This is a genomic window from Mycobacterium helveticum (assembly GCF_007714205.1).
Lineage (GTDB): Bacteria > Actinomycetota > Actinomycetes > Mycobacteriales > Mycobacteriaceae > Mycobacterium > Mycobacterium helveticum.
In genome coordinates this window covers 1-47,043 of the sequence record NZ_VMQU01000025.1, presented here as the reverse complement: position 1 = coordinate 47,043, position 47,043 = coordinate 1, and the positions used below count along the sequence as shown (strand labels likewise).

50 protein-coding genes, 1 pseudogene and 1 riboswitch are annotated in these 47,043 nt (G+C 71.3%); of the genes and pseudogenes, 21 read left to right on the top strand and 30 right to left on the bottom strand.

Translation table 11 applies throughout. From position 1 onward, the window contains the following. The 4 genes from FPZ47_RS08335 to FPZ47_RS28310 form a co-directional block, all read left to right on the top strand. Positions 1–356, top strand: a 356-nt coding sequence (locus FPZ47_RS08335; RefSeq protein ID WP_144951597.1) for a transposase, incomplete at its 5' end; no start/stop codon positions are given. Positions 357–388: 32 nt separating this feature from the next. Continuing rightward, on the top strand, positions 389–586 hold the full coding sequence (locus FPZ47_RS08330) for a helix-turn-helix domain-containing protein (protein ID WP_144951599.1): 198 nt from the start codon (positions 389–391) through the stop codon (positions 584–586). Beyond that, a complete protein-coding gene (locus tag FPZ47_RS08325) occupies positions 583–819 on the top strand; it encodes a hypothetical protein (protein ID WP_144951601.1) in 237 nt (78 codons plus the stop codon). Before FPZ47_RS08330 ends, FPZ47_RS08325 begins: the two co-directional genes overlap by 4 nt. Then, positions 816–992, top strand: coding sequence for a hypothetical protein (locus FPZ47_RS28310; RefSeq protein ID WP_168209394.1), 177 nt, complete (start codon positions 816–818; stop codon positions 990–992). Before FPZ47_RS08325 ends, FPZ47_RS28310 begins: the two co-directional genes overlap by 4 nt. Here the strand turns inward: FPZ47_RS28310 and FPZ47_RS08320 are convergent. Next, complete coding sequence (locus FPZ47_RS08320) at positions 958–1,320, bottom strand: ADP-ribosylglycohydrolase family protein (protein ID WP_144951603.1); 363 nt, start codon at positions 1,318–1,320, stop codon at positions 958–960. The two genes, FPZ47_RS28310 and FPZ47_RS08320, sit on opposite strands and share 35 nt — an antisense overlap. 285 nt (positions 1,321–1,605) lie before the next feature. Between FPZ47_RS08320 and FPZ47_RS08315 the strand changes: the two genes are divergently transcribed. Beyond that, entirely contained in the window at positions 1,606–2,277 is a 672-nt protein-coding gene (locus tag FPZ47_RS08315) for an NUDIX hydrolase (RefSeq protein WP_144951606.1), read from the top strand. Between the two features lie 69 nt (positions 2,278–2,346). Here the strand turns inward: FPZ47_RS08315 and FPZ47_RS08310 are convergent, their stop codons facing one another. Both FPZ47_RS08310 and FPZ47_RS30595 read right to left on the bottom strand, forming a co-directional pair. Beyond that, positions 2,347–2,958: a hypothetical protein gene (locus FPZ47_RS08310; protein ID WP_144951608.1), complete on the bottom strand. Its 612-nt coding sequence runs from the start codon at positions 2,956–2,958 to the stop codon at positions 2,347–2,349. A gap of 33 nt (positions 2,959–2,991) precedes the next feature. Further along, a riboswitch (SAM riboswitch) is annotated at positions 2,992–3,104 on the bottom strand. Between the two features lie 491 nt (positions 3,105–3,595). Continuing rightward, positions 3,596–4,036: a DUF6308 family protein gene (locus FPZ47_RS30595; protein ID WP_425461785.1), complete on the bottom strand. Its 441-nt coding sequence runs from the start codon at positions 4,034–4,036 to the stop codon at positions 3,596–3,598. Between FPZ47_RS30595 and FPZ47_RS08300 the strand changes: the two genes are divergently transcribed. After that, positions 3,927–4,238 carry a hypothetical protein gene (locus FPZ47_RS08300; RefSeq protein ID WP_144951612.1) on the top strand — a complete coding sequence of 104 codons (312 nt, stop codon included), beginning with the start codon at positions 3,927–3,929 and terminating at the stop codon, positions 4,236–4,238. The genes FPZ47_RS30595 and FPZ47_RS08300 overlap by 110 nt on opposite strands. Positions 4,239–4,447: 209 nt before the next feature. Here FPZ47_RS08300 and FPZ47_RS08295 read toward each other — a convergent pair whose 3' ends face one another. Together FPZ47_RS08295 and FPZ47_RS08290 are read right to left on the bottom strand one after the other, a co-directional pair. Further along, on the bottom strand, positions 4,448–5,353 hold the full coding sequence (locus tag FPZ47_RS08295; RefSeq protein WP_144951614.1) for a hypothetical protein: 906 nt from the start codon (positions 5,351–5,353) through the stop codon (positions 4,448–4,450). After that, on the bottom strand, positions 5,350–5,877 hold the full coding sequence (locus FPZ47_RS08290) for a hypothetical protein (protein ID WP_246133399.1): 528 nt from the start codon (positions 5,875–5,877) through the stop codon (positions 5,350–5,352). Before FPZ47_RS08290 ends, FPZ47_RS08295 begins: the two co-directional genes overlap by 4 nt. 195 nt (positions 5,878–6,072) lie before the next feature. On the opposite strand from FPZ47_RS08290, the gene FPZ47_RS08285 reads away from it, so the two are divergent. After that, a complete protein-coding gene (locus tag FPZ47_RS08285; RefSeq protein WP_144951616.1) occupies positions 6,073–7,740 on the top strand; it encodes an ATP-binding domain-containing protein in 1,668 nt (555 codons plus the stop codon). 57 nt (positions 7,741–7,797) lie between these two features. On the opposite strand, the gene FPZ47_RS08280 is transcribed toward FPZ47_RS08285, so the two are convergent. From FPZ47_RS08280 to FPZ47_RS08270, 3 genes are all read right to left on the bottom strand, one after another. Next, the gene (locus tag FPZ47_RS08280) at positions 7,798–8,256 is read right to left on the bottom strand and encodes a pyridoxamine 5'-phosphate oxidase family protein (protein ID WP_144951618.1); all 459 of its coding nucleotides are present in this window, start codon (positions 8,254–8,256) and stop codon (positions 7,798–7,800) included. A 71-nt stretch (positions 8,257–8,327) separates the two neighbouring features. Continuing rightward, the gene (locus tag FPZ47_RS08275) at positions 8,328–8,864 is read right to left on the bottom strand and encodes a restriction endonuclease (protein ID WP_144951621.1); all 537 of its coding nucleotides are present in this window, start codon (positions 8,862–8,864) and stop codon (positions 8,328–8,330) included. 60 nt (positions 8,865–8,924) lie between these two features. After that, on the bottom strand, positions 8,925–9,248 hold the full coding sequence (locus FPZ47_RS08270; protein WP_144951623.1) for a DUF732 domain-containing protein: 324 nt from the start codon (positions 9,246–9,248) through the stop codon (positions 8,925–8,927). A gap of 159 nt (positions 9,249–9,407) precedes the next feature. On the opposite strand from FPZ47_RS08270, the gene FPZ47_RS08265 reads away from it, so the two are divergent. Then, positions 9,408–9,833, top strand: coding sequence for a DUF3349 domain-containing protein (locus tag FPZ47_RS08265; protein ID WP_144951625.1), 426 nt, complete (start codon positions 9,408–9,410; stop codon positions 9,831–9,833). On the opposite strand, the gene FPZ47_RS08260 is transcribed toward FPZ47_RS08265, so the two are convergent. The 4 genes from FPZ47_RS08260 to FPZ47_RS08245 all read right to left on the bottom strand — a co-directional run bounded on the left by FPZ47_RS08260 (position 9,822) and on the right by FPZ47_RS08245 (position 13,809). Then, positions 9,822–10,862, bottom strand: coding sequence for an NAD(P)-dependent alcohol dehydrogenase (locus FPZ47_RS08260; protein ID WP_144951627.1), 1,041 nt, complete (start codon positions 10,860–10,862; stop codon positions 9,822–9,824). The two genes, FPZ47_RS08265 and FPZ47_RS08260, sit on opposite strands and share 12 nt — an antisense overlap. Positions 10,863–11,009: 147 nt before the next feature. After that, entirely contained in the window at positions 11,010–11,624 is a 615-nt protein-coding gene (locus FPZ47_RS08255; protein ID WP_144951629.1) for a hypothetical protein, read from the bottom strand. Positions 11,625–11,688: 64 nt separating this feature from the next. Continuing rightward, entirely contained in the window at positions 11,689–12,483 is a 795-nt protein-coding gene (locus FPZ47_RS08250) for a hypothetical protein (protein WP_145039396.1), read from the bottom strand. A gap of 207 nt (positions 12,484–12,690) precedes the next feature. Continuing rightward, positions 12,691–13,809 carry an iron-siderophore ABC transporter substrate-binding protein gene (locus FPZ47_RS08245; protein WP_144951677.1) on the bottom strand — a complete coding sequence of 373 codons (1,119 nt, stop codon included), beginning with the start codon at positions 13,807–13,809 and terminating at the stop codon, positions 12,691–12,693. Between the two features lie 176 nt (positions 13,810–13,985). Here FPZ47_RS08245 and ctaD point away from each other — a divergent pair, with 176 nt between their 5' ends. The 8 genes from ctaD (at position 13,986) to FPZ47_RS08205 (ending at position 22,524) form a co-directional block, all read left to right on the top strand. Then, positions 13,986–15,731 carry an aa3-type cytochrome oxidase subunit I gene (ctaD, locus tag FPZ47_RS08240; protein WP_144951633.1) on the top strand — a complete coding sequence of 582 codons (1,746 nt, stop codon included), beginning with the start codon at positions 13,986–13,988 and terminating at the stop codon, positions 15,729–15,731. 48 nt (positions 15,732–15,779) lie between these two features. After that, positions 15,780–17,015 carry a phosphoserine phosphatase SerB gene (gene serB, locus FPZ47_RS08235; RefSeq protein ID WP_144951635.1) on the top strand — a complete coding sequence of 412 codons (1,236 nt, stop codon included), beginning with the start codon at positions 15,780–15,782 and terminating at the stop codon, positions 17,013–17,015. A gap of 119 nt (positions 17,016–17,134) precedes the next feature. Beyond that, positions 17,135–17,977 (top strand): ABC transporter ATP-binding protein, encoded by an 843-nt coding sequence (locus FPZ47_RS08230; RefSeq protein WP_144951637.1) that lies wholly within the window; start codon positions 17,135–17,137, stop codon positions 17,975–17,977. Beyond that, on the top strand, positions 17,974–18,828 hold the full coding sequence (locus FPZ47_RS08225; RefSeq protein WP_144951639.1) for an NUDIX hydrolase: 855 nt from the start codon (positions 17,974–17,976) through the stop codon (positions 18,826–18,828). The genes FPZ47_RS08230 and FPZ47_RS08225 overlap by 4 nt, the downstream gene beginning before the upstream one ends. Beyond that, the gene (locus FPZ47_RS08220) at positions 18,825–19,586 is read left to right on the top strand and encodes an enoyl-CoA hydratase (RefSeq protein ID WP_144951641.1); all 762 of its coding nucleotides are present in this window, start codon (positions 18,825–18,827) and stop codon (positions 19,584–19,586) included. The genes FPZ47_RS08225 and FPZ47_RS08220 overlap by 4 nt, the downstream gene beginning before the upstream one ends. Continuing rightward, positions 19,586–20,548 (top strand): class I SAM-dependent methyltransferase, encoded by a 963-nt coding sequence (locus tag FPZ47_RS08215; RefSeq protein ID WP_144951643.1) that lies wholly within the window; start codon positions 19,586–19,588, stop codon positions 20,546–20,548. The genes FPZ47_RS08220 and FPZ47_RS08215 overlap by 1 nt, the downstream gene beginning before the upstream one ends. Then, positions 20,506–21,759, top strand: a complete 1,254-nt coding sequence (locus FPZ47_RS08210; RefSeq protein WP_425461786.1) for a THUMP-like domain-containing protein — start codon at positions 20,506–20,508, stop codon at positions 21,757–21,759. Before FPZ47_RS08215 ends, FPZ47_RS08210 begins: the two co-directional genes overlap by 43 nt. Before the next feature lie 72 nt (positions 21,760–21,831). After that, a complete protein-coding gene (locus FPZ47_RS08205) occupies positions 21,832–22,524 on the top strand; it encodes an esterase (RefSeq protein ID WP_144951645.1) in 693 nt (230 codons plus the stop codon). A gap of 3 nt (positions 22,525–22,527) precedes the next feature. On the opposite strand, the gene FPZ47_RS08200 is transcribed toward FPZ47_RS08205, so the two are convergent. Continuing rightward, positions 22,528–23,856 carry an outer membrane protein assembly factor BamB family protein gene (locus FPZ47_RS08200; RefSeq protein ID WP_425461787.1) on the bottom strand — a complete coding sequence of 443 codons (1,329 nt, stop codon included), beginning with the start codon at positions 23,854–23,856 and terminating at the stop codon, positions 22,528–22,530. 140 nt (positions 23,857–23,996) lie between these two features. Here FPZ47_RS08200 and FPZ47_RS08195 point away from each other — a divergent pair, with 140 nt between their 5' ends. Then, complete coding sequence (locus FPZ47_RS08195; RefSeq protein ID WP_144951649.1) at positions 23,997–24,734, top strand: acyltransferase; 738 nt, start codon at positions 23,997–23,999, stop codon at positions 24,732–24,734. A gap of 20 nt (positions 24,735–24,754) precedes the next feature. Here the strand turns inward: FPZ47_RS08195 and FPZ47_RS08190 are convergent, their stop codons facing one another. From FPZ47_RS08190 to FPZ47_RS08180, 3 genes are read right to left on the bottom strand one after another with little or no spacing between them, the layout of a single operon-like run. Beyond that, entirely contained in the window at positions 24,755–26,086 is a 1,332-nt protein-coding gene (locus FPZ47_RS08190; RefSeq protein WP_144951651.1) for a cryptochrome/photolyase family protein, read from the bottom strand. A 15-nt stretch (positions 26,087–26,101) separates the two neighbouring features. After that, positions 26,102–26,581 carry a TspO/MBR family protein gene (locus FPZ47_RS08185; RefSeq protein WP_144951653.1) on the bottom strand — a complete coding sequence of 160 codons (480 nt, stop codon included), beginning with the start codon at positions 26,579–26,581 and terminating at the stop codon, positions 26,102–26,104. Then, entirely contained in the window at positions 26,578–28,689 is a 2,112-nt protein-coding gene (locus tag FPZ47_RS08180; RefSeq protein ID WP_144951681.1) for an MMPL family transporter, read from the bottom strand. The genes FPZ47_RS08185 and FPZ47_RS08180 overlap by 4 nt, the downstream gene beginning before the upstream one ends. Positions 28,690–28,756: 67 nt before the next feature. Between FPZ47_RS08180 and FPZ47_RS08175 the strand changes: the two genes are divergently transcribed. The 3 genes and pseudogenes from FPZ47_RS08175 (at position 28,757) to FPZ47_RS08165 (ending at position 31,620) form a co-directional block, all read left to right on the top strand. Further along, entirely contained in the window at positions 28,757–29,266 is a 510-nt protein-coding gene (locus FPZ47_RS08175) for a MarR family winged helix-turn-helix transcriptional regulator (protein ID WP_144951655.1), read from the top strand. Further along, complete coding sequence (gene fni, locus FPZ47_RS08170) at positions 29,263–30,306, top strand: type 2 isopentenyl-diphosphate Delta-isomerase (protein WP_144951657.1); 1,044 nt, start codon at positions 29,263–29,265, stop codon at positions 30,304–30,306. The genes FPZ47_RS08175 and fni overlap by 4 nt, the downstream gene beginning before the upstream one ends. A 14-nt stretch (positions 30,307–30,320) precedes the next feature. Next, positions 30,321–31,620, top strand: a pseudogene (locus FPZ47_RS08165) (glycosyltransferase). On the opposite strand, the gene FPZ47_RS08160 reads toward FPZ47_RS08165, so the two are convergent. From FPZ47_RS08160 to FPZ47_RS08115, 10 genes are read right to left on the bottom strand one after another with little or no spacing between them, the layout of a single operon-like run. Next, positions 31,561–32,127 (bottom strand): MarR family winged helix-turn-helix transcriptional regulator, encoded by a 567-nt coding sequence (locus FPZ47_RS08160; protein WP_246133401.1) that lies wholly within the window; start codon positions 32,125–32,127, stop codon positions 31,561–31,563. The pseudogene FPZ47_RS08165 and the gene FPZ47_RS08160 sit on opposite strands and share 60 nt — an antisense overlap. Positions 32,128–32,181: 54 nt before the next feature. After that, on the bottom strand, positions 32,182–32,586 hold the full coding sequence (locus tag FPZ47_RS08155) for a DUF2784 domain-containing protein (RefSeq protein ID WP_144951659.1): 405 nt from the start codon (positions 32,584–32,586) through the stop codon (positions 32,182–32,184). Further along, positions 32,583–33,581 (bottom strand): Rieske (2Fe-2S) protein, encoded by a 999-nt coding sequence (locus FPZ47_RS08150; RefSeq protein WP_425461784.1) that lies wholly within the window; start codon positions 33,579–33,581, stop codon positions 32,583–32,585. Before FPZ47_RS08150 ends, FPZ47_RS08155 begins: the two co-directional genes overlap by 4 nt. Further along, entirely contained in the window at positions 33,578–35,098 is a 1,521-nt protein-coding gene (locus FPZ47_RS08145; RefSeq protein ID WP_144951661.1) for an FAD-dependent oxidoreductase, read from the bottom strand. Before FPZ47_RS08145 ends, FPZ47_RS08150 begins: the two co-directional genes overlap by 4 nt. Then, on the bottom strand, positions 35,095–35,841 hold the full coding sequence (locus tag FPZ47_RS08140; protein WP_144951663.1) for a class I SAM-dependent methyltransferase: 747 nt from the start codon (positions 35,839–35,841) through the stop codon (positions 35,095–35,097). The genes FPZ47_RS08145 and FPZ47_RS08140 overlap by 4 nt, the downstream gene beginning before the upstream one ends. Further along, positions 35,828–36,139: a lycopene cyclase domain-containing protein gene (locus tag FPZ47_RS08135; RefSeq protein ID WP_144951665.1), complete on the bottom strand. Its 312-nt coding sequence runs from the start codon at positions 36,137–36,139 to the stop codon at positions 35,828–35,830. Before FPZ47_RS08135 ends, FPZ47_RS08140 begins: the two co-directional genes overlap by 14 nt. Positions 36,140–36,149: 10 nt before the next feature. Continuing rightward, positions 36,150–36,473, bottom strand: a complete 324-nt coding sequence (locus tag FPZ47_RS08130) for a lycopene cyclase domain-containing protein (RefSeq protein WP_144951667.1) — start codon at positions 36,471–36,473, stop codon at positions 36,150–36,152. Continuing rightward, positions 36,470–37,423, bottom strand: a complete 954-nt coding sequence (locus FPZ47_RS08125; RefSeq protein WP_144951669.1) for a phytoene/squalene synthase family protein — start codon at positions 37,421–37,423, stop codon at positions 36,470–36,472. The genes FPZ47_RS08130 and FPZ47_RS08125 overlap by 4 nt, the downstream gene beginning before the upstream one ends. Next, the gene (crtI, locus tag FPZ47_RS08120) at positions 37,420–38,943 is read right to left on the bottom strand and encodes a phytoene desaturase family protein (protein WP_144951671.1); all 1,524 of its coding nucleotides are present in this window, start codon (positions 38,941–38,943) and stop codon (positions 37,420–37,422) included. The genes FPZ47_RS08125 and crtI overlap by 4 nt, the downstream gene beginning before the upstream one ends. A gap of 13 nt (positions 38,944–38,956) precedes the next feature. Continuing rightward, positions 38,957–40,009 (bottom strand): polyprenyl synthetase family protein, encoded by a 1,053-nt coding sequence (locus tag FPZ47_RS08115; protein WP_246133404.1) that lies wholly within the window; start codon positions 40,007–40,009, stop codon positions 38,957–38,959. Between the two features lie 530 nt (positions 40,010–40,539). Here FPZ47_RS08115 and FPZ47_RS08110 point away from each other — a divergent pair. Then, positions 40,540–41,916, top strand: coding sequence for a GH12 family glycosyl hydrolase domain-containing protein (locus FPZ47_RS08110; RefSeq protein ID WP_168209392.1), 1,377 nt, complete (start codon positions 40,540–40,542; stop codon positions 41,914–41,916). Positions 41,917–41,927: 11 nt separating this feature from the next. Here FPZ47_RS08110 and FPZ47_RS08105 read toward each other — a convergent pair whose 3' ends face one another. The 4 genes from FPZ47_RS08105 to FPZ47_RS08090 form a co-directional block, all read right to left on the bottom strand. Further along, positions 41,928–43,298, bottom strand: coding sequence for a TIGR01777 family oxidoreductase (locus FPZ47_RS08105; protein ID WP_144954051.1), 1,371 nt, complete (start codon positions 43,296–43,298; stop codon positions 41,928–41,930). Positions 43,299–43,311: 13 nt separating this feature from the next. Then, on the bottom strand, positions 43,312–44,556 hold the full coding sequence (locus FPZ47_RS08100; RefSeq protein WP_144954060.1) for a glycosyltransferase family 4 protein: 1,245 nt from the start codon (positions 44,554–44,556) through the stop codon (positions 43,312–43,314). Positions 44,557–44,647: 91 nt separating this feature from the next. Beyond that, positions 44,648–46,261, bottom strand: a complete 1,614-nt coding sequence (locus FPZ47_RS08095) for a 1,4-alpha-glucan branching protein domain-containing protein (RefSeq protein ID WP_144954049.1) — start codon at positions 46,259–46,261, stop codon at positions 44,648–44,650. Continuing rightward, a partial coding sequence (locus tag FPZ47_RS08090) for a class I SAM-dependent methyltransferase (protein ID WP_428321243.1) occupies positions 46,258–47,043 on the bottom strand: 786 nt, incomplete at its 5' end. The genes FPZ47_RS08090 and FPZ47_RS08095, both read right to left, overlap by 4 nt.

The following is a 47,043-nucleotide window of genomic DNA, read 5'->3' as shown; positions in this document are numbered from 1 at the left end:
AAGGCTCCTACAACACCGACTCGCTGATCGAGTTCCTCACCGACCTGCACACCCATTTCGGCGCCGACAAGATCACCCTGATCTGGGACAACCTCTCCTCGCACAAGTCCAAAGCGATGACTGCATGGATCGCCGGGCAGCGCAGCTGGCTGACCGTCGAACGGCTACCGGGCTACGCCCACGACCTCAACCCCATCGAGATGGTCTGGGGCAACGTCAAATCCGTAGACCTGGCCAACCTGTGCCCCGACACCATCGACGAGGCCCAGGCCGCCGCCGAGTCAGGACTGACCCGCGTCGGTTCCAACTACGAGCTGTGTTTCGCCTTCCTCGCCCACACCGGTCTTTCTTTATGACAACGACTCACTGTATTACCGAAACATTTTTCATGGCAATAGAACCGGAATTGCTCACCGCCAAGCAACTATCTGACTACCTCGGCGTCAGCGAAGCGTCGTTGGCTCAGGATCGCTACCTCAGCAGGGGTATCCCGTTCGTCAAGGTCGGCAAGCGGGTTCGCTACATGCGCGCTGACGTAGAGGACTATTTGACTGCCCACCGCACCGAGGCAGGGGTGCTGCGATGAGCGCCGAGTATCGGCACCTGCTCGACGTGAATCACGAGCTGCGTTGCCGAGTGCGGGAATTGGAAGCCGAGCGCGACGAGGTGTTAGACCTCGCTCGCCGAGCTGCAGAGCGAATCGACCAGTTGGAAGCCGAGCGCAACGACCTCTATCAAGCGCGTCAGCGACCCAAGGCTCCACCGCCGCCAAGTCAGGAGATCGACTTCGGCGAGATCGAAAGGCCCTGGGAGCGATGAGCTTTATCGAAGCCACCCGTGAGCGAGTCCAAGCGGCAACCGGGTTTGTCCCAACACTCGACGAACAGCGCCGCATCGACGCCGACGCGACTCGCAGCGCCGCAGTGCTGTTCGGTACCCTGCCGCGACCGCCGCTGGTCAACGAGAAGACCGCCCGCAAGCTTCGGCGGTGATGTGGCCGCCGCGGGCGGCGCTGCGCAGCACCGACCCGGTCTGGATGCCGATGTCTTTGGTGTCGCGGGACCACTCCAGCCAACGGGCGACGAGTTCGTCCTGGGCGCGGGCGTCGAGCAGGTCGGCGCCGCCGGCGGTCACCTCGCTGATGGCGATGGCCATCGCGGTGTCGTCGGTCCATTCGCCGGCTTCCCAGACTCCGCCGCCGACCATGGCGACCTCCAGCTCGGGGCCGCGGGCGGGGCCGAACTCGTACGGGGCACCCAGTGCGTCGCCGGCGGCCATGCCCAGCAGGACACCTTCGACGCGGTCGTTGTAGGACCTCATTGCGACCATCTCCCCTCGAGACTTATTTTGCGCGTTTTCACGCTAATTAGGTCTCAGTGTACGTCGGGGGTCCGACAAAAGCCGGACAGTGCGTGGGCGGGGGAGCGGTTTCGGGCGCTGAGCTGCGTCGATAAGCCGCTTTGCGCAGGCGTTTTTCCTCGTTGTCCGCGTGCGCGCAAAGCGGGGGAGACAGCGTTGCGTCGCGGCGCTGTCGGATTCTGGTGGGCGAAGCGGCTATATTGCGTATGATCGCGCTAAATCGTCAACCTGCACCGGGGTGCTGATATGAGTGAACGCGTGTGGCGGGACAGTCGCAACCGCACGCTTGAGGAGTTCGTGCGTCCGTCGGTCGCGGTGGACACCGCGGTGCTCTCGCTGGACCCCGAGGCCGGGCTGGTGGTGCTGCAGGTGCGCCGGCCGACCGGTCGGGGCTGGGCGCTGCCGGGCACGTTTTTGCACGAGGGGGAGACGCTGGCCGATGCCGTCGACCGGTCGCTGCGCGACAAAGCCAACATCCGCGGGCTACATCCGCGCCAACTGCACGTCTTCGACCGCCCGGGGCGGGACGACCGCGGCTGGGTGCTCTCGGTCGCCCACCTACAGGTGGTGCGCCCCGATCGGCTGGCGTCGCGCTTCCCCGACACCACGAGACTGATGCCGGCCGCCGCCCCGGGACAACTCATCTTCGACCACCCCGAGATCATCAAGTTCGCCGTGGAGGACCTGCGCGCCCGCTACCGGGGCACGCCGGACCCCGACGGGCTGCTCGGTGAGGAGTTCACGCTGCGCGAATTGCGGCTGGCGCACGAGGCCGTGGCCGGGGAGCTCCTGATGCGCGACGCGTTTCGGCGCACCATGGAGCCCCAGCTCGACGCCACCGGTAGGACGGTCGTGCAGGCGCGGGGGCGGCCTGCGGAGGTTTTCCGACGCACGAAGGCGAGGGCGCCGCGGCGCTGAGGTGCCCTGTGAGCCGCCCGCCCGGTCCATGACCACACGGTTCGTGATCGGGCGCGGTGGCGCGGTTTGTCACGTCGGCGGAGCCAGCGGCAACTCGCGGCCGAGCAGCCGGACGAACGCGTCGTACGAGGCATGCGGGCCCGGGGGCCACTGCTGCTGCCAGACCCGCAGCGGAACGTCGGCGAGCGGGTCGAACCTGCCGGCCAACCACGAGTACTCGTGCTGGCGCCACTCGCGTAAGCGGTCATCGCCTTTCGCGAACTTCAGCAGCCGCTCGATCTGCGCCTCCCGAACGTCTGGCGGCGCGTTACCGCGCACGCCGATTCCATTCATCACGCTGTGCCGGCCCAACGCCAATGGCCGCACACCCCAGGCCCGTTCAAGTGCGTTGTTGATCGCGCGGCAGTCCTCGCAGGCCAGCCATGACCAGCGGGATATGCCGCCGGCTGTCGCCCGGAAGCAAATGATGCACAGATCGCGTTCGCTGGAGACGTCGCAACCCGGCCAGCGCTCGGGGGAGTCCTCGTCTTGGCATGACTGCCACCTCACCGGCAGGTTCGGGTTCGCCGAGCTCCTGGGCTGCAGGGGGCCCCGCAATCCTCCGCAGGGGATGTGCACCGACAACTCGGTGATCCGTGCACGCAGGGCGGCATCGGTGGGACTCAATTGCGGTTCGGCCATTTCTCGCCTCATCTGGCGACGCCGCCCTCGGGCGTCCACCGCTTGCACGCGGGTCGCGTGCCGGCTCTTCCCCTGGGGCACCGTGCGGTGGAGCGCGGTTGCCGGGACGGCGGGCCAGGTACCCGAACAGCCGTCCGCTCGTGAGCTGATCTCAGGGTAGCAGTGCGCACCGACAGACGGTGCTGACTCGTGTCGGAGGGGAGCGTTCCCGCAGAAGTCCTCGCTCACGTTCGGCAAGTCCATCGGCAGGCCAGCTCTGCGATGGCGAACAGCTACGTGTCGGCGGTGCGGGGAGGGGTCGCCGCCGCGTTCAGCGACGAGGACCGCGGGCCGGCGGGTCAGGGGCCGGCGGGGCTGAGCGGACTTCGCCGAGTTGTTCTGCCTGCGAATATGTTTCGGCGATTCTTACCTTCGTGACGGAGGGCGCTCTGGTACGGTGATCGACGGCTCGGCGGGCTGCTTACGGGGGGTTGTGTTCCCTTCCCTCCCTGCGGTAGGCGCGCACCGTTGTGCGCCGCGTCGGGCGTCGTGACCTGAACGTCCCGCCGAGCCACCGCATCCGGTGACCGGCGTGCATCGCCCGCAGAGCGATGACCGGACGGGTCGGGGGGTGTCGGCGGCCCTTCCTACCATGCCGCTATGCACTCTTCGGACGCGGTGGACCCCGCCGATGCCCATCTGCACCGGCTGCTGGCGCAGATCGGCGAGCACACCGACGACGAGGGGATGCGTGAGCGGATCGTCGACCTGATGCTGACACTGCCGCCACACGCAGCAGACTCAGGTGCGGCGTGCCGGACAGTTGGCGGATGTCGTGAAGGTGGGCGACCAGGGCGTCGTCGCTGCTGAGCGCCGCCCACCAGGGCCGCCACCACGGGTCCTGTTGTCCGCTCAGGCCAAGCGCGTTCTCGACGACGCTGTCGCGAATCGGGAACAGCTGCAGCCGCTTTCGGGCAAGCAGCTTGTGCGTGGCGACGCGCGGCAGCGAAATCTTGTGCGGCAGCAGCTCGTACGGCGCCTCGCCGCGTGACCCGGCATCTAGCCAGGCGTCGAAGTCGTCGGCGCGCAGCGTGTGCAGGTCGCGGGCCAGCGGCAGCTGGCTGAGCAGACCGGCGATGCGCTTTGTAGATGCCGCCGGTAAAGCCGGTGGCCTGCTCGAGAATCGTTTGCAGCCGGTTGAGCAGACGTGGCTCGTCGCCTGTGCAGCGCTCGAGGTGGCTGGGCTGGCGCATGACGCCGAAGCTATTGGATGGCATCGGGTTCCTTCCTCGGGCCGCTGAGAGGTGCGGCGGGTTGCCCGTTTCCCCAGGGCTTCCCGATCGGCGCCGCTGACCAAACGTTGCGCGATTCCGCCTGTCCGATGAACACCCCTGGTCGCTTTACTGTCGACGCACCTGGCGCGGCGCCGAGGCCGGCCACGGCCCGTCGCGAGCGCAGCGGCGTGGCTCAGAGCCAGCGTCGCATGTCGCGGTGGTGTGCGTGCCGGACGTCAGCGCGCGGCAATGTGGCTGAGCCGGCGGGAGATTCGGTTGACGAGTTGGTCGTCGGTGTCCATCCGCAGGACCACGGGGTCCAGCTCGAGGGTGGTGCCGTGCGCGTAGTGCAGCATCTGCGGCATTTCGCCGACGCGTTCGACGAAGTCGTCGATGAAGGTGCGGTAGGACGTCACCGGCACGTCCATCAGCAGACCCAAGTCGTGCAGAAGATCCGCGTACTCGCTGGGCGCGGTCAGGGCGCGGCAGCGTTCGGCCATGGCCAGGAATCGGTCGTGGTAGTCCATCAGGCGGTGCGCGGTGTGCACGATGGCGTCGGCGTCGGCGCTGGCTTCGTCGCCGGGTTCCCCGAACACCCCGATGAACGCCGGGGTCAGCATGAAGTCCTCGACGTTTTTGACCAGGCCGACGAGCTCGTCCATCCGGTCGATGACGAAGTGGCCCACTTCGACGCCGGTGTTCGCACGTTCGCCGCTGGGTGCGGCGTAGCCGAGCTCATCGTCGCGCAGCCGTGGCTGCACCGCGGCGCGCCGCTGCACCAGCACCGAGGCGAATGCCGCCCACCGCCAGCAGGGCAGTTTCTGCGCCAGCAGCGTGTCGAGGTCTGCTGCCGTGTAGGCGACGGCGGCGGTCTTCTCGTAGTCGGCGTTGTCGTTCAGGTCGGCGGTGATGTCGGGGTGCGGGTCAACGCGTTTCATCGCCTCGGCGCCGGCGACGCCGTAGATGCCGCGCGTGTCACCGCGCTGCGCCCAGCGCAGTTGTTGGTCGGCGCGGCGGGCGATCTCGGCGCGTTGCTCCGGCGACAGCTGGTCGCGGTGGCGGCGGCTGGCTGCCCGCGCGCCGATGACGCACACCAGCGCGACGCAGGCTGCCGCGGCGAACAGCCACCACAGGATCGTCACGTCGACCCCCGAATCCCCGGACCTGCCATCCGCATCAGAGGCATTCGCCGTTGTGGACCATGCAGCAGTTGTCGCATCGTGGGTCGGGCGGCTCGGGGCGGGGCGCAGCATTGGCGCCGAGTGTGGACGTGGCCCAGCGGCGTTAACTTGACGGACGGGTCGAGCTGCTGGAGTTGAGTCAGTCGCGTCTTGATGCGCTGATCGAGCTCGGCAGAGCGTGGATAGTTGAGCAGCTCCCGGTACAGCCCGGCTTGCATCTCGGCCTCGGAGGGCGTGGCCAGTTGATCGTCCAGTGTCAGCTGCACATTCCTGCGGACCTCGGTGATCCGATCGGGCTTCACGGGCTCACCTGCGGCGTCGGTGAGATTCTGCTTCATGCCGATCAGCACCTTCGCGTAGCGGGTGCGCGGGTGGTCGAGCAAGATCGTCTCGACCTCGTCTCGGAACGGATTGTGCTCGGACAATGATCCCCCCATCGAGTCAGCTCGGCTGCTCCTAGGAACGATAAGGGCACGCACCGACATGGCTCGAGCTTTCACCAGGGCGGGCGGTGACCATGAGCGGATCGGGCATCCGATGCCGAGGAGAACTCGGGAAAGCGCTGTCGGTCGCCCCTGTCCTTTCGCGTCGTTGCATTGGACGATGGGGGACGTGACGCAGCTCAGGTTGCCCGGCGCGGGCCGTGCGGTGGACGCGCGGCGAAGGGGAGTGACTGTCGTATGACGATCACCACCGACGACGCACCGCGCTTGGCCAACGGCGCCGAACGGGTGGTCTATCAGGCCCTGCTCGACCAGCTCGACCAGCTCGGACCCGATGACCGGGTGATTCCCGGCCAGCGGGTGACCGACCACCTCAAGGACCACGAGATCGACTTCGTCGTCGCGACCGAGGGTGCGGGCATCGTGTGCCTGGAGGTCAAGGGCGGAGAGGTGTGGCACGACGGGGAGTCGTGGTGGCAGCGCCGCGGGGGAAAGGAGTACCGGATCGACCCGGTCCGACAGGCCCGCGACGCCTGCTACGCGTTGCGCGACTTCGTCGAAAGCGACGAACGCTGGAGTCAGGGCCGGCTGCGCTGGGACCACGTCGTCGTCGTGCCGAACACCGAGATCGGCGCGGAGTTCGCGTTACCGGAGTGTCCGCGCTGGAAGGTCGTCGACCGCCACGACCTGGCCTCGCTCGTCGACGGGCTGCGCCGTGTCCTGCTCGACCAGCAGCTGGCCCGTCCGCCGCTGACCGCGCGGGGGATCGCCCAGCTGGCAACCACACTGAGCGGCAGGGGATTACCGCAGCGCAGTGTGGTGGCCCGGGCGCTGGCCCACCAGGACGGCGCCGATGCGCTGACCGAACGCCAGGCCGTCATCCTCGACGCGATCCAGCTGCTGCACCGGGCGGAGATCCGCGGCGGCGCCGGCAGCGGCAAGACCTTCCTGGCCGTGGAGCAGGCCCGCCGACTCTCGGCGAAAGGGCAACGGGTGGCGCTCGTGTGCTACTCCCACGGTCTGGCCTCCTACCTGCGCCGCGTCACCGCCGCCTGGAGCCGCCGCCAACAGCCCGCCTACGTCGGAGAGTTCCACGAGCTGGGCAAGCGCTGGGGCGCCCCCGAGGGTCCTGATGAGGCGTTGCGCACGTCTGAGACGGTCCGGTTCTGGGAGCATGACCTGCCGGCGCAGATGACCGAGCTGGCAGCACAACTGAGTCCCGGTCACCGCTTCGATGCGATCGTTGTCGATGAGGCTCAGGACTTCGCCGACGCCTGGTGGGATCCGCTGCTGGCCGCCCTGTCCGACGAGGAGGCCGGCGGGCTGTATGTGTTCATCGACGAGGGTCAGCGGGTGTTCGACCGGTACGGGTCACCGCCGGTGCCGCTGGTGCCCCTGGTGTTGGACCACAATCTGCGCAACACCCGCCAGATCGCCAACGCGTTTGCGCCGCTGGTCGATTCGCCGATGCGGCTGATGGGCGCAGAGGGGCCGGCGGTGCGGTTCGTCGCCTGCTCCCGCCAGCAGGCAATGGACGCCGGCGATGACGAGGTGGAGCGGCTGCTCGAGGAGGGATGGCGGCCCGAGGACGTGGCGCTGCTGACCACCGGGACGCGCCATCCCGAGCAGAAGGAGCGCCAAGCTGCTGGCAGCGCCGCCTACTGGGACAGCTTCTGGGACGCCGAGCAGGTGTTCTACGGGCACGTGCTGGGGTTCAAGGGGCTGGAGCGGCGCGCGGTGGTGCTGGTCGTCAACGAAGAGGCGCCGATGGAGCGCTCCCGGGAGCGGCTCTACGTCGGGCTGTCTCGGGCGCGCGACGAACTGGTGGTGTGCGGGGATCCCGACTTCCTGCGTGAGGTCGGCGGCCCGGAGTTGGCGCGGCGGCTGGGCTTGCCGGCGGGGTAGACGGAGGATGGGTGCGGGCGCTGCGGGGCAGCGACCCGTACCGCGGGAAGGTTCTAGCTAGGAGCCCCTCAGGCGCAGGCCGGTGACGATCTCCGGCTCGATCGCCACGACGGTGTCGGCGTGGTTCACCCACGGGTGCAGCAGTTGCTCGTAGCGCGCGACGAGGCCGGGCTCGGTCAGCGTTCGCGCGCGGCCCGTGGCCACGACGCTCCAGCCGGTCCGGGTGCGGCTGTCCAGCGCGTCGGCCTCGTAGGCCACGACGAGGTGATCGGAGCTTCGCACCGCGGCGGACAGTGCGGAGCTCAGCCGGCAGCGGATGATGATGACGCCGTCTTCCACCAAGTGGTTGACCGGGCGGATCGCCGGCAGCGCCTGCATGTCGAACACCACCCGGCCGAGGTCCACGCTGGCCAGCAATCGCATCGCCTCGGCGCGCTGCAGCGGCTCGGCGCCGCGGGGAAGCTGCGACAACCCGAAGCCGCCGTCGTACCCGTGTTGATTCACGTTCTTGATCATTAAGGCATCTTGACCCGAACCAGTAGGGCCATAGGGCCCAGCTTCCGGCGAGGCGGTGATCCGCGGGCCGGCTAGGCCCGGCTGCGCGCAGGTGCCGGGACCCAGGCCTGCAGAGTTTTGCGGCCGATCAGCTGACAGCCGTGCGTGTGTGCCAATTGTTTTGCGGCAGCGGTGAACTCCTGGTTGCTGACCACGATGCTGCGCGTGCATCCGTGGTGGCGTGCGCCGGAGACCACCTGCTGGACGGCCGCGACGCCGACCGGCTTGCCGTAGCGCTTGCACTGGATCGCCACGCGCCGGCCGCCCTTCTCGGCGATCAGGTCGACGCCGTAGTCACCGGCCGCGGGGGTCGTCCCGACCCGCCAGCCCGCCCGGCCCAGGCGTGCGGCGACGTAATCCTCGAACTCGACCCCGTCCATGGCGTCGATCGCGCGCATCGTGGCGTTGCCCCGCCTCCGGCGCGGCCACCGGCGGTTGGTTGCCCACGCCAGGAGCACCTCGAGCAGCAGAGCCACATAGAACCCCGCGACGCCCGCGCCGGGGCTGCGCTGGATGACGCCGGCGAACAGCCCGCAGGCAAGTGGAATGACGAAGAGCGCCTTGCTCATCCGCGGGACGGGTCCTCGTGCACGCCTTGATGGTAGGGGCCCGCTGCGACAAGTCCGCGGCTATCGGGAATCGGGCACGACCTGGCGCACCAGCGGCAGGTACTGCGGGCAGTAATCCCGGACGGAGAGCCCGACCACCCGCTGGGCCGCCGCTCTGGGGATCGCACTGCGGTCCATCGTGTCGGCCACGGCGGCGTTGACGCCCGGGGCTTCCGGGTACCGCCCCAACTGCGCGCACGTCGTCTGCGCGTACCGGCTCGCCAGCCGCTCGAACTCTTCTCCCGGCGGGTCGGCGGAGGCCCGCGGAAGCCCGGGGCCCAGCACGGTCGCGACGATCCCGGCGCCCGCCGGCAGCGCCGCCGGCCTTGCCATGGTCCGCGTCATCACTGTGATCGTCCCCTAACGGTGCCGGGTCCCGCTCGGCATCGAACACCGGTCACTTCACAACCCCGACATGTTCGCGCCGTGAACGGCATATGAAATTGTGCGGATGGCCAGATGCCGCGGTGGCGCCGGCGATGCCCCTGCCGTGACACTGTGTGGGTGACGAAAACCCCCTCCTCGCAGACCGATCACCACCACCATTTCTGCCGTTCGGTGATCCGCTGGCTGCAGGTCGGCTACCCCAACGGGGTGCCCGGCCCGGACCGCGTGCCGCTGATGGCCCTGCTGCGCAGCACACCTCTGACCGAAGACCAGATCCGGGAGGTGGTTCGCAACATCACCGCGGAGGCAGGATCCCCGGAGACGGTCGACCACCCCATCGATCGCGACGAGATCGCCGAATTCATCTCCGACATGACCCATTACGACGCCGGCAAGGAGAACGTGATCCGGGTGGCCGCGACGCTGGCCGCGGCCGGGTGGCCGCTGGCCGGCATCGACGTCAGCGAGGTCATCCCCGGCGACGAAGACGGCGAGGCGGCCGAACGGATGGCGGCACGGCCCCCGGTGCCCTCAGAGGCGTGACGTGTCGATGACGAAACGGTAGCGCACGTCGCTGGCCAGGACGCGCTCGTAGGCTTCGTTGACGTAATCCGGCTCGATGACCTCGATCTCGGGCGTCACGTCGTGCTCGGCGCAGAAGTCGAGCATCTCCTGGGTTTCGGCGATCCCGCCGATGTTCGACCCCGACAGGCTGCGCCGCATCAGGGCCAGCGGGAACGCCGGCACCTCCATCGGGTGCTCGGGGATGCCCAGTTCGACGAGCGTCCCGTCGACGTCCAGCAGGTTGAGGTAGTGGCCGAGCTTCAGGTTCGCCGAGACGGTGTTCAGGATCAGGTCGAAGCTGCCGCGCAGGTTGCGGAACGTGTCGCGGTCGGACGTGGCGTAATAGTGGCCGGCCCCCAGGCGAAGACCGTCCTCCATCTTCTTCAGCGACTGCGACAGCACCGTCACCTCGGCGCCCATCGCCGCCCCCAGCTTGACGCCCATGTGCCCGAGCCCGCCCAGGCCGATCACGGCGAGCCGGGTACCGGGACCCGCTTTCCAGTGCCGCAGCGGCGAATACAGCGTGATGCCCGCGCACAGCAGCGGGGCGGCCTTGTCCAGCGGCAGCGAGTCGGGGATCCGCAGGACGTAGTTCTCGTCGACGACGATCGCCTGGCTGTAGCCGCCGTAGGTGCGCTGGCCGTCCCGGCCGATCGCGTTGTAGGTGGTCGTCATGCCGCGCTTGCAGTACTGCTCGAGGCCGGCCAGGCAGCTGCTGCACTCCCGGCAGGAGTCCACGAAGCAACCCACGCCGACGTGGTCGCCGACCTTGTGCCTGGTCACCTCCGAGCCCACCGCGGTCACCACGCCGGCGATCTCGTGGCCGGGGACCACCGGGTAGTCCGGCTGCCCCCACTCGGCTTTGACGGTGTGGATGTCCGAATGGCAGATCCCGGCGAACTTGATCTCGATCGCCACGTCGTGCGGACCCGGGTCGCGACGGGTGATGGTGGTCTTGGTCAGCGGCTCGGTCGGCGACGTCGCGGCGTAGGCGGAAACAGTGCTCATCAACAGTCCTTTTTCGAGTACTTTTTCGGTGATAGCGCGTCACTGGAAAGTTTAGCCACGTTAACGGCTCGGGCCGTATGGCGGCCCGCTCACCACCCTAGCTTCGCTTGCTGAGGGCGAAGTTCACAATCAGACCAAGTTTAGGGTTCAGGCTGCGGTGAGTGCTGCGTTGGTGAATTGATTCAAGTGTCGGTCGAGTTGGTGCAAGGCTTGCGCGAGATCGCTGCGGTTAGCGAGATCTGTTGGGAGCCTTGGGTCTAACTCGGCCAAGCCGGGTGCCAGGACGCGGCCATAAACCTTGGTGAACAGCACAGCGACGCGGCGGCCCAAGGGCGTGAGCTGGTAGCGGTGATGGCCCGGCAGCCTGACGATGAGCCCTTTACGTTTGAGTCGACGCAGATCGTAGGTGGCTTGACGGCTGGTGTAGGCGCAGCCCAGCAGGGTGGTGACGGCCCGGACCAGAGCGGCGTTGTCAAATCCGGCGAGCAGATGGGTGAAGCCGACGACGGCGGCCAGCACCGCCATCACCCGCGGGTCCCCGAACGGCAGTGCAGGGGCGTGTTGACCGTCGATCTGTGACGGTCGGGTCACCTGGGTGAAGGTGGCCACATCCGGAGCGGGTCGGGCATCGGCGGCTTGCGCGTCACACAGACGCTGGTTGGCAGCCTCGCCAACCGCCCGTGGGGCTTTCCAGCTCTCGGCGGTCACCCGCCGGCCGATGCCGAAGTCGCGGGTGGTGCAAATGACCGTTTCGGTGCGCAACGCCCGATGCTCCTTGAAATACTGTTTGATCCGGCTGGACTTGTCGTAGCAGCTGATCTGCGGATCAACCCCTTTGGTGATGACCCGGGTGCGCCAGGTACCCGGGGTGCGTGAGTTGACTCGCCGGCCGATCGAAAACCCGGGTGTCGGAGACCTCGAACTGGCGAAACGCCAGCTCGTAGACGTAGCCGGCGCGCACATCCTCGCGGGTCAGCGGCGAGGGCAACCGCCGCTGCCAGCGCAAGAAGCTTTTCACCGCGCCCGATCCGAGTCGGTCACAGATCCGCTGCAGGGCAGCGGGATCCTCACAATCACGAAAGCCGTTGTCCAGCGCGGTGTAGCCGATGCCGGCCCGTTCGCATTGGCGTTGCGCCCAGGTGTGCCCGTTGAGCCAGATCCACACCGGCCACGGGGCGTAGGCGTTGGTCTTCCAGAACGCACCACCCCAGTCGGGGTCGCACAGGTAGAAGTAGAAGTGGTTGACGAAACCCATCTGTCGGCCCCACTCCATGTGCGGATGCGCGGCGTGTTCTTGGCCCTTGGCCTTCCACGACCGCCACATCGGGGTCTTTTCCTGCGCAATGCCGATCAGCACCACTTTCCCGTCGCCGCCCTCGCGTTCGGCCGCCTCGATCAGCGGGCGGGCGATTTCCTCCTTGTTCTCACCTTTGGCAAACCGGCGCACCGGGATCCCGTTCTTCTTCGCCCACCGGTGTATCTCGGCGACGTAGGCATCGCCGATCTTGCCGAACGCCGCCGACGACGGGATCGAAAACCCCTTCTGCAAGTACAGGAACTGACACACCCCGCCCACGCACTGCAGCTTCGGCGCGTACGCCTGTAAGAAGATGCGGTCCACCGAGCGGCAGGTCAAAGTGACGTGATCCCGCAGCAGGGTTGCCTAGTCGGCCACGATCGCCTCCTTGGTCTCAGCAACCTTGCGGCTAGGCCGACGCCAGGGATCTCCGGCAGTGGAGATCCCTCGCCCTATCAACCCGTTCGCCCCGCCCTGCGGGCAGAACTCAACCCAACCGGTCCATCGGCCGTATGAGGATGCTCGCTACGACTAGTTGATCGGGGCGTTGACCCAGCGCAGGTCGTCGACGATCCCGCGGGCCGCGACCAGCCCCTGCCCGGTCTGCCAGATCTCGTCGTTGACGACGAAGACGCGGTTGTCCCGGGCCGCCGACAGTTTGCGCCAGGGCGCGCTGTCGAAGACGGCCGCGGCCCGCCGCGCCGCGGCCGGCGAGGCGCACGACACGTAGACGATGTCGGCGTCGGCGACCGAAAAATCCGGGCCCGGCGACCGGTCCAGGTCGGCGTCGGTCGTGCCCATCTCGACGTAGGCCTTGTCGGTGAACCGCTGCGACGCCGGTCGGTCCACCCCCACCGCGTCGAGCACGCTGGCCGGGAAGTTCCGGGCGCCGTAGACGCGCAGGGCGTCCGTGGTCAACTGCACGATCGAGGCCTGGTAGTGAGCTGCGTCGTGCCTGGCCCCGATCCGGGTGGCCCGTTCGGAGAAGCCGTCGATCAGCCCGTCGACGGCACCGCCGCGCGCCGTGGCGGCGCCGACACCGCGCAGGTTGTCCTCCCACGCCGCCCCGGGAGCCGCCGTGAACACCGTCGGGGCGATCGCCGCCAGCTGCGGATACAGCGTGGGCGTCAGTCCTTGCGAACCCAGGATGAGATCGGGGTGCGCCGCCGCGATGCCGCCCAGGTCCGGCTTGCTGCGGGTGCCCACCCCGGGTAGGTGGTGCACCGCGTTGCCCAGGTAGGAGGGCTGGCTCGACGCGCCGTCGGGCAGGGCGGCGGCGACCACCCGCGATTGCAGCCCCAGGGCGCACAGCGCGTCGAGCGCGTCACCGGCGAGCACCACGATGCGTTGCGCCTCGGCCGGCACCCCAACGACGTCGGGGGTGACCCCCTCCGCGTTGCGGGCCTGCCGGGTCGGCGGCCCGGGATCGGCCGCGGCGGGCTCACCCGCGCACGACTGGTCGGGCCGGCGGTCGTTGCCCAGCACGCCGGCGCCGGCGATCTGGGTGGTCGGGGTGACCAGCGTCCGGGTCGGGGAGGCGGCCGTGGTGCCCGGGCCCGCGGACCCGCAGGCGCTGCACGCCGCCACCACCACGGCCGCCAGGCCGGCGGCGGTCGGCAGCAGGGGGGCGGTGCGGATCACGCGGAGCATGCCGGAGAGCACGAGCCCGACGCTAACATCCGGCCGGGTCGGCTCCGGGTGTTAGCGACGACACGCCCGCGTCGCAGCGGCATATACGACAGTTTGTAGGACTCGCGCTGCCATCGGCATGATCGGAAGCTAGGATGCGTGGTGAACGTGTCTGAGAAGGATGTTTGGAGGAGCAGTTGACAGCCGAAGCGCCCCCCTTGGGACAACTCGAGGCCGTCCGACCGTACCCACCGCGGACAGGTCCCAAAGGGAATCTCGTCTACAAGCTGATCACCACCACCGATCACAAGGTGATCGGCATCATGTACGTGGTCACCTGCTTCGTGATGTTCTTCATCGGCGGGCTGATGGCGCTGTTGATGCGCACCGAGCTGGCCGCGCCGGGACTGCAGTTCCTGTCCAACGAGCAGTACAACCAGCTGTTCACCATGCACGGCACCGTCATGCTGCTGCTGTATGCCACGCCGGTGGTGTTCGGGTTCGCCAACCTGGTGCTGCCGTTGCAGATCGGCGCACCCGACGTGGCGTTCCCGCGGCTGAACGCGTTCTCGTTCTGGCTGTTCCTGTTCGGCGCGCTGGTCGCCCTGGGGGGCTTCATCACCCCCGGCGGAGCCGCTGACTTCGGCTGGACCGCCTACACCCCGCTGACCGACGCCATCCACTCGCCCGGCGCGGGCGGCGACCTGTGGATCACCGGCCTGATCGTCGCCGGTCTGGGCACCATCCTGGGTGCGGTCAACATGATCACGACTGTGGTGTGCATGCGCGCCCCGGGGATGACGATGTTCCGGATGCCGATCTTCACCTGGAACATCCTGGTCACGTCCATCCTGATCCTGATCGCGTTCCCGATCCTGACCGCCGCGCTGTTCGGGCTGGCCGCCGACCGCCACCTGGGGGCGCACGTGTTCGACCCGGCCAACGGCGGAGTCCTGCTGTGGCAGCACCTGTTCTGGTTCTTCGGCCACCCCGAGGTCTACATCGTGGCGCTGCCGTTCTTCGGCATCGCGACCGAGATCTTCCCGGTGTTCTCCCGCAAGCCCGTCTTCGGCTACACCACGCTGGTCTACGCGACGCTGTCGATCGCCGCGCTGTCGGTGGCGGTGTGGGCGCACCACATGTTCGCCACCGGCGCGGTGCTGTTGCCGTTCTTCTCGTTCATGACCTACCTCATCGCGGTGCCGACCGGGATCAAGTTCTTCAACTGGATCGGCACCATGTGGAAGGGCCAGTTGACCTTCGAGACGCCGATGCTGTTCTCGGTCGGCTTCCTGGTCACCTTCCTGCTGGGCGGGTTGACGGGCGTGCTGCTGGCCAGCCCGCCGCTGGACTTCCACGTCACCGACTCCTACTTCGTGGTGGCGCACTTCCACTACGTGCTGTTCGGCACCATCGTGTTCTCCACCTTCGCCGGCACCTACTTCTGGTTCCCGAAGATGACCGGGCGGCTGCTCGACGAGCGGCTGGGCAAGCTGCACTTCTGGCTGACGTTCATCGGCTTCAACGCCACGTTCCTGGTGCAGCACTGGCTCGGGGACATGGGCATGCCGCGCCGCTACGCCGACTACCTGCCCACCGACGGGTTCCAGCCGCTCAACATCGTCTCGACGATCGGGGCCTTCATACTGGGCGTGTCGATGTTCCCCTTCGTGTGGAACGTCTTCAAGAGCTGGCGGTACGGCGAGGTCGTCACCGTCGACGACCCCTGGGGGTACGGCAACTCGCTGGAATGGGCGACCAGCTGCCCGCCGCCGCGGCACAACTTCACCGAACTGCCCCGGATCCGCTCGGAGCGGCCGGCGTTCGAGTTGCACTACCCGTACATGGTGGAGCGGATGCGCCGCGAGGCGCACGTCGGTCGCGCCCACGGCCCCGCGGACAACGACGTCACCCGAGCCGACGACGTGCACGTCCGCAGTTGACGAGCGGCAGCGGCCCCAGGCACGAATGAGCCACGAACGGAGCCGCGGGTGAGCGCCGCACCCAAGGTATCGGCGCTGATCACCGTCACCGGCGTGGATCGGCCGGGGGTGACGTCGGCGCTGTTCGAGGTGTTGTCCAAGCATGGCGTGGAACTGCTCAACGTCGAACAGGTGGTGATCCGGGGCCGGCTGACGCTGGGCGTGCTGGTGTCCTGCCCCGCGGAGGTCGCCGACGGCCCCGCGTTGCGGGGCGACGTCGAATCGGCCATCTTCGGGCTCGGGCTCGACGTCAGCATCGAGCGCAGCGACGACGTGCCGATCATTCGGAACCCGCCGAGCCACACCATCTTCGTGCTGGGCCGGCCGATCACGGCCGGCGCGTTCAGCGCGGTGGCCCGCGAGGTTGCGGCGCTGGGCGTCAACATCGACCTCATCCGCGGCGTCTCCGACTACCCCGTCACCGGTCTGGAACTGCGGGTCTCGGTGCCGCCGGGAGCCGACGTCCCGCTGCGCGCCGCCCTGAACCGCGTGTCCTGCGATGAGGGTGTCGACGTGGCGGTCGAGGAGTACAGCCTGGAGCGGCGGTCCAAGCGGCTGATCGTGTTCGACGTCGACTCCACCCTGGTCCAGGGCGAGGTGATCGAGATGCTGGCGGCCCGGGCGGGCGCCGAAGGAGCCGTCGCCGCGATCACCGAGGCGGCGATGCGCGGCGAGCTGGACTTCGCGGAGTCGCTGCAGCAACGGGTGGCGACCCTGACGGGCCTGCCCGCCACGGTGATCGACGAGGTCGCCGAACAGCTCGAACTGATGCCCGGCGCCCGGACCACGCTGCGCACGCTGCGGCGGCTGGGCTACCACTGCGGCGTGGTCTCCGGGGGTTTCCGGGGCATCATCGACCCGCTGGCCCACGAGCTGATGCTGGACTTCGTCGCGGCCAACGAGCTGGAGATCGTCGACGGCGTTCTCACCGGGCGGGTCGTCGGCCCGATCGTCGACCGGGCCGGCAAGGCCGCCGCGCTGCGGGACTTCGCGGAGCAGGCCGGGGTGCCGATGGCCCAGACCGTCGCCGTCGGCGACGGCGCCAACGACATCGACATGCTGGCCGCCGCCGGGCTTGGCATCGCGTTCAACGCCAAGCCGGCGCTGCGTGAGGTCGCGGACGCGTCGCTGAGCCACCCCTACCTGGACACGGTGCTGTTCCTGCTGGGCATCACCCGCGGCGAGATCGAGGCCGCCGACGCGGTCGACGGCGAGGTCCGCCGCGTGGAGATCCCCCCCGACTGAGCCGGCCGGGCAGACGCAACAGCCCCCATTTCGGGGCGAAAATGGGGGCTGTTGCGTCTGCTCGCGGGGCGGGGTGACCCGGCACCCGCGGCGGCGCCGCGGTACGGCACGATGGTCTGGTGCGCGAGAACGGAAGCGAGTCGGCCGACCCCGATCTGCTGCTCGACTTCAGGAACGTTTCGCTGCGCCGGGACGGGCGGGTCCTGGTCGGGCCGCTGGATTGGGCGGTCGAGCTGGACGAACGCTGGGTGATCGTCGGTCCCAACGGTGCCGGGAAGACGTCGCTGCTGCGCATCGCGGCGGCTGCCGAGCACCCGTCGTCGGGCATCGCCTTCGTGCTGGGGGAGCGGCTGGGCCGCGTCGACGTGTCCGAGTTGCGCTCGCGGATCGGCCTGAGTTCGTCGTCGCTGGCGCAGCGGGTGCCCGGCGACGAGCCGGTGCGCGATCTGGTGGTCTCGGCCGGCTACGCGGTGCTGGGCCGCTGGCGCGAGCGCTACGACGATGTCGACTACCGGCGGGCGGTCGACATGCTGGAGAGCCTCGGCGCCGAGCACCTCGCCAACCGCACCTACGGGACCCTGTCGGAGGGCGAGCGCAAGCGGGTGCTGATCGCGCGCGCGCTGATGACCGACCCGGAGCTGCTGCTGCTCGACGAGCCCGCCGCCGGCCTGGACCTGGGCGGCCGCGAGGAGCTGGTGGCCCGCCTGGCCGACCTGGCCGCCGACCCCGACGCCCCCGCGCTGGTGCTGGTCACCCACCACGTGGAGGAGATCCCGCCCGGCTTCAGTCACTGCATGCTGTTGTCGGAGGGCCGGGTGGTCGCCGCCGGCTTGCTGCCCGACGTGCTGACCGCGGAGAATCTGTCCACCGCGTTCGGCCAGTCGATCGCCCTGGACGTTATCGACGGACGGTATTTCGCGCGGCGGGTCCGCGGCCGTGCGGCCCATCGGAGGCAACTATGACGCACGCAACCGAGCCCCCTCTGGTTCCGCGCCCCGCGGCCACCGTGATGCTGGTCCGCGACACCGAGCCCGGTTCGCGGGAAGGCCTGGGCGTCTTTCTGATGCGCCGGCACGCGAAGATGCATTTCGCAGCCGGGACGATGGTGTTTCCCGGCGGCGGCGTCGACGACCGCGACCGCAACGCCGACCTGGCGCGGCGCCGGGCCTGGGCCGGGCCGCCGCCCCAGTGGTGGGCGCAGCGCTTCGGCATCGACACGGACCTGGCCGAGGCGCTGGTCTGCGCGGCGGCCCGGGAGACCTTCGAGGAGTCCGGGGTGCTGTTCGCCGGGCCGGCCGGCCGGTCCGGTTCGGCGCGCGACGGGATCGTCGGCGACGCCTCGGTGTACCGCGACGCCCGCCGGGCGCTCGCCGACGGGACGCTGTCGTTCGCCGACTTCCTGCGCGACGAAAACCTGGAGCTGCGCTCCGACCTGCTGCGGCCGTGGGCCAACTGGGTCACCCCCGAAGCCGAACGCACCCGCCGGTATGACACCTACTTCTTCGTGGCGGCCCTGCCGGAGGGCCAGCGCGCCGACGGCGAGAACAGCGAGTCCGACAGCGCCGGCTGGACGACGCCGCAGGCCGCCATCGACGACTTCGCGGCCGGCCGCAGCTTCCTGCTGCCCCCGACCTGGACGCAGCTGGACTCGCTGGTGGGCCGGACCGTCACCGACGTGCTGACCCTGCAACGCCAGATCGTCACGGTGCAGCCCAAGCTCGAGATCCAGGGCGACAACTGGGTTTTCGAGTTCTTCGACTCCGACCGCTATCACCGTGCCCGGGAGTCGGGCGGGCTGGGGTGGCGGCATTGAGCGAGTTCGTCAGCGTCGTGGCGGGCGAGGGGCCGGCGGCGGGACTGGCCACGCTGGTGGTGTCGAGGCCGCCCACCAACGCCATGACGCGGCAGGTCTACCGGGAGATCGCGGCCGCGGCCACCGACGTGGCGGGGCGTGACGACGTCGCCGCGGTGATCCTGTTCGGGGGCCACGAGATCTTCTCCGCCGGCGACGACATGCCCGAGCTGCGGACGCTGACGGCGCCGGAGGCCGACACCGCGGCCCGGGTGCGCCGCGCGGCGATCGACGCGGTCGCAGCCATCCCCAAGCCCACCGTGGCCGCGATCACCGGGTACGCGCTGGGCGCCGGCCTCACGCTGGCCCTGGCCGCCGACTGGCGGGTCAGCGGCGACAACGTCAAGTTCGGGGCCACCGAGATCCTCGCCGGCCTGATCCCCGGCGGCGGCGGAATGGAGCGGCTGGCCCGCGCCGTCGGGGCGAGCAGGGCCAAGGAACTGGTGTTCAGCGGGCGCTTCTTCGACGCCCGGGAGGCCTCGGAGCAGGGCCTGATCGACCAGATGGTGGCTCCCGACGACGTGTACGACGCCGCCGTGGCGTGGGCCGTCCGTTTTCTGGACGCCCCTGCGCACGCGCTGGCCGCCGCGAAAGCCGGCATCGATGCCGTCTGCGAGCTGCCGTTCGCCGAGCGCGTCGCCGCCGAACGCCGGCGGTACGTCGAGGTGTTCGCCGCCGGTGCGCAGGACCCGGCCCCGCCGGCGGTTAGGCTGCCCTGATGAGCAGTTCGACCGACGCCACCCGTGTCACTGCCGAGCAGGTGGAGGCCGCCCGGCACGACAGCAAACTCGCCCAGGTGCTCTACCACGATTGGGAAGCGGAAACCTACGACGAGAAGTGGTCGATCTCCTACGACCAGCGCTGCGTCGACTACGCCCGCGGCCGCTTCGACGCGATCGTGCCCGACGCGGCCCTCCGGGACTTGCCCTACGACCGGGCGCTGGAATTGGGTTGCGGGACAGGGTTTTTCCTGCTGAACCTGATCCAGTCCGGGGTGGCCCGCCGCGGCTCGGTCACCGACCTGTCGCCGGGCATGGTCAAGGTCGCCACCCGCAACGGGCAGGCGCTGGGCCTCGACATCGACGGCCGGGTGGCCGACGCCGAGGGCATCCCCTACGACGACGACACCTTCGACCTGGTGGTCGGGCACGCGGTGCTGCACCACATCCCGGACGTGGAGCTCTCGCTGCGGGAGGTGCTGCGGGTGCTGCGGCCGGGCGGCCGGTTCGTGTTCGCCGGCGAGCCGACCAGCGCCGGTGACGTCTACGCGCGCACCCTGTCCACGCTGACCTGGCGGGTCGCCACCACCGTCACCACGTTGCCGGGCCTGGGTGGCTGGCGGCGGCCGCAGGCCGAGCTCGACGAGTCCTCGCGCGTCGCGGCGCTGGAGGCCATCGTCGACCTGCACACGTTCACACCGGAACAGCTGGAGCGCATGGCGCGCAACGCCGGCGCCGTCGGGGTGCGCACCGCCAGCGAGGAGTTCACCGCCGCGATGCTGGGCTGGCCGATCCGCACCTTCGAGGCTTCGGTGCCGCCGGGACGCCTGGGCTGGGGCTGGGCGCGTTTCGCCTTCACCAGCTGGAAGGCGTTGAGCTGGGTGGACGCCGGCGTGTGGCGGCACGTGGTGCCGAAGGGCTGGTTCTACAACGTGATGATCACCGGGGTCAAACCCTCCTGAGCCACCTCGCCTTCGGCGCCGACGACGTCAGCTACCTGCGGTCGCCCCCGGGCGCCTCGGCGCTGGCAGCGGTCGCCGAACTCGAGCTGACCGACGCCACCCGCATCGCCGACATCGCCGCGGCGCGTTCCCGGTTCGGCGAGAAGGCCGCGGTCCTGGTGGAGACGACGCTGTTGCGCCGGCGCGCCGTCGACCGGCCGGGCAAGCTCGGGCCGTTGGGCCCGCAGGTGTCCTGGTGGCTGTTCACCGGCGAGGCGCTGCAGCAGGCGACCGCGGCGGTGGTGGCGCTGCACCGGGCCGCGCGCCTGGCCGGCGGGCCGGACGTCGTGGTGCACGACGCGACCTGTTCGGTCGGCACCGAACTGGCCGCGCTGCACGCCTCGGGCGTGCGGGCGGTGGGCAGCGACATCGACCCGGTGCGCCTGGCCATGGCACACCACAACGTGGGAGCGACGACCGTGCTCTGCCGCGCCGACGCGCTGCACCCGGTGACCCGCGACACCGTCGTCCTCGTCGACCCCGCGCGCCGCGACGGCGGCCGCCGCCGGCTGCGCCCCGACGACTACCTGCCTGCGCTGGGCCCGCTGATGGACACCTACCGCGGGCGGCACCTGGTCGTGAAGTGCGGTCCGGGAATGGATTTCGACGCGCTGCGCCGCCGCGGGTTCGACGGCGAGATCGAGGTGACGTCGTATCGGGGTTCGGTCCGGGAGGCGTGCCTGTGGTCGGCCGGGCTGGCCGGGCCGGGGGTGCGCCGCCGCGCGAGCATCCTCGACGGGAACTCGCCGGGCGAACAGGTCACCGACACCGGGCCCGACGACTGCGGTGTGCGGCCGCCCGGGCGATGGATCGTCGACCCCGACGGCGCGGTGGTGCGCGCCGGGCTGGTGCGGCACTACGGCGCCCGCCACGGGCTGTGGCAACTCGACCCCGACATCGCCTACCTGTCCGGGGACCGGCTGCCGCCGGGGGTCCGGGGTTTCGAGGTGCTCGACGAGGTGGCGTTCGACGAACGCCGGCTGCGCCAGGCCCTGGCGGCGCGGGACTGCGGGGCGCTGGAGATCCTGGTGCGCGGGGTGCGCGTCGACCCCGATGCGCTGCGGCGGCGGCTGCGCCCGCGCGGCGCCCGGCCGCTGTCGGTGGTCATCACCCGGATCGGCGCCGGGGCCGCGGGGCGCGCGACGGCGTTCGTTTGCCGCCCGTCGCGATAGCGCCCGGGTACGCTGGCGGCGGTCACTCTTCCAGGCACCCAAGCCTGTTCAGTCTGGGAGGACAATTCGAGGATGCGTTACCTGATCGCGGCCGCGGTGCTGGCACCCGCGGTCCTGCTGGGCTGGCCGGTCCCCTCATCGGCCTCCGCCGCGCCGTCGACGTGTGCCGGCCTGGGCGGCGTCGTGGAGGCCACCCACCTGTGCCGCGTGCACGTCACGACGCCCACCTACATGCTCGACCTGACGTTTCCGGTGGACTACCCCGATCAGCAGGCGCTGACCGACTACATCACCAGGAACCGCGACGGGTTCGTCAACGTGGCGCAGATCTCCGGCCCGCGCGACCAGCCCTACCAGCTGGAGGCCAGCAGCGAACAGCACAGTTCCGGGCAGCCGCCGCGCGGCACCCGCAGCGTGGTGCTCAAGTTCTTCGAGGACCTCGGGGCGCACCCGTCCAACTGGTACAAGGCGTTCAACTACAACCTGGGCACCAAACAGCCGATCACGTTCGAGAACCTGTTCGCGCCCGGCACCACGCCGCTGGACGCCATCTTCCCCATCGTGCAGCGCGACCTTCAACGCCAGAGCCCCTTCGGGGCGACCATCCTGCCCTCGACCGGCACCGACCCGTCGCACTACCAGAACTTCGCCATCACCGACGACGCGCTGATCTTCTACTTCGCGCCGGGGGAGATGCTGCCCGCGTTCTCCGGACCGGTGCAGGCCCAGGTGCCCCGCAACGCCATCCCGCCGCTGGCGCTGTAGCGGTCACGCCGGCGCGAACCCGTACACCTGGCCGTCGCTGGTGGCGGCCACCACGCGGCGGTCCCTGCCGACCGCGACCCCGACCGGGTACCCGGTGGCGGCGGGCAGCGGATAGCTGTTGGTCGTGCGGCCGTTGCCGGGATCGAACACCAGCAGCGACATGCCGGGCGCGCCGTCGTGCGGCGGACCGGCGACCACCGTGTAGCCGACGCCGCCGCCGGCCAGGCTCGACGACGACAGGGGGGTGACGTCCTCGCGGCGCCAGACCTGGTCGGCGTGGTCACCGGCGTCGGTGAAGGCGGCCAGCCGGGTGTCGGGGCCGCCGCCGGCCACGATCAGTCCCTGCGGGGTCACCGCGGGCGGCGTCTGCGCCAAAAACCCGAGCGGCACCGACCACTTCGTCTTCCCGTCGGCGGTGCTCAGCGCCCACAGCCGCTCGTCGCGGCCGTTGACGTAGGCCGTCGAGCCGTCCGCGGACAGCACCGGGCTGGCGATGACGCCGGCGCTCACCGCGTCGCTCGTCCAGTCGCGGGCGAGCTGGCCGGCGCGGTACCTGAGTCCGACGACCTGCGCGGCCGGGGCGTCCGGCTGCCAGACGCCGAGCACGATCGTTGCGTTGGCCGCGGAGAAGGCGGGGGCCGCCGCGACCGGGCAGCCCGGCCGGGCCGGCGCGCAGTCCTCCAGGCCGCGCGTCGCGTCGGTCGGGTCGACGCCGTCCACCAGGTCCAGCGGGCTGCCGACCACCTCGCCGCGGTGGGCGTCGAAAACCAGCACCTGGCCCAGGTGGGTGACGACCAGCAGGTGGCCGTGCCCCAGGAAGCGGGGGGTGGTCGGCATCCCGATCACCGGCTTGCGCCACCGCGTCCACTGCGTCACCGGGAAGGAGACGATGGCCCCCGGCTGGCCGACGTAGAGGTTGTCGAAGCCGTCGAACAACGGGCCGGCGAAGCCGCCGCCCTGGACGAGCCGCGCGCACCAGCGCTGCCGGCCGTTGTCGTCGTTCTCCCACTCCATCAGCGAGCAGCCGGCCGGCGTCTGCGCGTTCAGCGCGAGGTAGCCGCGTGCGCTCAGGGCCGGTCCGGCCGCCAACGACCCCTTGACCGCGCGCGTCCACTGCAACGACAGCTTGGTGGCCCCGCGGGTGGCGGTATAGCCGCTGTTGGCGGCGTCGCCGTACTGGGCGGGCCACCCCTGCGCCGGCGCCGCGTCCACCCACGAGTCGGTGTTGCCGCAGCCGCCCAGCCCCGCCGAGACGGCGACCGCCAGCACGGCGGCGAGCCGGCGCCGAAGCCCAGGCGGGAGATGTCGGGCAAGCACCTCGGTTTCCCAGATCCTTCCGCAAGGGCGTGTGGCACGAGCAGCGAACGAGTACAGGTGAGGGTAACCCGCGCCGTCGCGCGGGTGCCGGATTGCCCGGCTCCGGCGCCCGCCGATTCCGGCGCCCGGCTATCGCCCGGCTATGCTGTCGCGCCATGACGTCCATGTGGGGTGCCCCGGTCCATCGCCGCTGGCGTGGATCGCGGATGCGCGACCCACGCCAGGCCAAGTTCCTCACGCTGGCCTCGCTGCGGTGGGTGCTGGCCAACCGCGCCTACACCCCGTGGTACCTGGTGCGCTACTGGCGGCTGCTCAAGTTCAAGCTGGCCAACCCGCACATCATCACCCGCGGGATGGTGTTCCTGGGCAAGGACGTCGAGATCCACGCGACACCGGAGCTGGCGCAGCTCGAGATCGGCCGCTGGGTGCACATCGGGGACAAGAACACCATCCGCGCCCACGAGGGCTCGCTGCGGTTCGGCGACAAGGTGGTGCTGGGCCGCGACAACGTCATCAACTGCTATCTGGACATCGAACTCGGCGATTCGGTGCTCGTGGCCGACTGGTGCTACGTCTGCGATTTCGACCACCGCATGGACGACATCAACGTCCCGATCAAGGACCAGGGCATCGTCAAGTCCCCGGTCCGGATCGGCCCGGACACCTGGGTCGGGGTGAAGGCGACGGTGTTGCGGGGCACCGCCATCGGGCGGGGCTGCGTGCTGGGCTCGCACGCGGTGGTGCGCGGCGTGATCCCCGACTTCTCGATCGCGGTCGGCGCGCCGGCCAAGGTGGTCAAGAACCGCCAGCTGTCCTGGGAGAGCTCGGCCGCCCAGCGCGCCGAACTGGCCGCGGCGCTGGCCGACATCGAACGCAAGAAGGCGGCCCGCTGAGCCGCCCGCCCCGGCCGGGCTCAGCCGAGGTCGCGGTAGCGCCGCAGCGCCTCGGCGCGCTCGGCGTCGTGGTCGACGATCGGCTCCGGATACCCTTGGGGTCGTTCGCCTTTGCGTAGGTGCACGTCGTCGGCGCCGGCCAGTTCGAGAACCCAGCGCCGGATGTAGTCGCCCCCGGGGTCGAACTTCTCGCCCTGCTTGCCGGGGTTGAACACCCGGAAGTACGGCGCGGCGTCGGTGCCGCAGCCCGCGCTCCACTGCCAGCCGTGCTGGTTGTTGGCCATGTCGCCGTCGACCAGCTGGTCCAGAAACCACGCGGCGCCCCACTGCCAGGGCAGGTGAAGGTCTTTGACCAGAAACGACGCGACGACCATCCGCAGCCGGTTGTGCAGGAAGCCGGTCTCGCGCAGCTGCCGCATGCCGGCGTCGACGAACGGGAAGCCGGTCCGGCCGGTCTTCCAGGCCTCGAAGCGGCGTTGCGCCTCGGCTCCGCCGTCGGTCCGGATGCCGTCGAAGTCGGGGTTCCAGTTGCGCCGGGCGCTGGCCGGCCAGTGGTAGAGCACGTCGGCGTAGAAATCGCGGAATGCCAACTGCCGCAGGTATGCCTGCGCTCCGCCGTCCCGCAGGTCCAGCCCGGCGGCCAGGGTGCGCGGATGGATCGTCCCGAACTTCAGGTGCGCCGACATCCGGCTGGTGGCTTCGAGGTCGGGCCGGTTGCGGTCCCGTGCGTAGTGCGGCAGCCCGGTGTCGACGAACGCCTCCCAGGCCCCGAGCGCGGCCCGCTCGCCGGCGGCCAGGTCCAGCTCCGTCCCGGGGTCGGGGATCTCGCACTGCCCGGCCCGCAGCGGCGCCGGATCGATCCAGCGCGCCGAGTCGGCGCCGGAGCGGGCGGGCTCGCGCCAACCGACGTCACGCCACCGGCGGAAGAACGGTGTGAACACCCGGTAGGGGCTGCCGTCCGGCTTGCCGACCCGCCCCGGCGAAACCAGGTACGGCGAGCCCGTGGCCACCAATGGCACCGGATCCAGGGCCGCGCGGACCCGCTGGTCGCGGCGCCGGCCGAACGGCGCGAAGTCCTCCGAGACATGCACCGCCGTCGCGTCGATCTCCTTGACAAGCCGGGGAATCCGGTCTTCGGGCCGCCCGCGGGTCACCAGCAGCCGCCCGTCCAGGTCGTCGCTCAGCCGCCGCAGCGCGTCGCCCAGGAACTGCAGGCGGCGCCGCCCCGACGACGCCTCCAGCCGCGGGTCGAGCACGAAGCAGGCGAGCACCTCGCCGCCGTCGGCCGCGGCGGCCAGCGCCGGGTGATCACCCAGCCGCAGGTCGCGGCGAAACCATAACAGTGTCGGCATCTTTCGCCGCCCCGCTCAGCGGTTGAGTCGCCAGATGTGGGTGGCCAGAACGGTGGCGAAGGTGCACCACAGCGGGTAGGGCGCCAGCGCCAGCCCGGCCCGGGGGTCGGCCTGTGCGGCGCGGCGGGCGAGGTCGGCACTGCTGGCCGCCAGCACCGCGGCGCCCACGGCGGACGCGCCGAGTTTGTGGTACCGGAAGAACAGCCAGCTCCATCCGGCGTTGAGCGTCAGGTTGACCCCGAGCGCGGCGGCGTAGGCGCGCGCCCGGTCGTGCTGTCCGGACGCGCGGAACCGGTCGATGGCCACGGCGGAGGCGGTGGCGATGTCGCCGTAGAGGGTGGTCCACACCACCGGGAACGCGACCCCGGGCGGCTGGTAGCGCGGCTTGCGCAGCCGCGAGTACCAGGCGGGCACCCGTTTCGGGCTGGCGATGCTTCCGGTGCCGGCCGCGGCGGCGACGGCCAGCGAGGTGGCGGCCAGTATCGACTTGTTCATGATGTGCTCCGTTCTTGTTGGGGTTCAACGCTTTCGGCACTGCGTGGATCGTTGGGCCACCAGATGCGCGCGCCGGCGAGGGCGAACAGCGCGGGGATGACCAGGGTGCGCACGACGAACGTGTCGAGCAGGATGCCGACGCCGACGATGATGCCCAGCTGGGTCAGCACGATCAACGGCAACACCCCCAGCACGCAGAAGACCGCCGCCAGAACGATTCCCGCGCTGGTGATCACGCCGCCCGTGGCCGCCACCGCGCGGACCATGCCCTGCCGCGCGCCGTGCCGCGCGGCCTCCTCGCGGGCGCGGGTGACCAGGAAGATGGTGTAGTCGACGCCGAGGGCGGCCAGGAATAGAAACGCGAACAACGGCGTGCTGTTGTCCAGCGCCGGGAACCCGAACACGTGGCTGCCCGACCAGCCGCCCGCGCCGAGGGCGGCCAGCGCGCCCAGGATCGTCGCGCCCAGCAGGGTCGGCGGCGCCAGCGCCGAGCGCAGCAGCACGTACAGGACCGTCAGGATCACGGCCAGGATCGCCGGGATGAGCACCATGCGGTCGCGGGCGGCGGCGTCGCGAACGTCGAGAGCCTGCGCGTCGGCCCCGCCCACCAACGCGTCGGGGGCGGCGCGGCGAGTCGAATCGCGAAGCGCCGCAACGATACCGAAGGAGCGATCCGATGCCGGCGGAGCGTCGATCACCACCGACCACATCGTGCGCCCCGACGCCGACGCGGTCTGGCCGGCCGAGACGACGCCGGGGGTCGAGGCGATGGCGTGCTGCACCTGCGGTGCCGCCGCGGTGGGCGCGACGACCAGCGTCGGGTTGACCAGGCCGGCCGGGAAGTGCGCGGCCACGACGTCGTACCCCGACACCGAGTCGGCCCGGACCCGGAACTGCTCGGTCTGCGACAACCCGATCCGGGTGCCCAACAGGCCGGTGGCCAGCGCCGCCAGCACCGTGACCGCGACCGCGGCGACCGCGGCGGGACGCCGGTCGACCCACTGCGCCACCCGCAGCCAGGGGCCGGATTCGCGGGCGTGGCCCGCGGGCCGCGGAACGAAGGGCCAGAACAGTCGCCGCCCGCCCAGCGCGAGCACCGGCGGCAGCACCACCAGCACGGCCACCGCGGCCACGAGCAGGCCGCACGCCGCCAGGGCGCCCAGGCTGCGGGTGCTGGGCGTGGACGCGAAGAGCAGCGTCAGCAACGCCAGCACCACCGTGGCGTTGCTGGCCACGATGGCCGGTCCGGCCCTGCGCACCGCGCGGCGCAGCGCCTCCCGATGATCCGGATGCGCGCTCTGGCGCCGCAGTTCTTGGCGGTAGCGCGAAATCAGCAACAGCGCGTAGTTGGTGCCCGCCCCGAACACCAGCACGCTGGTGATCCCGGCGGTGGAGCCGTCGAAGCTCAGCCCGGTCAGGGACGCCACCGCGGTGCCCACGGCCGTGGCGACCCGGTCGGCGAACCCGATCACCAGCAGCGGGGCCAGCCACAGCACCGGCGAACGGTAGGTGGCGATCAGCAGCAGCGCCACCACCGACGCGGTCACCGCCAACAGGGTGACGTTGGCGTCGGTGAACGCGTTGGCGATGTCGGCGCCGAACGCCGGCCCCCCGGTGACACGGGCCCGCAGGCCGCCCGGCAGGCCGTCGCGCGCGGCGGCACGCGCGGCCGCGACCTGTTTGTCCAGGGCCAGGCCGGACAGATCGGCGCGGACGGGCGCCACCGCGAGCGCCGCCCTGCCGTCGGCCGACACGATCGGAGGCGCGCCGCCGGGGGTGGCGCCGGGCCCGGTGGCCGCCCGCATCCGGGCGCCGGCGGCCCGGGCCGCCGAGACGCCGGCGGCGTCCAGCGGCGCGCCGTCGGCGCGGGTGACGACCAGGATCAGCGGCACCCGGTCACCGCCGGGAAACCGGCCGGCCAGGGCGGCGACCCTGGCGGAGCCGGAGTCGGCCGGCACCGACTGCGGTGCCTGGCCCGCCGCCGCGTTGCCGCCGATGAGCGCCATGAAGCCGGCACCCAGCAGCACCGCGCCCAGCCCGGGCAGCCACGATCGCCGGCCCGTCACCGCGGCCGCCACGGTGTCCCAACGCGGAGTGTCCCAACGCATGAGTTTCACTAACTTAAACATTAACCCACTTAACAAAAAGTCGTCGTCGCGGTACGCTGGAATTCTGATGAACCCGGACCGGAGTGCCCAGCAGCGGATGGGACTCGAAGCGCTGATCGCGGCCGACGCGCGCGCCGTGGCGGCCGAATCCGACCAGTTGGGGCGGGTTTTCGCGGCCGCCCACCAGGTGCACCCCAGCGATTTTCGCGCGCTTGTCCACATCCTGGTGGCCGAGAGCGAGGGAACCCCGCTGACGTCGGGGGACCTGCGCCACAAGATGGGTCTGTCCGGCGCGGCCATCACCTACCTGGTCGAGCGGATGATCAACTCCGGTCACCTGCGGCGCGAGTCCGACCCCTCCGACCGGCGTAAGGTCATCCTGCGGTACTCTGCCGAGCATCGCGACATCGCCGAGGCCTTCTTCACCCCGCTGGCCGCGCATACCTACGCCGCCATGGCCGATCTGCCCGACGACGACCTGATCGCCGGGCACCGGGTGCTGACCGCGCTGATCATGGCGATGCGCAGGTTCCTGGACGACCTGCAGGTCGCGGGGGCCGACGTGGGTGCCACATGACGACGGACCGGGGCGAGATGACCACGCGCAAGCGCCGCCACATCGACGTGTGCCTCGACGGCGACGTCGCCTACCGGGGCGTCACGACGGGGCTGGAGCGTTGCCGACTGCCCTACAACGCGCTGACCCAGACCAATCTCGATGACATCGACCTTTCCACCGAATTCCTCGGCGCGCCGTTGCGGGCGCCCGTGCTGGTCGGCGCCATGACCGGCGGTGCCGAGCTCTCGGGCACCATCAACCGTAATCTGGCCGCCGCCGCGCAACGGCTCGGCATCGGCATGATGCTCGGATCGCAGCGCGTGATGCTCGACAGCGTGTTGGGGGAGCGGGCCGCCGCCAGCTTCACCGTGCGCGACGTGGCGCCCGACGTGTTGTTGTTCGGCAACATCGGCCTGGCCCAGCTGACCAAGGACATGGTGCCCGACATCGTCCGGGCTTTGGACCGGGTCGGCGCCAATGCGCTTGCGGTGCACACCAATCCGCTCCAGGAGGCCATGCAGCGGGACGGTGACACCGATTTCGCGGGGTCGCTCGACCGCCTGCACGACCTGAGCGACCTGCTGGGCTATCCGGTGCTGCTCAAGGAGGTCGGCCACGGTATCGGCGGCACCGCGGTCGCCGACCTGCTGCGGCTCTCGGGCGCGCCGCCGGTGGCCGCCATCGACGTGGCCGGCGCCGGCGGTACGTCGTGGTCACGGGTCGAGCAGTTGGTCCGCTACGGCGAACTGCGCTACCCGGACCTCGCCGACTGGGGGATACCCACCGCGCAGGCGATCCGGGAGGTGCGCGCCGCGCTGCCGGACATCCCGCTGGTGGCCTCCGGGGGCATCCGCACCGGCATGGACGCGGCCAAGTCGCTGGTCCTGGGTGCCGACGTGGTGGCGGTCGCCCGCCCGCTGCTGCCCGCGGCGATCGAGTCCGCGGACGCGGCGACGGCGTGGCTGCAGCGGTTCGTCGACGAGCTGCGGGTGTGCCTGCACGGTTGCGGTGCGCCCGATCTGCGGGCCCTGCGCTCCGTCGGCCTGACGGACGCCTGACGGCGGGGGCGCGCATGGCGGTGATTCTGGCGTACGGCTCCCCCGCACTGGGGCACCTCTACCCGATGGGCGCCCTGCTGCGCGAGCTGGCCGGCCGCGGCCACGCGGTGCACCTGCGCACGCTGTCCGCCGAAGTCGACGCCATGGGCAGGCTCGGCATCCACACCGAGGCCGTCGACCCGCGGATCGAGGCCATCGCCGGACGGGACTGGCTGGCGCGCAACGCCTTGGACGTCCTGCGGGAAACCATCGACGTCCTGTGCCGGCGCGCGGTCATCGAGGTCGAGGACCTGCGGCGGGGAATCGAGAGCGTACGGCCCGACGCGGTCATCGTCGACGCCAACTGCTGGGGGGCGATGTCGCTGGCCGAAGCCGCCGGTGTGCCCTGGCTGGTGTTCTCGCCGTTCACCCCTTACCTGCGCTCGCGCGGCGCTCCGCCGTTCGGCCCCGGTCTGCGGCCGCTGCCCGGTGTCCTCGGTGCGGTCCGCGACGCCTCGATGCGGCCGTTCGTGACCTACCTGTTCGACCGCCGGGTGATGCCCGCGCCTCAACGCCGTCCGCGCGGATGTCGGTGTGCCGGCCGTCGACTCGGTGGACGCGCTGATGCGCCGCGCCCCGCTGCTGTTGGCCGTCGGCGGCGAGCCCTTCGAATATCCCCACCCCGACTGGGGCGACGCGGTGCACTTCGTCGGTGCCTGCGAGTTCGAGCCCGCCCCGGTGGCCGTGCCGGACTGGATGGCCGCCATCGACCGCCCGATCGTGCTGGTCACCACCTCGTCGATAGCCCAGGCCGACGCCCGGCTCGGCCGTATCGCCCTGCAGGCGTTGGCCGGCGAGCCGGTTCACGTGGTCGCGACCTTTCCCGCCGGCGTGCCGTGCGCACTGCCGGCGCCGCCCAACGCCACGGTGTGCCGGTTCCTGAATCACGGTGTGGCCCTTGACCGCGCGGTCTGTGCGGTCACCCACGGGGGCATGGGCAGCACCGTCAAGGCCCTCAACCGCGGCATCCCCGTCTGCGCGGTGCCCTTCGCCCGCGACCAGGCCGAGGTAGCGCGGCGCGTGCAGGTGGCCGGCTGCGGCGTCCGGCTGCCGGCGAAGAGGCTGACCGCCGCCCGGCTGCGGGAGGCGGTGCGCACGGCGATCGCGATGGCCGACGGCGCGCGCCGGGTGTCCGCCGGCTTCGCCGCGACCGGGGGTGTGGCGCGCGGCGCGGACCTGATCGAACAGCGCCTGCTGCACAGGGTTCCGCCCGGGCTACCGCGGGCTGCCCTGCCGCCGCCGCGGGGTCGCAGCGTCTCGCCCGACATCGGCTGACCGTCTCGCCGCCTCCGGGACGAGCTCGTCCTGGAAATTGGACATCGCGTCGATCATCGCGGAGAAGACCCGATGAGCCGCACGCAGGTCGTCGTCGCTCAAATCGGCCAGGGCGGAGGACAGATGCTTGCCGAGGGGGGTGAAGAACTCACGCGCCAGCTTCATGCCGCTGTTCTCGTAGCGCAGCAGCCACTTGCGGCGGTCCTCCGGGTCGGGTTCGCGCCGGATGTGACCCGATTCGATCATCCGGTCGACGAGGTAGGTGATCGCCGCGGGTGAGACGTCCATGCGCTGACCCAGCTGCGCCAGCGTCAGCGGCTTTCCCGCGGTCTCGGAGACCATGATGTGCAGGAGTGCGTGAAAGTCGTTGCTGTTCACGTCGTTGGTCCGGGCGAAGTGGCGGCCTATCCGGTCCGACTGTGCGGTGATCGCCCGCATGTCGGCCGACAGGCACTTCTCCAGCTCGGCCCGTGGGGACGGTGGATCGTGCGCGCGCCGCCTGCTCACCTACCCGCATCCTTCATCAGAAGTACCAGGGTATCGGCGCACTGGGCCAACGACCTAATGCGGCCCGCCGTGAAGCGCGGGCGGCCCGGCGCCGTCGCGGGGTGTGGCCGGCGCCGCCGCCACGACGACCCAGGAGGCGGCGGCCGCGGCGAACGCCAGGGCCTGGGCGGTTCGGGTGCGGCCCACCGGATAGCACACGCCGTCGACGTAGCGGTCGATGAACCCGGTTTCGGGCAACGGATCCATCCCGGCCCGGGCCCGGGCCCACCGTTCCAGCGACGTCAGCGGGCACGACCAGCCCAGGGCCGCGACGCCGACGCCCCAGCAGACGGTCACCAGGTGCAGCCACCGGGTGCGCGGCCAGCGCAGCGCCAGGAAGCCGCCGCTGGGCAGGTAGATCAGGTACCCGAGGTGTGCACCGACGGTGGCGGCCACCACCGCGGCATACGCGTTCTTCATCGGCCGCCCGTGCGCACCCGGTAGCGGCGTTCGGCGTAGACCAGGTCATCGCGCCACAGCCGGGCGGCGGCGTGGCGCATCAGCGGCGTGATCAGCGGGGCGGCGCGGCGTGCGACCGCGAACCCGGGGCGTTGCGACGTCGCCACGGTGGCCTCGACCACCGCGACACCGGGCCGCCCGTCCGGCCCGGGACCGGTTGGGGTGGCGTGGGTTTCGACGACGCTGCCGGTTCCCTCGCCCTCGACGATGCGCATCAGCACGGTGCGCGCGTCCGGGGTGGTGAATTCCGCGATCACCGGCACGCCGAATCGGCCCATCCGGAAGGTCACCGACACCAGGAAGCGGTCGTCCTCGTCGGTCGGGGTGGTGAGCACCTCCAGCCGGGTGAACGAATAGGGGTGGAACCAGGCGCCGTGCCACGGGTCGAGCCGGTTGGCGATGACGTCGCACGGTTCGCAGCTGCCGTCCACGCGGGTGACGGCCGCCAGCGCGGCGCCGTCCGGTCTGCCCGGGATCACCGGCGCGTCCAGCGGCGCCTCGCCACCGACGGCGTCCAGCCGCACCCACGCCAGCACGCCGTCGTCGTACGCGGGCACCGGCCGCCAACCGAATTCGCAGCCGTCGCCGTCGAGGGCCAGGCCGTGCCAGCGGCAGAACAACACGCCGTCGCGCACGATTCCGGTGGCAAGGTCGGCGCCCAGGTGCGGGCAGCCGCCGGGACCGACCCGCAGCCCGCCCCGCCGGTCGCGCCAGGCGACGAGCTCCACCCCGGCGACACGCGCGCCCAGTGGCCGGCCGGCGCGCACGTCGCGGCTGGCCGCGAACACGAACCAATTGCCGGTCGGCCTGCGTTGCGCACGCCGCAACGCGGCGTCGATGACGGCCCGCCGGGCCTCGCGGTAGGTCGGCCGCTGCGCCGTCCACGCCACCCGCGGAACCATCTGCAGCGGCCAGTCTTTGGGCCAGCGCCCACGCAGGAGGTCGGCGGCGCTCACGGTCGGCGCCCCCGGCCGGCGGCCAGCGAACGCAACACCGCCGATCGTCCGCGGGTGGGCACCGTGCACAGCCGGTGACCGGCGAGCCCCCACCGTCCCAGCAGGTGGTTGGCGGCCAGCCAGCCGGTGGTGGCCGCCCGTTCCATCAGCGCCACCGGCAGGTCGACGCGGATGCCGTCACCGGCCAGCACCAGCCCCGGCTGCGGCGTCACCACCGCCGGCCGGCACTGGTAGGTGCCCGGCGCGAACAGCGGGCAGTCGTTGCGCCTCAGGACGCGCTCGTGGCGCACCCGCGCCGCCGCGGTCTCGGGATAGAGGGCGTGCAGCTGCGCCATGGCGCCGGCCGTGGACTCCGAGCGTGCCGCGTACGAGTGCAGTTCGACGACGGACCCGCGGTTGCGGCGGGCCCAGTCGGCGGCCTCGCGTTCGTAGCGCTCCAGCACGCTGATGTTGTCGAGCGGCTCGTGACCGGCGGTGCCGAGGAAGGCGGGGCGATCGGCGCCGACGGGCCGGTCCAGCCACAGTCGGTGCACCACGAACGGCGGTGCCGTGCGCAGGCCGCTGACGCGGGAGCGCCACGGCTCGTCGCCGAGGCCCGGCGAGGCGTCCACGACGTGCCGCAGGCCGTCCACGTCCAGGGCCAGCACCACGGCATCGGCGTCGAGTCGCTCGCTGGCGTCGGTGTGCACGGTGAACCCTTCGGCCGCAACGGGATCCACACCCGAGACCTGGGTGCCCAGGTGCACCCGGACACCCAGGTCGCCCAGGTGCGCGGCCAACGGATCCCACAGGCCGGCATCGAAGTTCGCGGTCGCCACGTCGAAGATCAGGCCCTCGCTGGAGCCCAGGAAGTAAATGTGGAACATCGTCGCCAGCTCGGCGGCCGACAGCTGTGCCGGTTCGGCGAAGAAGCTGCGCGAGAACACCTCGAACGCGAGGTGACGCGCCGACTCGGGGAAGTTGATGTCCTTCAGGAAGGTGTCGGCGTCGACGTGGTCGAGCCGCTGGTAGATCTCGGGCACCGACACCGCCGCCAGCGGCGCGGCCGCGCGCATGTCGAGGCGCGCCAGGTCGGCGAGCCGGAACGTCGGGCTGCGCAACGCGAACGCCAGCGCGTTCCACGGAGGGGTTTGCGGCAGCCCGCGGAAGGTGTCGCGCCGGCCGGCGCCGTCGATGAGGGGATAGTCCTCGACGGCGGCGAGCATGCGCAGCTTCGGGTCGACGCGGCGCAGCAGGGCCCGCAGGTTGTAGTACTGGCGGAAGAAGGCGTGGAATCCGCGGTTCATCGGCAAGGGGGCGCCCTCGCCGTCGTGTTCGGTCCAGCCGCCGACGCGGCCGCCCAGGTACTGCTGGCGCTCCACGAGGTCCACGGCGACGCCCCGTTCGGCCAGCCCGGTGGCGGCCGCCAGCCCGGCGATGCCCGCGCCCACGACGACGGCGCGTGGCCGCGACCCCAGCCCGCTCGCGTCCGGCAGCCCGGGCCGTGCGGGGTGGATCTGGCGGCGGCGGTCGGTCATTGCTTGGCCTCCTCCGTTGGCGCGTATCCCAGGAAGGTGTGCACGATGTCGCGTTCCCAACCCGGCATGGTCTCACTGTGCACGTCGGTGAGCCCGGCGTCGAGCATCCGGCGCCGCAAGCGCGCGGCGCCGTCGAAGGCCAGCACGCTGCGCCACAGATGCCGGTACAGCGTGGTGTCGCGGGTCCGCCACCAGCCGGAGGGGATGATGATGCCCCAGCATACGGCGTGCCAGATCCGGGTCGCGGCCCGCGAGTCGCGCACCGAGTACTCGTGCACGGCCAGGCTCCCGCCCGGGCGCAGCAGGGCCCGGAACGCCCGCAGCTGCCCGTCCGGGTCGGCGAGATTGCGCAGCAGGTAGGCGGCCAGGATGCCGTCGAACGGCCCCTGGACGTCGCCGCCGCGCTCGGCGAGATCTTCGATGCGCGAGTGCACGAACCGCACCGACGGCGGCCACGGCTTGGCCCGCGCCGCCTCCAGCATGCCGCCCGCGGCGTCCACGGCGACGATCTCGGCCTCGGGGGCCACCGCCAGCAGCGCGGCCGTCGAGGCGCCGGTGCCGCAGCCCGCGTCCAGCAGCCGTAAACCTTTGCCGCGGCCGGGGATTCGCATGCGGTCCGCCGACCGCCGCAGGTTGGCGTGGTAGCCCGGGTTGGCGCCGACCAGCCGGTCGTAGGCGGCCGCGCCGACGTCGAAGGCGCCGGGCACCTCGCCGCGCGGCAGGCCCGCCCTATCGACGCGCACGTCGGCCCTCCCACAGCAGCAGGACCGCGGTGACGAGCGCGAAGCCGAACAGGAAATCCTCGACCGGGATGTCGAACGGGAACCGCACGCCGCTGGTCTGGCGCTGGTCGTAGATCACGATCGGTGCGCTGTGCTTGGTCAGCCAGCCGTCGACCGGCACCTGGAAGCCCAGCACGATCAGCATCGACAACCAGTAGGCGGGCCGCCGGAAGAGGCCGGTGTGCAGCAGCCCGAACTCCAGCGCCACGACGAGGACCACGGCCACCACGGCCGGCACGGTGTAGCCCAACCCTGTCATCGGCGCCCCGTCACCGGCGCCGGCCCCGGTCGAGGATGGTGGTGACCGCGTTGTAGGTCAGCAACGCGCACAGCGGGATCACCACGAAGAACAGCGCCTCCTCCAGGGGCACCCGAAACGGGAGGTGGACGCCGCTGATGTAGCGGCCGTTGTACGTCCACACGCCGGCGGCGATCGCGACAGCATCCCAGACCAGGAACACCGCGGCGACCGGGGCCACCGCGCGCACGACCCGCCAGGGCTGCCGGTAGACGCCGGCGCCGAAGAACTCCAGCGGCGCCGTGATCGCCAGGCACAGACCCAGCACCACCAGGTACTGCCAGCCGTCGCTCATGCCGCGCCGGACTTCCGGTACTCGGGGCGGGCCAACCGGGCGCGCCACGAGCGCAGCAGACCCCCGCCCGCGACCTGGAGCCGTCGCGTGGTGCCGACGGTGGCGCGCCGGCCGAACACCGAGAAGTCACTGCTTTCAATGCAATCGAGTATCTCAGAGTACAGCGTCAGTGCGGTGGTGACGCAGGGCCGCGAACGCGGCTGCAGCATCGCGATGCCGTCGGCCGCGAACCGGTAGATGTCGCGGGTGACGTCGTGCTGCGCCGCCAACGCCGCGCGCACCCGCGCGTCGGTGCACTGGTGATCGTGACACCACATGAGCAGTTCCCGGTCGACGCCGTGGGCGGCGAGCTCGTCGGCGGGCAGGTAGACGCGTCCGCGCCGCAGGTCCTCGTCGACGTCGCGCAGGAAGTTGGTGAGCTGGAAGGCGCGGCCCAGCGCGGCGGCGTACGGGGCGGCGTCGTCGGTGGGCACCACCGTGCCGAGCACCGGAAGCATCTGCAGCCCGATGACTTCCGCCGAGCCGCGCATGTAGTGGTTCAGGGCGGCCCGGTCGGGATAGTCGGTGATCGTCAGGTCCATGCGCATCGAGGCGAGAAAGTCCTCGAACAGGTCCGCGGGAATCCCGTAGCGGCGCCCGGTGTCGTCGGCCGCGGCCAGCACGGGTTCGTCGCGATGGTCGCCGCCGGCGAAGAACCGGTCGGAGAGCCGCTGCAGCCGGTCGGCGCGCGCGGGGACGTCGAGGGCCGGATCGAGGTCGTCGAGGATGTCGTCGGCGTGGCGGGCGAAGCCGTAGAGCGCGTGCACGGCCGGGCGCTGGTCCGGGGCGAGCAGCCGGGTGGCCAGAAAGTAGGTGCGGCCGTGTTCGGCCGCGATCTGGCGGCAGCGGCGGTAGGCCGCGCGCAGCGCAGGGTCCGTGATCCCGGCGGCGTCGAGTTCGGTGCGGATCATGGTTGCGGCGCTTTCAGGTCGAAACGTTTCGCCGGCCGCCCCCAGGTGCCGGTGATGCGGTCGGCGGCCAGCCGCCCCGAGATCAGCGTAGTGGGCACCCCTACGCCGGGCACGGTCGACGACCCGGCCAGCACCGCGTTCGCGATGCCGCGCACGGTGTTGGCCGGCCGGAACGGCCCGGTCTGCGCGAACGTGTGGGCCAGGGCGAAGGGGGTGCCGGCCGCCATGCCCTGGCGCGCCCAGTCGGCGGGGGTGTCGACGTGCAGCAGTTCGGCGTCCTCGCGCAGGCCGGGCAGCAGCCTGTCCTGCACGATGTCGAGCAGGGCATCCGCATACGAGTCGCCGGCCGCCGACCAGTCGACACCGCCGCGCTCCAGGTTCGGGGCCGGCGCCAGCACGAAGAGCAGGTCGCGGCCCTCGGGGGCCAGGCCGGGGTCGCCGGCCGTGGGGCGGGTGACCAGCAGCGACGGGTCCGTCATGAGCCGGCCGTCGCGGATGATGTCGGTGAAGGTCTGCTCCCAGGCGTTGCCGAACAGGATGGTGTGGTGTGCCGGGGGCGGTGCGGGGGCGGCGCGGCAGCCGACGTGCAGCACCACCGCCGACGGCGCGGCGCGCAGCCCGAGCGGCCGGCGCGGCCGCCGGCCCAGCAATGCGTAGGTCTGCGGCAACTCGGTGGTCAGCACCACCGCGTCGCAGGCGATGCGTTCGCCCCGCGCGGTGTGGACCGCGGTGATCCGGTCCCCGGTGCGGTCCAGCGCGGTGACGGCCGCGCCGTAGCGGAACCGCACCCCGGCGTCGGCGGCCGCCGCGGCCAGCGCGTCGGGCAGGGCCCGCACCCCGCCGCGGGGGAAGAACACCCCCGCGACCGTGTCCATGTAGGCGATCACCGCATAGACCGCCAGGGCCTGTTGCGGCGCGACCCCGGCGTAGAGCGACTGGAAGGTGAACACCCGCCGCAGCCGCGGATCGCTGATGTAGCGCTTGACCATGGTGTCCCACCGGCGGAACCCGCCGATCGCCGCGAGTTGGGCCAGGTGGCCGTTCAGCAGCGACAGCGGGGAGTCGAAGTTCGAGGAGATGAAGCCGTCGAACTCCGTGCGGTACAGCCGCTCCAGCCAGTCCCGCAGGCGCCGGTAGCCCGCCGCCTGTTGCGGTCCGGCGAACTCTTGCACCGCGGCGGTCATGCGGTCGGCGTCGGTGTGCACGTCGATGGCGGCGCCGTCGGCGAACATCGCCCGGTACGCCGGCTCCACCGGCAGCAGATCGAGCCGGTCCGCACGGTTTGCGCCGACGGCCGCGAAGACCTCGTCGATGATGTCGGGCATCGTGAGCACCGTCGGCCCGGTGTCGATCCGGTAGCCGGCGACGTCGCGCCGGCCGGCCCGCCCGCCGGGCCAGGGCTGTTGTTCGACGACCGTGACCTCGCGGCCCCGCCCGGCCAGGTGCATCGCCGCGGACAGCCCGGCGAATCCGGCACCGACGACGACGACGTGGTCGGTGCGTCCCTGCATCGTGCGCATCAGCGTGAGCCTCTCATGCCGCCCGCCGCGTGCACACGCCGGCCATGTCGACCAGCGCGTCCCCGATCGCACCACCGATCCCGCTTCGGTCCAGGGCTTTCCGCGCCGCGGCGACGCGCTCGGCGATCAGCTGCTCGATCCACTGCACCGCCCCGGTGGACAGGATCAGAGTGCGCCAGCGCTCGACGGCGGCCGCGTCGAGCCGGTCGGTGTGCATCAGGTCCCGGAACTGCCGTCGCGCGGCCGCGTCGGCCAGCTGGTGGGCGGCGACCACGACGCTGGTGGCCTTGCGTTCGAGGAGGTCCCCGCCGCTGGGTTTGCCCGTCACGGTGGGGGCCCCGAACACGCCCAGGATGTCGTCGCGCAGCTGGAACGCCTCGCCGACGGCACAGCCGTAGTCGCCCAGCCCGGCCAGCACCCGCGCGTCGCAGCCGGCCATCGCGGCGCCGATCTCCAGCGGGCGGCGCACCGTGTAGTTGCCCGACTTGCGCCGGGCCACGGCCAGCACCGACTCCATCGGGGGCAGGTCGCGCAGGTCGTTTGCCAGATCGGCGAATTGGCCCACGGCCAGCTCGCTGCGCATGGCGTCGTAGCGCGGCCACGCCCGCTGCAGCTGGTCGGCCGCGAGCCCGCAGTCCCGCAGCATCTGTTCGGCCCAGATCAGACACAGGTCGCCGAGCAGTACCGCGGCCGCTTCGCCGAAGCGGCGCGACGAGCCGGACAGCGCGCGGCTCCGGTGCCAGTCGGCGAACTGGACGTGTGCCGCGGGCCGGCCCCGGCGGGACGCCGAATCGTCCATCACGTCGTCTTGGAGCAGCGCGAACGCGTGCAACAACTCCAGGCTGCCGGTCGCCGACAGGGCGGCCTCGCTCGGCGGTGCGCCGCACAGCCAGCCCAGGTACATGAACGTCGAGCGCAGGCATTTGCCGCCGTCGAGGAACTCCAGCAGGATCTCGCCGGCCACGTCGACTCCGGACGCACCCAGCTCCTCGGCGCACCGGTCGGAGACGAACTCGGTGACCGCGGCGAGCACCGCCCGCCGCAGCCCGGTCCGCCAGGCCTCCAACTGCGCGACGTCGGGTGGTGCATGCGGGCCCGCCTCGGCGCGGTACGCCCGCCGAGACGCACCCGCGGCCTCCACCGAGGCCTTTGCGCCAACGTCGGTGCGCCTCCGGCTCGAACGGCTCAGATTCACGCGAGGTACCCCTTTGACGAGAAAACAAACGGCGGACGGCGTGGTTCGGACCCGGGCCGGCTGTCGTGTCATTCAGTTACTTAACCATTAAACTACTGAATTAGCCGGTGGTACGCCAGAGGTCTTGTCCCGCGATGTGGGGGACGCCCGGGACCCGGGACCCGCGCCCCGGGGCCACCAGCGTGATCGCTCGAAATCGACTGCTTCGCCGGCGGGCGCCAACCTGGATTTTTCGTGCGGCCCGGTCGAGGCCGGCGTCCGACTCAAACATGTGGTCACGCAACGACACCCGACTCCGTGGGTCGCTGTCGCCTGCGGACCCGCCCCGGTGTTTCGCGGGCCGGTCACGCCCCCGTCCCACCCTTTCAAGCTCGCGGGACGAACCGCTAATGTCCTGCGGTGTGACCTTCACCGTAGTTGACCCGGAGTCGGTGGCGACGGCAGTGCCGCAGGTGGCGGGCATCGGCTCCGCTCTGCGTTCGGCGTACCGCGTCGCGGAGGTCTCGACCACCTCGGTGGCGGCCGCCGCCGACGATGAGGTGTCGGGGGCGATCGCAGCGGTGTTTTCCGCCCACGCCCGACAGTTCCAGGCTCTCGGCACCCGGGCAGCGGTGTTTCACGACCGGTTCGTGGCGGCGCTGCACGGGGTCCGGGGCGCGTACGGGGCCGCCGAGGCGGCCAACACCTCCACTCTGGGGACGCTGGAGAACGCGATCGCCGGGGTGCCGTGGTTCTCCCCGGTGAAGGATCTGACCGGGCGGCCGTTGTTCGGCAACGGCGCCAACGGTGCCGACAGCGCGGCAGGCCCGGGGCAGGCCGGCGGATCGGGTGGCTGGTTGTTCGGCAACGGCGGCAACGGCGGCACCGGCGGGCCCGGTGCGGCGGGCGGGGCCGGTGGTAACGGCGGCCTGCTGATCGGCAACGGCGGCAACGGCGGTAACGGCGGGCCGGCAGTCGCGAACGTCAACGGCGGAAATCCCGGCTCGGGCGGCGTCGGCGGGCATCCCGGACTGCTCGGCCATGCGGGCAGCGACGGGCAGACCGGCGCCCCGCTGTCGAGCGGGGGCGGGACGGGCGGCGGCGGGACCGGGGGTGTGACGGTGATCTCCGATCAGTACGGGACGACCACCATCCAGAACGCCTATGTGGTGCAGAACAACGCGTACAACATCGGTTCGGGGCAGCAGACGATCACCGTCAGCTCCACCGGATTCACGATCACCACCGAGACCGGTTCGGCTCCCACCGACGGCGCGCCGCTGGCCTACCCGTCGGTCTATCTGGGCGGGGCCTACGGGACCATCTCGCCCAACAGCCCCCTGCCGGACCAGCTGAGCCAAATCCAGACCGCGACCAGCAGCATCAGCTACACCTACCCCAGCAGCGGTACCTACGATGCCTCCTACGACATCTGGCTGAATCCCACGCCGAACACATCTACGGTAAACCAGCAGGAGATCATGATCTGGTTCAACCACGTCGGCCCTATCCAGCCGGTCGGCTCCGACGTGGGAACAGCCACGGTCGACGGAAAGCAGTTCGCGGTGTGGGAGGGCTCCAACGGCCAGAACCAGGTGGTCTCCTACGTCGCGGACACACCGATCAACTCGTGGAACGACATGAGCGTGTTGGGTTTCATCGACCACACGGAAACTGTCGAGCCGTCGGTGAACAACTCGTGGTATCTGACCAGCATCCAGGCCGGGTTCGAACCCTGGAACGGCAGCGTCGGAGCGGCGGTCGATTCATTTTCCGCCGGCATCAACGGCACCGCCTGACCCCCGGCGGCTCAGCCGGTGCGCCCCAGCAGGTGACGCAGGGCCTGTTCGAGGCCCGGCCGGCGGAACCGGTGTCCGGCCGCGTCGAGTTTGCCGGGTAGCACGCGCTGGCTGGCGCACGCGAGTTCGCGGGCGCCCTGCGTGCCGAGCAGCAGCCGCGGGCCCAGCGCCGGGACCGGCAGCAGCGCGGGACGATGCAGCACACGGGCCAGGGTGTGGGTGTACTCGTCATTACGAACCGGTTGTGGCGCAACGGCATTCACCGGCCCGGCCAGCGTCGTGTCCCACAGCGCGCGGTGGTACACGTCGACCAGGTCGTCGATGCCGATCCAGGACAGCCATTGTCGGCCGCTGCCCAGCCGCCCACCCAGCCCGGCGCTGAACAGCGGACGCATCAGTCGCAGGGTGCCGCCGCGCGGGGATTGCACGATGCCGGTGCGCACCCGCACCACCCGCAGCCCGGCCCGTTGCGCCGGCGCGGTGGCGTCCTCCCAGTCGGCCACGACGTCGGCCAGGAACCCGTCCCCGCGGGCGCTGTCCTCGGTGAGGACCTCGTCACCGCGGTCGTACCCGTAGAACCCGATCGCCGACGCGGAGACGAACGTCGCGGGCGCGGGGTCGGTGCGGCCCGCCAGTTCGGCCAACCGGCGGGTGGGATCGATCCGGCTGTCGCGGATCGCGCGCCGGTGGCCGTCGGTGAAGCGGCCCGCGATCGAGGCACCGGCCAGGTGGATCACCGCGTCGACCCCGGCGAGCAGTCCGGGGTCGGGGTCCTCGGGGTCCCACCGCCGCTCGTCGCCGGACCGCGGGGCGCCGCGCACCAGCCGCACGACGCGATGGCCGCCGGTGCTCAGGAAGGCCGTCAATGCCGAACCGACCAGCCCCGAGGACCCGGTGACGGCGACGGTCCGCGGTGTCAGTCCGTGCTCGGCCGCCAGCCGGTGGGCGGCCAGGTCGTCGGCCAACTGGCGGTACCGGTAGGCGAACATCTCGCGCAGCGCCGCCCCGGGCACCGGCGTCTCGACCCGGTCGATCACACGGGTCCGCTCGCCCAGGTCCTCGGAATCGTGCACCTCTTCGAATTCATGGATGTGCCGCCACCGCACGGCGACCCGCGCCGGCAGCGAGGCCAGCCCGTCGCCGCCGATGGTGTCGACGAAACGCCGCGGGGGGTCATAACCGTCGGGTTGGTGCACGGCGACCCAGCGCAGCCCGCCGGGCAGCGCGAGCTCGGCGCGCCCGTCCCGCAGCGACGCGGCCTCGGTGACGAGCCGCATCGGCTGCCACGGCGGCGAGAGTCGTTCGAAGGCCCCCGGCCTGGCGTACCAGGCGAAGACGTCGGCGCGGGGCGCATCGACCACGTGCGAAAATTCCAGAGCCATCCCTCGAAGGTAGCTAACGATCCGGCAGGGCGTGCTCGACGATGGGCAGCCGGGGCCGCGGCTGCCGCTCGCCGCGCTTGGCCGCCAGATACACCTGCGCGGTCTCCTCGGCCACCGTCTGCCAGGAGAAGTCCGCGGTGAGCCGCTCGCGGGCGGCGCGGGCGCGCCGCTGCGCGGCGCCCGGATCGTCGAGCACGGCGCGCACCGCCGACGCCAGACCCGCCACGTCGCGGGGCGGGCACGACACCCCGGTCCTGCCGTTGATCACGGCCTCGCCCAGCCCCCCGATGTTCGAGGTCACCAGCGGGGTGCCGGCCGCGGCGGCCTCCAGGGCGACGATCCCGAACGGCTCGTAGTGGCTGGGCAGCACCGCGGCGTCGGCCCGGTGCAGGACCGCCAGCAGTTCGGCGTGGCCGAGGTGCCCGACGAACCGGGTCGCCTTGAGCACCCGGTGCTTTCGGGCCTGCTCGACGAGCCAATCCCGCTGGGTTCCGGTCCCGGCGACGGTCAGGGTGGTGCCGGGATGGGTGCGCCTGATCCGCGGCAGGGCGGCGATGATGTCGTGCACGCCCTTCTCGTATTCCAGGCGGCCCAGGTAGAGCAGTTCGGCAGGCCCGGTACGCGGCCGGCGGGGCGCGAACGGCCAGCACGTCACGTCGATGCCGTTGCGGATCACGGTGATGCCGGCCAGGCCGGGGCCGAACAGCTCGGTGATCTCCTCGCCCATCGACCCCGAACACGTGATCAGCGAGTCGGATTCGCGCACCAGCCACGACTCGATCGCGTGCACCTGCCGGCTGATCGCCCCGGACACCCAGCCGGAATGCCGCCCGGCCTCGGTGGCGTGAATCGTGGAAACCATTGGCACGTCGTAGAACTGGGCCAGCGCGATGGCCGGATGGGCGACCAGCCAGTCGTGTGCGTGCACGACGTCGGGGCGCCACGGCCGGTCGGTGCCGTGCCGTCTGATGACCAGCCCGGCCCGCACCATCGCGTGGCCCATCGCCAGGGTCCAGGCCATCATGTCGGTGTCGAAGCCGAATTCGTGCGGGTCCTGCGCGGCCGCGACCACGCGGACGCCCTCGTCGATCTCGTCGGACGTCGGATGCGTGCTGGGGTCGGTGCCCGAGGGGCGGCGGCACAGGACCACGACGTCGTGACCGGCTTCGGCCAGCGCGGTCGACAGGTGGTGCACGTGCCGGCCGAGGCCGCCGACCACCACCGGCGGGTACTCCCACGACACCATCAGGATCTTCACGCGCCACCCGGTTGCGGCGAGCGTGCGCATAATGCCGTCCGCGCCGGCGTGTCGTCGTACCGACACGCACGCTCGCGGGAGGGGGCGAAAGTCACCGGGGCAGCCTCCGTGCGTCCAGGGCCCCGAACAGCCCGTCGGCGCGGTTCCACCCGTCGGCGAGCCGCTCGGCGGTGTCGCGCCGGCCCGACGCCAGCGCGCCCGCGATCTCCCGGGCGGCGTGCGCGTGCAGGTGAGCGCGGTAACGCGCGTAGTCGGCCGCCGAGTCCTTGCTCACCATGAACGGCCAGTCGCTGGAGACGGTGAGCAGGGTCTCGCGCAGGATCTGGTCGGCGACGCGGTCGCGGGCGACCGGGCCGTCCAGCGTTGCCGTCTGCGACAACGCCTTGTCGACGGTGGTCAGCGCGGTGTCGACCACCTCGGTGTTGAGCCGGACCAGGTCGGCCACCTGCGCCCCGGCCCACACCTGCCAGTCCTTGCCCGAACCCCAGGAGCTGGCCGGCAGGTCGACCGGGTCGCCGACGAACCCGTCGGTGAGCGCGTCGCGCAGGGTGCCCACCCGCACCCCGGCGGCGGGCAGGGCCCGCAACACCCGCGCCAGCCAGGTCGGGCCCTCGTACCACCAGTGGCCGAACAGCTCGGTGTCGAACGCCGCCACGACGTGCGCCGGCCGCCCGATGCGCTCGGATTCCGCGGCCAGCCGGTTGCGGACCACCTCGACGAAGTCGGCGACGTGGACGTCGATCGCGCGGTCGGCGCGCTCGGGGTCGTAGGGGGCCTTGGCCTCCGAATCCACGTTGCGGCCGGTCACCCGGGCCGGCTTGAGCCCGGTCAGGTGGTCGTAGGTGTGGAAGTCGCGGTAGGCGGCGTGGCCGGGGTAGCCGGACTTCGGCGACCACACCCGGTAGCTGACCTGCAGGTCGCGACCGAACGCCACCACGTCGGACCCGCCGACGGGCCGGCCCAGCGCGGTGTCGCCGTGCAGCGAGGGGCCGTCGACCATGAAGTGGGTGACACCGGCGGCGGCGTAGTCGGCTTCCAGGCCCGGGGCGTAGGCGCATTCGGGCGCCCAGATGCCGGTCGGGCCCTGCCCGTGTCGCGACCCCAGGCGTGCCCGGGCGTCGGCCAGGCCCTCGCGCAGCGCGAACTCCCGCAGCCGCGGGGTCAGCAGCGGCTGGAAGGGGTGGGCCAGCGGGCCGCCGAGCAACTCCACCGTGCCCGCGTCGATCAGGCCGCGCAACAGCGGGCTGCCGCCGTGCCGCCACAGCGTGGCGAACTCGTCGAGCGCCCGGTCCGCCTCGGCGCACTCGCGAATTCCCAATGCGCGCAGGGATTCCGGCGAGCATGCCGGGTATTCGCCCGACTTCGACCGGGGCGCGGAGCGCGCGCCGGCGGCCGCTGCGGCCGCTGCGGTGGCTTCAGTGGCCCGCAGCCGCCAGTTGGCCAGCCAGTGATGCATGCCGTCGAGGCAGTACGGGTCGTCCAGCTGGGCGTTGACCACCGGGGTGACGCCCAGCGTCAGCAAGCCGCGGCGGTCCTCGCCGGCCAGCGTGCGCAGCACCCGCAGCAGCGGGAGGTAGGACGCCGCCCACGACTGGTAGAGCCATTCCTCGCCCACCGGCCAGCGGCCGTGGTGGGCCAGCCACGGCAGGTGCGTGTGCAGCACCAGGGTGAACAGGCCCGGCACGGGGCGGGCGGCCGAACTCATGGCCGCACCGCGATCGCGACGAGGTCCAGGCTGTCGTCGATGTCGCGGCCGTCCCCGGCTTCGACCAGCTCGAAGTCGTCGGTGGTGACCGCGGCGACGTCGGCCGCCAGCCGCGGTGGCCACGGCGCTCCGGGGTCGGCGGCCATTGCCCTGGCGATCTGCGCGTCGATGATCGAGCCGCCGTGGCGGGCGTCCATCTCGCGCAGCCGCGGGCCGTGGAACAGGCCGCTGATCGACGGTTCGGCGAAACCGCCGGTGACCAGCAGTTCGGTCAGCTCGGCGGCGTTGAGCTCACGGGTGTGGAACGGGTTGACCGGGGTGTCGCGGCCCGGGGAGAACGTGATCCGGTTGGGCGTGGACATCATCAGCAGCCCCGACGGGCGCAGCACCCGGGCGCACTCGGCCACGAACTGGCCCTGGTCCCAGAGGTGCTCGATGACCTGGAAGTTGACCACGACGTCCAGCGACGCGTCGGGCAGCGGCAGCCGGGCCAGGTTGGCCTGCATGACCTCCACGCGGGGGTAGCGGCCGCGGACGTGGGCCACCGCGGCTTCGTCGTAGTCGACCGCCACGACCCGGCGGGCGACGCCGGCGATCAGGTCGGCGCCGTACCCCTCGCCGCAGCCGGCCTCGAGCACCTCGCGGCCGGCGCAGAGCGGGGCCAACCGCCGGTAGACCACCTGGTGGCGGCGGAACCAGTAGTTCTCGATGTCCAGGCCGGGGATGGTGCGCTCGCCGGTCAGCGCCAACACCGGCGCGGCGGCGCCGGAGAGGGGCGGGGG

Bases quoted from the DNA above. Each gene is read 5' to 3' on its own strand.
- FPZ47_RS08190 (WP_144951651.1), bottom strand. From the start codon at position 26,086: ATGCCGACACTGTTATGGTTTCGCCGCGACCTGCGGCTGGGTGATCAC.
- FPZ47_RS08270 (WP_144951623.1), bottom strand. From the start codon at position 9,248: ATGACGCGGACCATGGCAAGGCCGGCGGCGCTGCCGGCGGGCGCCGGG.
- FPZ47_RS08105 (WP_144954051.1), bottom strand. From the start codon at position 43,298: ATGGCTCTGGAATTTTCGCACGTGGTCGATGCGCCCCGCGCCGACGTC.
- FPZ47_RS08185 (WP_144951653.1), bottom strand. From the start codon at position 26,581: ATGAACAAGTCGATACTGGCCGCCACCTCGCTGGCCGTCGCCGCCGCG.
- FPZ47_RS08180 (WP_144951681.1), bottom strand. From the start codon at position 28,689: ATGCGTTGGGACACTCCGCGTTGGGACACCGTGGCGGCCGCGGTGACG.
- FPZ47_RS08215 (WP_144951643.1), top strand. From the start codon at position 19,586: ATGAGCAGTTCGACCGACGCCACCCGTGTCACTGCCGAGCAGGTGGAG.
- FPZ47_RS08325 (WP_144951601.1), top strand. From the start codon at position 583: ATGAGCGCCGAGTATCGGCACCTGCTCGACGTGAATCACGAGCTGCGT.
- FPZ47_RS08145 (WP_144951661.1), bottom strand. From the start codon at position 35,098: ATGACCGACCGCCGCCGCCAGATCCACCCCGCACGGCCCGGGCTGCCG.
- crtI (WP_144951671.1), bottom strand. From the start codon at position 38,943: ATGCGCACGATGCAGGGACGCACCGACCACGTCGTCGTCGTCGGTGCC.
- FPZ47_RS08310 (WP_144951608.1), bottom strand. From the start codon at position 2,958: ATGGCCGAACCGCAATTGAGTCCCACCGATGCCGCCCTGCGTGCACGG.
- FPZ47_RS08330 (WP_144951599.1), top strand. From the start codon at position 389: ATGGCAATAGAACCGGAATTGCTCACCGCCAAGCAACTATCTGACTAC.
- FPZ47_RS08125 (WP_144951669.1), bottom strand. From the start codon at position 37,423: ATGATCCGCACCGAACTCGACGCCGCCGGGATCACGGACCCTGCGCTG.
- FPZ47_RS08285 (WP_144951616.1), top strand. From the start codon at position 6,073: ATGACGATCACCACCGACGACGCACCGCGCTTGGCCAACGGCGCCGAA.
- fni (WP_144951657.1), top strand. From the start codon at position 29,263: ATGACGACGGACCGGGGCGAGATGACCACGCGCAAGCGCCGCCACATC.
- FPZ47_RS08175 (WP_144951655.1), top strand. From the start codon at position 28,757: ATGAACCCGGACCGGAGTGCCCAGCAGCGGATGGGACTCGAAGCGCTG.
- FPZ47_RS08225 (WP_144951639.1), top strand. From the start codon at position 17,974: ATGACGCACGCAACCGAGCCCCCTCTGGTTCCGCGCCCCGCGGCCACC.
- FPZ47_RS08155 (WP_144951659.1), bottom strand. From the start codon at position 32,586: ATGAAGAACGCGTATGCCGCGGTGGTGGCCGCCACCGTCGGTGCACAC.
- FPZ47_RS08280 (WP_144951618.1), bottom strand. From the start codon at position 8,256: ATGATCAAGAACGTGAATCAACACGGGTACGACGGCGGCTTCGGGTTG.
- FPZ47_RS08245 (WP_144951677.1), bottom strand. From the start codon at position 13,809: ATGCTCCGCGTGATCCGCACCGCCCCCCTGCTGCCGACCGCCGCCGGC.
- FPZ47_RS08205 (WP_144951645.1), top strand. From the start codon at position 21,832: ATGCGTTACCTGATCGCGGCCGCGGTGCTGGCACCCGCGGTCCTGCTG.
- FPZ47_RS08195 (WP_144951649.1), top strand. From the start codon at position 23,997: ATGACGTCCATGTGGGGTGCCCCGGTCCATCGCCGCTGGCGTGGATCG.
- FPZ47_RS08135 (WP_144951665.1), bottom strand. From the start codon at position 36,139: ATGACAGGGTTGGGCTACACCGTGCCGGCCGTGGTGGCCGTGGTCCTC.
- FPZ47_RS08095 (WP_144954049.1), bottom strand. From the start codon at position 46,261: ATGAGTTCGGCCGCCCGCCCCGTGCCGGGCCTGTTCACCCTGGTGCTG.
- FPZ47_RS08130 (WP_144951667.1), bottom strand. From the start codon at position 36,473: ATGAGCGACGGCTGGCAGTACCTGGTGGTGCTGGGTCTGTGCCTGGCG.
- FPZ47_RS08315 (WP_144951606.1), top strand. From the start codon at position 1,606: ATGAGTGAACGCGTGTGGCGGGACAGTCGCAACCGCACGCTTGAGGAG.
- FPZ47_RS08290 (WP_246133399.1), bottom strand. From the start codon at position 5,877: ATGTCGGTGCGTGCCCTTATCGTTCCTAGGAGCAGCCGAGCTGACTCG.
- FPZ47_RS08260 (WP_144951627.1), bottom strand. From the start codon at position 10,862: ATGAGCACTGTTTCCGCCTACGCCGCGACGTCGCCGACCGAGCCGCTG.
- FPZ47_RS08320 (WP_144951603.1), bottom strand. From the start codon at position 1,320: ATGAGGTCCTACAACGACCGCGTCGAAGGTGTCCTGCTGGGCATGGCC.
- FPZ47_RS08275 (WP_144951621.1), bottom strand. From the start codon at position 8,864: ATGAGCAAGGCGCTCTTCGTCATTCCACTTGCCTGCGGGCTGTTCGCC.
- FPZ47_RS28310 (WP_168209394.1), top strand. From the start codon at position 816: ATGAGCTTTATCGAAGCCACCCGTGAGCGAGTCCAAGCGGCAACCGGG.